Source organism: Crocosphaera watsonii WH 8501, assembly GCF_000167195.1.
Lineage (GTDB): Bacteria > Cyanobacteriota > Cyanobacteriia > Cyanobacteriales > Microcystaceae > Crocosphaera > Crocosphaera watsonii.
Genome location: NZ_AADV02000003.1, coordinates 170,172 through 227,842, shown reverse-complemented (window position 1 = coordinate 227,842; position 57,671 = coordinate 170,172). Strand labels below are relative to the sequence as shown.

At 36.1% G+C, this 57,671-nt stretch carries 49 protein-coding genes and 6 pseudogenes (2 of these 55 cut by a window edge); 24 read left to right on the top strand and 31 right to left on the bottom strand.

Annotated elements, in window-relative coordinates; all coding sequences use genetic code 11:
* From CWATDRAFT_RS08155 to CWATDRAFT_RS08120, 7 genes and pseudogenes are all read left to right on the top strand, one after another.
* A protein-coding gene (locus CWATDRAFT_RS08155; protein ID WP_007304557.1) for a CobW family GTP-binding protein crosses the window boundary here: on the top strand, positions 1-696 show its 3' portion. It extends 264 nt beyond the left edge of the window; only the last 696 of its 960 coding nucleotides appear in the window; the start codon falls outside the window, past its left edge; the stop codon is at positions 694-696.
* A gap of 14 nt (positions 697-710) precedes the next feature.
* Complete coding sequence (folE, locus tag CWATDRAFT_RS08150; protein WP_007304556.1) at positions 711-1,367, top strand: GTP cyclohydrolase I FolE; 657 nt, start codon at positions 711-713, stop codon at positions 1,365-1,367.
* Between the two features lie 128 nt (positions 1,368-1,495).
* On the top strand, positions 1,496-2,446 hold the full coding sequence (locus CWATDRAFT_RS08145) for an Npun_F2552 family protein (RefSeq protein ID WP_007304555.1): 951 nt from the start codon (positions 1,496-1,498) through the stop codon (positions 2,444-2,446).
* A 196-nt stretch (positions 2,447-2,642) separates the two neighbouring features.
* On the top strand, positions 2,643-3,074 hold the full coding sequence (locus CWATDRAFT_RS08140; RefSeq protein WP_007304554.1) for a hypothetical protein: 432 nt from the start codon (positions 2,643-2,645) through the stop codon (positions 3,072-3,074).
* Positions 3,075-3,228: 154 nt separating this feature from the next.
* Positions 3,229-4,713: pseudogene (locus CWATDRAFT_RS33140) on the top strand (IS1380-like element ISCwa5 family transposase).
* Between the two features lie 693 nt (positions 4,714-5,406).
* Positions 5,407-6,435, top strand: coding sequence for an aldo/keto reductase (locus CWATDRAFT_RS08125; protein WP_007304551.1), 1,029 nt, complete (start codon positions 5,407-5,409; stop codon positions 6,433-6,435).
* A 22-nt stretch (positions 6,436-6,457) separates the two neighbouring features.
* The gene (locus CWATDRAFT_RS08120) at positions 6,458-7,279 is read left to right on the top strand and encodes an FG-GAP repeat protein (RefSeq protein WP_007304550.1); all 822 of its coding nucleotides are present in this window, start codon (positions 6,458-6,460) and stop codon (positions 7,277-7,279) included.
* 82 nt (positions 7,280-7,361) lie between these two features.
* Here the strand turns inward: CWATDRAFT_RS08120 and CWATDRAFT_RS08115 are convergent.
* A pseudogene (locus CWATDRAFT_RS08115) lies at positions 7,362-7,634 on the bottom strand (NF041680 family putative transposase); the annotation flags it as partial.
* Positions 7,635-7,775: 141 nt separating this feature from the next.
* Here CWATDRAFT_RS08115 and CWATDRAFT_RS08110 point away from each other — a divergent pair.
* Positions 7,776-9,386, top strand: a complete 1,611-nt coding sequence (locus tag CWATDRAFT_RS08110) for an IS1634-like element ISCwa1 family transposase (protein WP_007304549.1) — start codon at positions 7,776-7,778, stop codon at positions 9,384-9,386.
* A 253-nt stretch (positions 9,387-9,639) separates the two neighbouring features.
* Here CWATDRAFT_RS08110 and CWATDRAFT_RS08105 read toward each other — a convergent pair.
* The 3 genes and pseudogenes from CWATDRAFT_RS08105 to CWATDRAFT_RS08095 form a co-directional block, all read right to left on the bottom strand.
* Positions 9,640-10,230 (bottom strand): annotated as a pseudogene (locus tag CWATDRAFT_RS08105) (transposase); the annotation flags it as partial.
* 167 nt (positions 10,231-10,397) lie between these two features.
* Positions 10,398-11,270: a tRNA (5-methylaminomethyl-2-thiouridine)(34)-methyltransferase MnmD gene (locus CWATDRAFT_RS08100; RefSeq protein ID WP_007304547.1), complete on the bottom strand. Its 873-nt coding sequence runs from the start codon at positions 11,268-11,270 to the stop codon at positions 10,398-10,400.
* A gap of 162 nt (positions 11,271-11,432) precedes the next feature.
* Positions 11,433-12,551: a pyridoxal-phosphate-dependent aminotransferase family protein gene (locus CWATDRAFT_RS08095; protein WP_007304546.1), complete on the bottom strand. Its 1,119-nt coding sequence runs from the start codon at positions 12,549-12,551 to the stop codon at positions 11,433-11,435.
* 614 nt (positions 12,552-13,165) lie between these two features.
* On the opposite strand from CWATDRAFT_RS08095, the gene CWATDRAFT_RS08085 reads away from it, so the two are divergent.
* Together CWATDRAFT_RS08085 and CWATDRAFT_RS08080 are read left to right on the top strand one after the other, a co-directional pair.
* Positions 13,166-13,711 (top strand): RNA 2'-phosphotransferase, encoded by a 546-nt coding sequence (locus CWATDRAFT_RS08085; protein WP_042711323.1) that lies wholly within the window; start codon positions 13,166-13,168, stop codon positions 13,709-13,711.
* A 38-nt stretch (positions 13,712-13,749) separates the two neighbouring features.
* On the top strand, positions 13,750-14,613 hold the full coding sequence (locus CWATDRAFT_RS08080; RefSeq protein WP_007304543.1) for a hypothetical protein: 864 nt from the start codon (positions 13,750-13,752) through the stop codon (positions 14,611-14,613).
* A gap of 254 nt (positions 14,614-14,867) precedes the next feature.
* Here CWATDRAFT_RS08080 and CWATDRAFT_RS33135 read toward each other — a convergent pair whose 3' ends face one another.
* Positions 14,868-15,044 carry a hypothetical protein gene (locus tag CWATDRAFT_RS33135; RefSeq protein WP_232287045.1) on the bottom strand — a complete coding sequence of 59 codons (177 nt, stop codon included), beginning with the start codon at positions 15,042-15,044 and terminating at the stop codon, positions 14,868-14,870.
* Positions 15,045-15,337: 293 nt separating this feature from the next.
* Positions 15,338-16,963, bottom strand: a pseudogene (locus CWATDRAFT_RS08075) (IS1634-like element ISCwa1 family transposase).
* A 139-nt stretch (positions 16,964-17,102) separates the two neighbouring features.
* On the opposite strand from CWATDRAFT_RS08075, the pseudogene pyk reads away from it, so the two are divergent.
* Positions 17,103-18,236, top strand: a pseudogene (pyk, locus tag CWATDRAFT_RS08070) (pyruvate kinase); the annotation flags it as partial.
* 36 nt (positions 18,237-18,272) lie between these two features.
* Here pyk and CWATDRAFT_RS08065 read toward each other — a convergent pair.
* From CWATDRAFT_RS08065 to CWATDRAFT_RS08050, 4 genes are all read right to left on the bottom strand, one after another.
* Positions 18,273-18,503: a type II toxin-antitoxin system CcdA family antitoxin gene (locus tag CWATDRAFT_RS08065; protein ID WP_007304539.1), complete on the bottom strand. Its 231-nt coding sequence runs from the start codon at positions 18,501-18,503 to the stop codon at positions 18,273-18,275.
* A gap of 114 nt (positions 18,504-18,617) precedes the next feature.
* Positions 18,618-19,088: a ribonuclease HI gene (gene rnhA, locus CWATDRAFT_RS08060; protein WP_007304538.1), complete on the bottom strand. Its 471-nt coding sequence runs from the start codon at positions 19,086-19,088 to the stop codon at positions 18,618-18,620.
* Positions 19,089-19,147: 59 nt separating this feature from the next.
* Complete coding sequence (locus tag CWATDRAFT_RS08055; RefSeq protein WP_007304537.1) at positions 19,148-19,723, bottom strand: Uma2 family endonuclease; 576 nt, start codon at positions 19,721-19,723, stop codon at positions 19,148-19,150.
* Positions 19,724-19,977: 254 nt separating this feature from the next.
* Positions 19,978-22,212 carry a RelA/SpoT family protein gene (locus tag CWATDRAFT_RS08050; protein WP_007304536.1) on the bottom strand — a complete coding sequence of 745 codons (2,235 nt, stop codon included), beginning with the start codon at positions 22,210-22,212 and terminating at the stop codon, positions 19,978-19,980.
* A 273-nt stretch (positions 22,213-22,485) separates the two neighbouring features.
* Here CWATDRAFT_RS08050 and patD point away from each other — a divergent pair, with 273 nt between their 5' ends.
* From patD to CWATDRAFT_RS08030, 4 genes are all read left to right on the top strand, one after another.
* A complete protein-coding gene (patD, locus tag CWATDRAFT_RS08045) occupies positions 22,486-22,854 on the top strand; it encodes a heterocyst frequency control protein PatD (RefSeq protein WP_007304535.1) in 369 nt (122 codons plus the stop codon).
* Positions 22,855-23,029: 175 nt separating this feature from the next.
* Positions 23,030-23,677, top strand: a complete 648-nt coding sequence (locus tag CWATDRAFT_RS08040; protein WP_007304534.1) for a hypothetical protein — start codon at positions 23,030-23,032, stop codon at positions 23,675-23,677.
* 224 nt (positions 23,678-23,901) lie between these two features.
* A complete protein-coding gene (locus tag CWATDRAFT_RS08035) occupies positions 23,902-24,861 on the top strand; it encodes a DNA-methyltransferase (RefSeq protein WP_007304533.1) in 960 nt (319 codons plus the stop codon).
* A gap of 275 nt (positions 24,862-25,136) precedes the next feature.
* Positions 25,137-26,663, top strand: coding sequence for an IS5-like element ISCwa2 family transposase (locus CWATDRAFT_RS08030; protein WP_007304532.1), 1,527 nt, complete (start codon positions 25,137-25,139; stop codon positions 26,661-26,663).
* 78 nt (positions 26,664-26,741) lie between these two features.
* Here CWATDRAFT_RS08030 and CWATDRAFT_RS08025 read toward each other — a convergent pair whose 3' ends face one another.
* The 5 genes from CWATDRAFT_RS08025 to mfd form a co-directional block, all read right to left on the bottom strand.
* A complete protein-coding gene (locus CWATDRAFT_RS08025; protein WP_007304531.1) occupies positions 26,742-27,302 on the bottom strand; it encodes a response regulator in 561 nt (186 codons plus the stop codon).
* A gap of 137 nt (positions 27,303-27,439) precedes the next feature.
* Entirely contained in the window at positions 27,440-27,736 is a 297-nt protein-coding gene (locus CWATDRAFT_RS08020) for a hypothetical protein (protein ID WP_007304530.1), read from the bottom strand.
* A gap of 104 nt (positions 27,737-27,840) precedes the next feature.
* Positions 27,841-28,152 (bottom strand): hypothetical protein, encoded by a 312-nt coding sequence (locus CWATDRAFT_RS08015; protein ID WP_007304529.1) that lies wholly within the window; start codon positions 28,150-28,152, stop codon positions 27,841-27,843.
* An 11-nt stretch (positions 28,153-28,163) separates the two neighbouring features.
* On the bottom strand, positions 28,164-28,835 hold the full coding sequence (locus tag CWATDRAFT_RS08010) for a glutathione S-transferase family protein (protein WP_007304528.1): 672 nt from the start codon (positions 28,833-28,835) through the stop codon (positions 28,164-28,166).
* A 13-nt stretch (positions 28,836-28,848) separates the two neighbouring features.
* Entirely contained in the window at positions 28,849-32,331 is a 3,483-nt protein-coding gene (gene mfd, locus CWATDRAFT_RS08005; RefSeq protein ID WP_007304527.1) for a transcription-repair coupling factor, read from the bottom strand.
* 361 nt (positions 32,332-32,692) lie between these two features.
* Here mfd and CWATDRAFT_RS08000 point away from each other — a divergent pair, with 361 nt between their 5' ends.
* Together CWATDRAFT_RS08000 and CWATDRAFT_RS07995 are read left to right on the top strand one after the other, a co-directional pair.
* Positions 32,693-33,856: an extracellular solute-binding protein gene (locus tag CWATDRAFT_RS08000; RefSeq protein ID WP_007304526.1), complete on the top strand. Its 1,164-nt coding sequence runs from the start codon at positions 32,693-32,695 to the stop codon at positions 33,854-33,856.
* Positions 33,857-34,149: 293 nt separating this feature from the next.
* Positions 34,150-35,325: an RNA-guided endonuclease InsQ/TnpB family protein gene (locus CWATDRAFT_RS07995; RefSeq protein WP_007304525.1), complete on the top strand. Its 1,176-nt coding sequence runs from the start codon at positions 34,150-34,152 to the stop codon at positions 35,323-35,325.
* A 43-nt stretch (positions 35,326-35,368) separates the two neighbouring features.
* Here CWATDRAFT_RS07995 and CWATDRAFT_RS07990 read toward each other — a convergent pair whose 3' ends face one another.
* Positions 35,369-36,004, bottom strand: a complete 636-nt coding sequence (locus CWATDRAFT_RS07990) for a TVP38/TMEM64 family protein (protein WP_007304524.1) — start codon at positions 36,002-36,004, stop codon at positions 35,369-35,371.
* Positions 36,005-36,237: 233 nt separating this feature from the next.
* Positions 36,238-37,446, bottom strand: coding sequence for a 4-hydroxy-3-methylbut-2-enyl diphosphate reductase (locus tag CWATDRAFT_RS07985; RefSeq protein ID WP_007304523.1), 1,209 nt, complete (start codon positions 37,444-37,446; stop codon positions 36,238-36,240).
* A gap of 207 nt (positions 37,447-37,653) precedes the next feature.
* Between CWATDRAFT_RS07985 and CWATDRAFT_RS07980 the strand changes: the two genes are divergently transcribed.
* Positions 37,654-37,953 carry a c-type cytochrome gene (locus CWATDRAFT_RS07980; protein WP_007304522.1) on the top strand — a complete coding sequence of 100 codons (300 nt, stop codon included), beginning with the start codon at positions 37,654-37,656 and terminating at the stop codon, positions 37,951-37,953.
* A gap of 10 nt (positions 37,954-37,963) precedes the next feature.
* Here CWATDRAFT_RS07980 and CWATDRAFT_RS07975 read toward each other — a convergent pair whose 3' ends face one another.
* From CWATDRAFT_RS07975 to trpD, 3 genes are read right to left on the bottom strand one after another with little or no spacing between them, the layout of a single operon-like run.
* Entirely contained in the window at positions 37,964-38,269 is a 306-nt protein-coding gene (locus tag CWATDRAFT_RS07975) for a DUF3082 domain-containing protein (RefSeq protein ID WP_035825477.1), read from the bottom strand.
* Between the two features lie 28 nt (positions 38,270-38,297).
* Positions 38,298-40,361, bottom strand: a complete 2,064-nt coding sequence (locus CWATDRAFT_RS07970) for a prolyl oligopeptidase family serine peptidase (RefSeq protein WP_007304520.1) — start codon at positions 40,359-40,361, stop codon at positions 38,298-38,300.
* Positions 40,362-40,400: 39 nt separating this feature from the next.
* Positions 40,401-41,444: an anthranilate phosphoribosyltransferase gene (trpD, locus tag CWATDRAFT_RS07965; RefSeq protein ID WP_412093210.1), complete on the bottom strand. Its 1,044-nt coding sequence runs from the start codon at positions 41,442-41,444 to the stop codon at positions 40,401-40,403.
* Between the two features lie 103 nt (positions 41,445-41,547).
* Here trpD and CWATDRAFT_RS07960 point away from each other — a divergent pair, with 103 nt between their 5' ends.
* A complete protein-coding gene (locus CWATDRAFT_RS07960) occupies positions 41,548-41,823 on the top strand; it encodes a helix-turn-helix domain-containing protein (protein ID WP_007304518.1) in 276 nt (91 codons plus the stop codon).
* Between the two features lie 96 nt (positions 41,824-41,919).
* On the opposite strand, the gene menB is transcribed toward CWATDRAFT_RS07960, so the two are convergent.
* Positions 41,920-42,753 carry a 1,4-dihydroxy-2-naphthoyl-CoA synthase gene (gene menB / locus CWATDRAFT_RS07955; RefSeq protein ID WP_007304517.1) on the bottom strand — a complete coding sequence of 278 codons (834 nt, stop codon included), beginning with the start codon at positions 42,751-42,753 and terminating at the stop codon, positions 41,920-41,922.
* A gap of 332 nt (positions 42,754-43,085) precedes the next feature.
* Between menB and CWATDRAFT_RS07950 the strand changes: the two genes are divergently transcribed.
* Positions 43,086-44,057, top strand: coding sequence for a tetratricopeptide repeat protein (locus CWATDRAFT_RS07950; RefSeq protein WP_007304516.1), 972 nt, complete (start codon positions 43,086-43,088; stop codon positions 44,055-44,057).
* A 28-nt stretch (positions 44,058-44,085) separates the two neighbouring features.
* On the opposite strand, the gene CWATDRAFT_RS07945 is transcribed toward CWATDRAFT_RS07950, so the two are convergent.
* Positions 44,086-44,904, bottom strand: a complete 819-nt coding sequence (locus tag CWATDRAFT_RS07945; RefSeq protein ID WP_007304515.1) for a class I SAM-dependent methyltransferase — start codon at positions 44,902-44,904, stop codon at positions 44,086-44,088.
* Between the two features lie 4 nt (positions 44,905-44,908).
* On the bottom strand, positions 44,909-45,649 hold the full coding sequence (locus CWATDRAFT_RS07940) for a class I SAM-dependent DNA methyltransferase (protein WP_007304514.1): 741 nt from the start codon (positions 45,647-45,649) through the stop codon (positions 44,909-44,911).
* A gap of 197 nt (positions 45,650-45,846) precedes the next feature.
* Between CWATDRAFT_RS07940 and CWATDRAFT_RS07935 the strand changes: the two genes are divergently transcribed.
* Positions 45,847-47,373, top strand: a complete 1,527-nt coding sequence (locus CWATDRAFT_RS07935) for an IS5-like element ISCwa2 family transposase (RefSeq protein WP_007304513.1) — start codon at positions 45,847-45,849, stop codon at positions 47,371-47,373.
* A gap of 17 nt (positions 47,374-47,390) precedes the next feature.
* Here the strand turns inward: CWATDRAFT_RS07935 and CWATDRAFT_RS07930 are convergent, their stop codons facing one another.
* The 4 genes from CWATDRAFT_RS07930 to CWATDRAFT_RS07915 all read right to left on the bottom strand — a co-directional run bounded on the left by CWATDRAFT_RS07930 (position 47,391) and on the right by CWATDRAFT_RS07915 (position 51,078).
* Complete coding sequence (locus CWATDRAFT_RS07930; RefSeq protein WP_007304512.1) at positions 47,391-47,678, bottom strand: hypothetical protein; 288 nt, start codon at positions 47,676-47,678, stop codon at positions 47,391-47,393.
* Between the two features lie 166 nt (positions 47,679-47,844).
* Positions 47,845-48,282, bottom strand: a complete 438-nt coding sequence (locus CWATDRAFT_RS07925; protein WP_007304511.1) for a DUF29 domain-containing protein — start codon at positions 48,280-48,282, stop codon at positions 47,845-47,847.
* A 428-nt stretch (positions 48,283-48,710) separates the two neighbouring features.
* Positions 48,711-50,711, bottom strand: a complete 2,001-nt coding sequence (locus CWATDRAFT_RS07920; protein ID WP_007304510.1) for an SUMF1/EgtB/PvdO family nonheme iron enzyme — start codon at positions 50,709-50,711, stop codon at positions 48,711-48,713.
* On the bottom strand, positions 50,704-51,078 hold the full coding sequence (locus CWATDRAFT_RS07915) for a Pepco domain-containing protein (RefSeq protein WP_007304509.1): 375 nt from the start codon (positions 51,076-51,078) through the stop codon (positions 50,704-50,706). Before CWATDRAFT_RS07915 ends, CWATDRAFT_RS07920 begins: the two co-directional genes overlap by 8 nt.
* Positions 51,079-51,587: 509 nt before the next feature.
* Here CWATDRAFT_RS07915 and msrA point away from each other — a divergent pair.
* Positions 51,588-52,124 (top strand): peptide-methionine (S)-S-oxide reductase MsrA, encoded by a 537-nt coding sequence (gene msrA / locus CWATDRAFT_RS07910; RefSeq protein ID WP_021829864.1) that lies wholly within the window; start codon positions 51,588-51,590, stop codon positions 52,122-52,124.
* 91 nt (positions 52,125-52,215) lie between these two features.
* On the opposite strand, the gene CWATDRAFT_RS07905 is transcribed toward msrA, so the two are convergent.
* Positions 52,216-53,367 carry a TIGR00341 family protein gene (locus tag CWATDRAFT_RS07905; RefSeq protein WP_007304507.1) on the bottom strand — a complete coding sequence of 384 codons (1,152 nt, stop codon included), beginning with the start codon at positions 53,365-53,367 and terminating at the stop codon, positions 52,216-52,218.
* 406 nt (positions 53,368-53,773) lie between these two features.
* Positions 53,774-54,370, bottom strand: coding sequence for a hypothetical protein (locus CWATDRAFT_RS07900; protein ID WP_007304506.1), 597 nt, complete (start codon positions 54,368-54,370; stop codon positions 53,774-53,776).
* Positions 54,371-54,578: 208 nt separating this feature from the next.
* Between CWATDRAFT_RS07900 and CWATDRAFT_RS07895 the strand changes: the two genes are divergently transcribed.
* A complete protein-coding gene (locus tag CWATDRAFT_RS07895) occupies positions 54,579-55,130 on the top strand; it encodes a retropepsin-like aspartic protease family protein (RefSeq protein ID WP_007304505.1) in 552 nt (183 codons plus the stop codon).
* Positions 55,131-55,153: 23 nt separating this feature from the next.
* Here CWATDRAFT_RS07895 and CWATDRAFT_RS07890 read toward each other — a convergent pair.
* Positions 55,154-55,713 (bottom strand): annotated as a pseudogene (locus CWATDRAFT_RS07890) (Uma2 family endonuclease).
* A gap of 228 nt (positions 55,714-55,941) precedes the next feature.
* On the opposite strand from CWATDRAFT_RS07890, the gene CWATDRAFT_RS07885 reads away from it, so the two are divergent.
* Positions 55,942-57,156 carry a Coenzyme F420 hydrogenase/dehydrogenase, beta subunit C-terminal domain gene (locus CWATDRAFT_RS07885; RefSeq protein ID WP_007304502.1) on the top strand — a complete coding sequence of 405 codons (1,215 nt, stop codon included), beginning with the start codon at positions 55,942-55,944 and terminating at the stop codon, positions 57,154-57,156.
* Between the two features lie 20 nt (positions 57,157-57,176).
* Here the strand turns inward: CWATDRAFT_RS07885 and CWATDRAFT_RS07880 are convergent, their stop codons facing one another.
* On the bottom strand, positions 57,177-57,671 hold the 3' portion of the coding sequence (locus tag CWATDRAFT_RS07880) for a neutral zinc metallopeptidase (protein ID WP_007304501.1). The gene runs 114 nt beyond the window's last position; 495 of the gene's 609 nt are visible here — the last part of the coding sequence; its start codon lies off the right edge, out of view; the stop codon is at positions 57,177-57,179.

The window sequence follows — 57,671 nt, the reverse complement described above, 5'->3', positions numbered from 1 at the left end:
AAAGAAAAAGTAGATCGTTTGATTATCGAAACCACAGGGGTAGCTGATCCTTTACCAATTATTTTGACTTTTGTTGGCTCAGATTTTCGATATTTCACACGGTTAGATGCGGTTATCACCGTAATTGATGCAGAAACTTTTACCCCAGAACACTTTGATAGCGAGATTGCCTTTAAACAAATTAGCTATGGAGATATTCTCTTATTAAATAAAACCGATTTAGCCAATAAGCAACAAATAACCGCATTAGAAACCTACATTACCTCTATCAAAAAGAATCCCAGAATTATCCCTACCCAATACGCCCAAGTCTCTTTACCGTTAATCTTGGATGTGGGCTTAACTAACACAGATAGTTTTCTGGAACCAGAATATCGCCACAATTCCCATCACCTCAAAACAGATGGTTTTATATCCATGTCTTTTCAAAGTGACAAACCCTTTGATGTCTATAAATTTCACAAGTTTTTAAGCGAAGGACTTCCTCTAGAAGTATTTCGTGCCAAAGGAATTGTTTGGTTTGCAGGAAGCGAATTACGCCATATTTTCCAACTGTGCGGACAGCGCAACGATATCAAGTCCGAACCCTGGTCTAACTCTCCTGCCAACCAACTAGTCTTTATCGGTCGTCATTTAGATGCCGATAAACTCCGCCAAAAGCTAAATAACTGCTTAGCTACTTCTCTTACTGTTTAATTTAACTCAACATTATGACTTTAGCTCAGTCTCAACCGAATCCACTTAACAACATCGATAATAAATTACCATCATTAACTACTACACAACGGCCTCTTGTTTCTGACGAGGAAATGCGCCAAGCGGTAAGGACTTTATTGTTAGGATTAGGGGAAGATCCAGATCGCGAAGGTTTAAAAGATACACCAAAACGAGTGGTTAAAGCTCTTAAATTTTTGACTTCTGGCTATCATCAATCCTTAGACGAACTTCTTAATGAAGCAGTTTTTCATGAAAGTGCCAATGAAATGGTCTTAGTTCGTGATATTGACCTATTTAGTTCCTGTGAACATCATATCTTACCCATTATTGGCCGCGCTCATGTTGCTTATATTCCCGATGGGAAAGTAATTGGACTCTCAAAAATTGCTCGTATTTGTGAAATGTACGGACGACGTTTACAGGTACAGGAAAGACTGACCGGACAGATTGCCGATGCACTTCAAGGATTGTTACAACCGAAAGGGGTAGCGGTAGTTGTAGAAGCAACTCATATGTGTATGGTAATGCGAGGAGTTCAAAAACCTGGTTCTTGGACTTCCACCAGTGCAGTCAGAGGAGAATTTGCCAATGATGCGAAAACTCGTCAGGAGTTCATGAGTTTAATTCAACACAACCCTGGGCTGGGTTAACGGATTTCCCCTAATTTTTCTGTCACTGCTAGAGATGAGCTTAAAACTCATCTCTAGCGTTTTTTGGCCACATTGTTTAGCATAGAAATATATTAATATATTGAGTCTTTACTTAGTAAACCATCATTATGTCTAGCGTCAGTTTATTATCAGCCCATTCCTACCATCGCCCTTTACTAAAAACCTCTTTAGAACAACTTTTAGAACCATTAGGAGGAATCAACTCTTTTGTTAAACCCGGCCAAAGAGTGTTATTAAAACCCAATTTATTAACCGGAAGTCGTCCTACCAAAGAATGCGTCACCCGTCGAGAAATGGTCTATTGTGTTGCACAGTTGGTCAAAGAAGCAGGAGGAACACCCTTTTTAGGTGATAGTCCCGCTTTTGGTTCTGCTCGTGGGGTTGCCTTAGCCAACGGTTACGGAGAAATTATAGAGGAATTAGGCTTAGAAGTAGTAGAATTCCAAGGCAAACGTTACAGCCACGATAGCGATAATTTTAACCATTTACGTCTATCTAAAGAAGCTATGGATGCTGATGTGGTTATTAACCTGCCTAAAGTTAAATCCCATGTTCAGTTAACCTTAACCTTGGGAGTGAAAAACTTGTTTGGTTGTGTTCCTGGTAAAATGAAAGCTTGGTGGCACATGGAAGCCGGAAAAGATGCTAACCTTTTTGGGGAAATGTTGGTGGAAACAGCTAAAGCGATCGCCCCGAATTTAACCATTATCGATGGTATTATTGGTCATCAAGGAAATGGTCCGAGTAATGGAGAACCCAGAGAATTAGGTATTTTGGGGGCTTCTGCGGACGTTTTTGCCTTAGATTGCGCCATGATTGAACTCTTAAAGGTATCTCCTTCCTCCATTCCCACCTATGCTGCTCAAAAACGCTTAGGGTTAACCAGTAATCTTGCAGATATCGAATTTCCCCTCTGCCATCCCACTGAATTACAAATTAATGATTGGCAGTTACCTAAACAACAAATGCCCATTGATTTTGGACTACCTCGGGTGATTCGTTCTACCTTCAAACATTTATATATTCGCCTACTCCGAGAACCCTTGAAAATAACTTAAAACTAAATTAATTATTGACTATAACTTTTCTAGGGGCTTAATATTATTAAGCCCCTAGATGTTGTGAATTTTATTTTCTCTTTATAGCTTTGATTGATGATAACTTCTAAATTGAAGGAAAGGAAAAAATACTCATAATAGAGGTTGTTAAAGTCTTAAACGATCTCGGTTATTTGTTCATCGAGGACATAATTAAATGAAAGGATTTTTAGTTGGCATAATTTCAATTGTTGCCCTAGTTTCTGTTGCCAAAATAACACCAGCCGAACCCATTAAACAAACTTCTGGGCAAACAAATTCTAATCCTGAAAATATAGCCAGACAGTCTCCCTATGAAGTAGGTACAATCACAGGAGTAGTTTCTGGTGCTTATGGTAGTATTATTTTTGTAGAATTATCGGATCAAACTAAACTAAAATTTCATCATCCCAGTGGTTCGTTAGCTAGAGGTGAGCGAGTTCTTGTCTATCAAAAAGACGGAGAACATTTCCTTATAGAAGCTTCTAACCCTCGTCGCCCGAATTTCTCACAAAATCTGCGATCACCAAACACAGAAGCCTTACAGGAAGTGGGTTTGAACAGAGCGATCGCAGATTTCCCCAACCAACAGTCTGTTGTCAGATTTTAAGTTAAAATCAACCCGAATTAGACAAAGATGAAAAGATAAATCAATCACTCATTTTTCCAAAAAAATTATTAATAAAATCTCTAATAGTACTAGATTGTTAGAATAAAATATGCTATAATTTAATTATTAAAGCAATTTGCCTTAAACTGATTTAATGAGTCCCAGTCATCCCCGAACCCCTCGTCAAGTAATCAACTTTAGTAAACAGAAAGGAAAAGAAATAATCGCTAATTTTGATGGGGGACTAATCACTTCAGATGCGGGGATTGTCTGGATAGCTGAGTTGGATAAAAAACTGGGAATTACCGAGAAGTTTGGTAACTGTTTTCAAGATCATTGTCATCAATCTTATGTAGATCATTCCGTTCATGAGTTATTAGCACAAAGGCTTTATGGAATTATTTTAGGCTATGAAGATGTCAATGACCATGATAAATTACGTCACGATCCTGCCCTTAAGATCGCTTTAGAAAAGCTTAATGAACTTGAAGATAAAAAGGGATGGTTAGCTGGAAAAAGTACAATTAATAGATTGGAATATTGTCCTGAGACTATTCTCGATCAAAAAACGAGTCGTTATCATAAAATAGAACCCAACTTTGAAGCCATTGAAAAATCTTTTGTCGAATTTTTTTTAGAGTCTTATAAAAAACCTCCCTTAAGTATTATATTAGATATGGATGTCACGGATGACCAAGTACATGGTAATCAAGAAGGGGCATTTTTTAATAGTTATTATCACGGAGTATGTTATGCTCCTTTATATATTTTCTGTGGGCATCATTTATTAGTTGCTAAACTTCGTTCATCTAATGTAGATCCAGCCGATGGAGCCTTAGACGAATTACAAAGAATTATCGGACTAATTAGAGAAAAATGGTCAGAGACTCATATCCTAGTTAGGGGTGATAGTGCCTATGCCCGTGAAGAAATCTTCTATTTTTGTGAAAATTAGCCTTTAGTTGATTATGTTATAGCTATGGGAACAAATGGCGTTCTTAAGTTACGAGCGGATGATGTAATTGAAAAAGCCAAACATGAATATGAAAAAAAACTAGCTCCAATAACTGAATTAATGGATAGTTTATTTCAGAAAAAAGAAGATTTAGAAGAAGTTTAAAAATTAGTACCAATTTCTACTTGGTATCGCTCTATTCGTTATAAAACAGAAAAGTCATGGAGTTGTCAAAGAAGAGTAGTGACAAAAGTTTGTTATGGAAGTGATGGCTTAAAAATGCGCCATGTGGTGACATCTTTGCCCGCTTCAAAAATTCCACCCTCAAAACTTTATACAAAAAAATACTGTCCGAGAGGCGAGATGGAAAATCGGATTAAAGAACAACAATTAGACTTGTTAGCTGATAGAACTTCAACTCAAACATTTCAAAGTAATCAACTAAGATTATGGATACATTCCTGGGCTTATGTTCTCATAAATGCTTTTCGTCAACACTGTTTAAAAAAAACTTCATTGGCTAAAGCAACTGTGGGAAGAATACGTCTAAATCTTCTTAAGTTGGGAGCCAGAATAAAGATTAGTTGTAGAAGAATTATTATCGCTATAGCTAGTGCTTGTCCTTATCAAGATATTTTGTCTATTGCTAACAAAAGAATTAAAACTATTCCTAATACTGGATAAGTAGAATAAGTTGTTTTTTAAAAAAGATATCTATCATAAGTTTTTGACTGACTGATACTTTCATTTAGTCTTATTTATCGTGGAGAAAATCAAAAGTTAATATAATTATTCCCTCTTAAACTCAATTTTTGGATAATCAAAGTCAATTTTTTTATTCATCTATATTCAAAATTTCTATTAGTCCTAAAAATTATCATTTTTCATCTCTGGATTGGGCTTTCAAATTAATTTGTGAGAAATCCGGGGTCGTTGATTTATAATTAATTAATTCAATCAAAAACCTCTCCTTTCAAGAGAAAAAGCAAAAATTTCATTTGCTTCTTTACTTTTCTCTTTTAGAGAGAGGTAATTATCCATAGAAGATGATTTATTAATTAATAGTAAATTGCTAATATTTAGCGGTTCTCCCGTATTTATGGTAATAAGGAAATGTTAAGCGATCGTAGGGTGGGTTAGGTGCAGATTTAATTTTGATAAAAACTTATAATGTTTTTATCGAAAATAGTTGGGTCTAAAACCCCGCCTTTTAAGGCGCATAGTTTTTGAAGCGGAGCATAAATCTCTGTTTCAAAAACAACTTCTGACTTCTGACTTCTGACTTCTGACTTCGTTAACCGCACCGTAACCCACCAGTCCAAATATGTAATCTGTTATACTTTCTACACCAAACTGTCGGGAGAACCTATTTAGCTAATGACAACACAACCCCCCCAAAACCTAGATAACCATCCAGAAACCTTCATTGATGTTAATTCTTCCCTCTCCTTGTCTCCCATGGGTTGTGGTACGTGGGCCTGGGGAAATCGTTTGTTATGGGGTTACGAGCAAACGATGGATCAGGATTTACAGCAAGTGTTTAACTTAGCTGTGAGTCGTGGTGTTACCTTGTTTGATACGGGAGACTCTTATGGTACAGGAAAACTCAAAGGACGCAGCGAAACCCTCTTAGGAGAATTTACCAAAGCTTATCAAGGACCCAATCAAGATAAAATTTGTCTGGCTACTAAATTAGCAGCTTATCCTTGGCGATGGACTCGTCAATCTATGGTAAACGCTGGAAAAGCTTCGGCGCAACGGTTAGGAAGAAATATTGATTTAGTGCAAATGCACTGGCCAACGGCTAATTATTTTTCTTGGCAAGAATGGCCCTTATTAGATGGGTTAGGGGACTTGTATGAACAAGGGTTAGTTAAAGGGGTTGGTTTATCGAATTATGGTCCGCAACGAATCAAACAAATAATTAAAAGGTTTACTGAAAGAAATATCCCCATCGCAACTTTACAGATACAATATTCATTATTATCCACTTACCCTGTGACAGAATTAGGGGTTAAAGAAGTGTGTGATGAATTAGGGATAAAATTAATTGCTTATAGTCCTTTGGCTTTGGGATTATTGACGGGAAAATATCAAGAAAATGGCCAGGTTCCCAAGGGGTTTAGGGGTATAGTTTTTAAGCAAATGTTGCCGAAAATTCGTCCTTTATTACAGGGTTTAGAAGAAATTGCTAAATTCAGAGAGAAAACTATGGCGCAGGTAGCCATTAATTGGTGTATTTGTAAAGGGTTTATTCCCATTCCTGGGGCAAAAACTTGTCAACAAATGGAACAAAATTTAGGGGCAATGGGTTGGCGACTGAGTGATGGAGAAGTAATGGAATTAGATAATTTAACCCAAAAAGTTGACAAGCAAATGGTACAAAATCCTTTTCAAACCAAGTAATACTAAAGCACTAACACGCCTCATGAATTTTTCTGATATAAAGGTAGTGCAATTTAATTTTTCTCTGAGTATTCTTATGTTTGGTTTAGAAAAACTTATTTATTTGCATAAAGGGAAATATAGATTATATTTTAATTCCCTCACTACTTCTGTACTGGGTTTATCTTTTGGTTTAGGTTTGGTTTGTACTAATTCTGCATCTGCGTTTGAGTTTGATAAAAAGTTAGTTGCTCCTGATGGTGCAGCGAATGATTTCTTTGGAAATCCACGTTCTGTATCATTGTCAGGTAATACTGCTTTAGTAGGTAGTTTTTTGGACGATGATAGGGGGACGAATAGTGGTTCAGCCTATCTGTTTGATGTCACCACGGGTGAGTTAGTCCGAAAGTTAACTGCCCCTGACGGTGCAGCCAATGATAGTTTTGGAGGTTCTGTCTCATTGTATGGTGACACTGCTTTGGTGAGTAGCAATGTGGACGATGATAAGGGATTAAATAGTGGCTCAGCTTATCTGTTTGATGTTACCACAGGGAATTTACTCCATAAGCTAACTGCTCCTGATGGTTCGGGTGGTGATATATTTGGAATTTCGGTGTCATTGTCAGCCAATACTGCTTTAATAGGTAGTTATCGAGATGACGATAAGGGAACTGATAGTGGTTCAGCATATCTTTTTGATGTCACCACAGGTGATTATCTTGGCAAGTTAAAGGCCCCTGATAGTGCTGCTGGTGATTGGTTTGGATATTTTGTCTCATTGTCAGGTAATACTGCTTTAGTAGGCAGTCCCTTTGATGATTGGACTTTGGACAAAAAAATTTTGTTAGCGTATATTTTACGCTAAACTAAAATCCCAAAATATCGGCTCTGTATCAGTCAATAAAATTTGCTGACAAATAGGGCTAATCTATAGATTCTGAGGAAAACTAAGGAGCTTTTAAGTTTTCAGTTGATTTTTTGCTCCCTTTCTTGATAACATCATGACGAGTTCGTGGGGCTTTTTTGTAACCTTTAATACGTCCGGAAGAAAAACCTCGACGTTTGGGAAATTTGGCGAAAGTCCCCAAGGTCGTAATTATTCTTGAAAAGTCTCTTTGAACTAGACTAGGGGTGATTTTGATGGATTTATTAGTCTTCAAATACTGTTCCCAATCACGGGGTAAAACCACAGCTAATTTTCTGGCAGCCCACAAATTTACATCCCAGATTCCGCACTTCAAAAAGTAGCATTAAATACTACAAGCCTGGGTTTAATAATTAAGTATAATTGCTTAAGCTCTTGAAGACAAAAAAGTGGGACAATTGCTTAAGTTGTTTCCTCTGTAAAAAAAGAGCGAAAAATGTCTTATTTAGAAGAAATACAAGTTAAAAATTTAGACCATTTAGGGATAGTAGCTGGTTTAATTGATGAAATAGGAATAGTCAAAATAATTAATAATAAATTAGGAATAGATGTTAGAGAAAAAATCTCAGCAGGTACAGTAGTTAAGTCTATTTTAATCAATGGACTAGGATTTGTTTCAAGACCTCTATATTTATTCAGTCAGTTTTTTCAAGATAAAGCCATTGAGAAATTGTTAGGAGAAAGAATTAAACCTGATTACCTTAATGATGATAAAATTGGGAGAGTAATGGATGAATTATATAAATATGGACTAAATGATATTTTTATTGAAGTAGTTTTAGAAGTAATTAAAAAAATTAAAATAGACCTTAAATACTCCCATTTAGATTCCACATCATTTCATTTAGATGGAGAATATAAAAGGGAAGAAGATAAAGAGAAACAGGAAGAAGAAAAAATTATTAAAGAAAGACCAATTTTTATTAAGAAAGGATATTCTCGGGATCATAGACCAGACTTAAAACAATGTGTCTTGGATTTAATAACAAGCCAAGATGGAGATATTCCATTATTTGTGAGAGTAGGAGATGGAAATGAATCTGATAAAGCTGTATTTGGAAAAGTTTTAGTAGAATTCAAAAAGCAAATAAAGTTTGATAGTATCATGATTTGTGATAGTGCTTTATATGGTCAAGAAAATCTCCAACTAATCCAACATTTAAAATGGATAACGAGAGTTCCAATGACCATAAAAAAAGCAAAAGAATTAGTGCAAAATATAGAGGTGGAAGAAGTAAAAGATGAAGATAAAGAAAAAAGAAGTGACCTAAATTTAGAAAGTTATACCTGGAAAGAAGAAATTGTTACTTATGGTGGAATCAAGCAAACTTGGTTAATAGTCTTGAGTGAAAAAAGACAGAAAAGTGATTTGGAAAAACTAGAAAAACAACTTTCCCAAGAAGAGAAGAAATCCCAAAAATTTCTTAAAGAAATACAATCTGAAGAATTTGAACATCCTCAAGCTGCTCGATATAAATTAAAAGCTATTAATAAAAAATTGAGATTGTTGGAAATAAAAGAAGTTGAACTGATTGAAACTTACTCGAAAAAAAAGGAAAAGATTTATAAAATGATTAGTCTGATCATCAAAAAAGATGAAGAGATAAGTAGAAAGACTAAAGAAGCAGGAAAATTTATTTTAGCAACTAACTTAGTAGAGGAAAATAAATTAGAAGCTAGTGAAATTCTGATAACTTATAAAAACCAGCAATCTACGGAAAGAGGATTTCGATTTTTGAAAGATCCCTTATTTTTTACTGATAGTTTCTTCGTTAAAAAACCAGAAAGAATAGAAACAATGTTATTTTTAATGTCTTTGTGTTTGTTGATTTATAACTTGGGGCAAAGAGAATTAAGAAATTGTTTAAAAAGAGTCAAAAAAGGAATAAATAATCAAGTAGGGAAAGTAACATTGCGTCCGACTTTGAGGTGGATATTTCAATGTTTTCAAGGTATTCATTATGTGATTTTAAACGGAGTTAAACAAATTGTCAATTTAACAGAAGAAAGGCGTTTTATATTGAGTTTATTACCTGCATCTTGTTAAAGATATTATCTATAAATTGAATTGGATAAAGCAAAAATAATAAAAGAATAAGAGTCTAATGATATCAAATGAGAAGAGGAAACTCTCCTTCGTTTGTGCTGAGTCTTGCTAAGTTTTCAATGAGTATAAATCTTCTTAATTTGATTATTTTTCCTAAAAATTTAATGAAAAGAGAAATATTCTTGCCCAGGTATGATTTTCGGACTTTTTGAAACTATGTATTTTTTTATACTACATTTTGAAGTGCGGAATCTGGGTTATAAAGATTATCTATTATTCTTTCTGTCTCAATTCTGGCTTGATTTAATATGCCTAAATCCGTTGGGTATTTGATGTCTGCTGGCGCACAAGTCGCATCTAAAATTAGTTTACCTTTATTTTTTATTTTTTCTCCTTTTTCTTGGAGACAATCCTTTTTTTTTACTTCTTTATCACTCTTGTCTATTTCTCTTTTTACTATTTTTTTATTGATTTTGTTTATCAATTCTCCATCAATTCTTTTCCTAAAATGAACTAGCATTGAAGATTCCAGTGGTGGCTCTTGTTGATAACAATTTAAACCTATAAAGTATTGTAGATAGGGATTTTCTCTAATCTGTTCTATAGTTTCTCTATCACTTGTTCCTAATTTTTCCTTAATAATTAATGTCCCTAATGCCATTCTAAATAGTTTGGCTGGCGCGCCTTTTTCTGCTGAAAAAAGTTTAGCATATTCTTCCTCAAAATCATCCCAAGGTATCAACTCTGCCATGATTACCCAACGATTATTGGGGGACAATTTGCCCTCGAAAGGTAATTCAAATTTTTCTGGGGGCGGTAAAGGTTGCTCCTCTTTTCGATACATTTGTTCTTGACCAACAACTGGGAGGTGTTTCTACCAATTATAGCGGTTTGTAGCCGACAAAGCTGATCTTTTTTGCGATCGCGAATATGGGTGTAACCTTTTAAAGAATAGGGTTTTGCTTTTATTCAGCAAACCCTAATTATCAATTATCCATTGTCCATTATCCGTTATCCATTATTTGACCATCTTTTTTTCCAGTGACTACTGGGTTCTAAATCACTTTTACTTTGTTCTTTTTCTCTTCTAGTTTTAATTATTTCGGCTGTATCTATTAAGTCAGGATCTCGGTAAGGAATGGCTGCACGGGTTTGTAAATGTTCTATTTCCTGTTGAGATAAGGGAGGTAAATTATTACCTTTCCAGTTCGCAATAGTTCCTGGCGATCGCCTTCCTACACTTCTGGTTGCTCCTATTTTTAACCCTGCTAATTGTAGCGCAGTTCTCACAGAAGCTGCACAGGAATAAGTGGCTAAATATCCATCTTTTCCTAAACATTGAGATACTAATTTTATAAAGTCCACTGTCCACAGTTGAGGACATTTTGGGGGAGAAAAGGGATCTAAAAAAATAGCTTCTGCTTGAAAGTTTTGATTAATTATTGTTTTTATAGTCTGTCTTGCATCCCCTAGTAATAGTTGAGCATTTAAACGATTGTTTTTAAGTTTTTGATGGTTTGCTAAACTGCTTAAGTCATCAATAACATCATCAGAAAAATTATCTAATAAGTCAGACTTTATAGCCTGTAACGGTACATTAATGTCATTTTCTAGGGCAAATAATTCTATTTTTGTCTTAGGATTAATTGACCAAATATTTTCTAAAGCAACTGCTGTATTATACCCTAATCCGTAACAAATGTCAATAATTTTAATTGTATTTTTAACAGTTACTTTTTCTTTTATTTGACAAGGTTCAATAAACTTATATTGTGCTTCTTGTTTTGCCCCTGAATGGGAATGAAATAACTCTTCAAACTCATCGGAAAAAAAGGTATAAGATCCATCATCGGTTAGTTTAGGTGTAAAGCTTTTATCTAACATTAATTCTCAAGATTAATAATTAAAATACTGTTTATGTTAAAACGTTCAGGTGGTCAAATCAGCAGTTTATTCAAAGTTTTCCTAATTTTGAATAAATTTACCCACCCTAAACAATGGCTTTTTAATCCTTCTTGAATAAACAGTTTCTGAATATGGGAAAAATTAAAGAACTTTTCTTAATGCTTCTAATAATAATAAAACATTTTCAGGACGAGAATTGTAACCCATTAACCCAATACGCCAAACCTTACCAGCTAATTCGCCTAAACCTCCTCCAATCTCTATATTATACTCTTGTAAAAGATAGCTAGAAACGGCTTTCCCGTTAACTCCTTCAGGAATACGGACGGTGGTTAAAGTAGGAAGACGAAACTGTTTTTCTACGTGACAAACTAACCCTATTTTTTCCAAACCTTCCCATAATAATTCTGCATTTTGTTGATGTCGCTGCCAACTATTTTCGATTCCTTCTTCTACAATTAAACTTAATGCTTCCCTTAAGCCATAATTCATGTTACAAGGGGCGGTATGATGGTATTTTCTAGGTTCTCCCCAATATTGATTTAATAGGTTCATATCTAAATACCAATTAGACACTGGAGTTGTCCGTTTTTGCAACTTTTCCCAGGCGCGATCGCTCATGGTAAATGGTGAAAGTCCGGGGGGACAACCTAACCCTTTCTGACTACAACTATAAGCTAAATCCACACCCCATTGATCAGCATAAAAAGGAACTCCTCCCAAACTTGTAACTGCATCAACTAATAATAAACAATTATGTTCTCGACATAACTCTCCCACCCCTTCTAAGGGTTGTCTTACTCCTGTAGAAGTCTCGGCATTAACTAATGCTAAAATAGCAGGTTTATGGGTTTCTAATGCTTCTTTTAATTCTGCTAAACTAAAATTTTCCCCCCAAGGTTTGTTTATTTTTCTAACATCTGCACCATAACGGGTGGCCATATCCACTAAACGGTTACCAAAATAACCCATAACCCCTATTAATACCACATCCCCAGGTTCAACCACATTAGCTAAACTGGCCTCCATTCCTGCGCTTCCTGTCCCACTAATAGAAATGGTTAACTCATTTTCAGTTTGCCACACATATCGTAATAAGGTTTGGATCTCGTCCATCATTTGTAAATAAAAGGGATCAAGATGTCCGATGGCAGGAAGACTCATAGCTGCTAGAATACGGGGGTTAGCATTCGAGGGACCTGGGCCCAAGAGTAAGCGGGGAGGAATGCTTAAAGGTTGGGGTTGAGAAGGAATACTCATAGTTAATTATGGCTTAAGAATAGAAACATTTTAGCAAAAAATTGATCCTTGTTTGAGTCCATAGTATTTACATTTAACGTGCAAATAGTAACACAGTCTTCTAGGCTGTAATAACTATCCTGCTTGTGTTAAGTAGGTAGGTAAAAATAAATGTAAGTTTGTAGTTAGTCCTTTAGGACCAGAAAGATAGTCATCATCAAGGCTAAAGCCTTGACTACTTACAATTCTCAAAACTTAAATGAAAAATCTATATATTGAGACATAATTATACTATTTTATTATTTTTTTCTACACCATGTTAGTATTTGATATTCTAAAAAATCAAAGTGAAGTCAAGATTATAGACCAAACAGAATGGTTAGACGAGAACATTGACCTTGATAGTTTATACGAAGTATATAAGCAAAAATATGAAAAAATCAAAAGTAAATTAATTAAAGAAATTGGTCAACCTGTGAATTATAATCACAAATATATCACAAAAATAAAGTTAGACCTGATAGAATATAGTGTTTTTAAATGGCAAAATGACTATTATATATTAGGTTATGGTCAACATGATCGAGAAACCCCAGTTTTTCTATGTTCACAGAAACTCCTTAGCTAATAAGAAAATGCAATCACAACAATTAATTAAAATCAGTCGCTTCTTATCTTATCATTTACGCCATGCTCCTGAAAAGTTGGGATTAGAGTTAGAACCTGGTGGCTGGATCTCAACAGAAAAATTACTCAAAGCTTGTCAAAACACTAAATTTACTCTAACATTTAGTGATTTAGAAACAGTGGTTAAAGATAATGATAAACAACGATTCTCTTTTAATGAAGCAAAAACAAAAATTAGAGCTAATCAAGGTCATAGTGTTAATATTGATTTACAGTTAGAGCCTTTAATTCCTCCTGTAATTTTGTATCATGGAACCCACCAAAAAGTTGTTAAAACAATTCTCAAAGAAGGACTAAAAAAAATGGCTCGTCATCATGTCCATTTATCCGAAAGAAAAGAAACAGCTTTAAAAGTTGGTTCTCGTCGTGGAAAACCAGTTATTTTTGTTATTAAGGCTCAACAAATGTCTGAGGATGGATGTATTTTTTATTGTTCTGATAATGGTGTTTGGTTAGTTGATTATATTGATCCAAAATATCTAACAATAAAATAAAGTTATAAATTATTATTTATGTTAATCTTTTTAAGACCATGACACAAGAAAAATTCCCTGCCAGACTCCATATTCTTATTGCGAGAAAAAGCCAAAAAGCTCTTATTATTAGAAGAGGCCCATCTAAACAAACTTGTATTATTGGTTGGGATAGAAAAAGTAATAGTTTTCGGGTATCTCAATGGTTAAAAGGACGCATTTATGAAAGAAGATCCGATATATCTCCTGATGGAAAATACTGGATATATTTTGCTATGAATGGGCAATGGGGTAGAGGTGTGGGATCATGGACTACTATTGCAAGAGTACCCTGGTTAAAAGCGATCGCCTTTTTTCCTAAAGGTGACTGTTGGTTTGGTGGGGGTTTATTTGTGAATAATAATTCTTATTGGTTAAATGATGGTCCTTATGGTCATGATTTTGAATTAGTTTTTGATAAGAATAATTATCACTTTTTTGATACGAAGGCAGTTAAAAGAAATACAAATTATCGTCCCCCTAACTATTATGGTGGGGAGTGTCTGAATGTTTATTATAATCGACTGCAAAGGGATGGTTGGAAGCTAATTGAAAGTTCAGAAAAAGCATATTTAAACAGTGAAACTATCTTTCAAAAAGAACTATCTAAGCAATGGATGTTACAAAAAATAGGTCATGAACAAGTCGGTTCACCTCCAGGAAAAGGTTGTTATTGGGATGAACATATTGTTTACAATCAAACAGGAAAATTATTAGTTTATCCAGACTGGGAATGGGCAGAATGGTTGGATAAATCAATTTATTATGCAGAAAACGGTTGTCTTTATCAAGTAAAACTTAAAAGTTCTAATCAACTTAGTGAACCTCGGTTACTTCATGATTTTAATAATTATACATTTGAATGTAAACAAGCTCCCTATTAACTATAGCAGTACAAATAAAGATTATGACATTACTTTCAGCAATTAATAATTAATTATTGACTATAACAATCACCGAATGATTCATGAGAACGTCGAGATCCCCCCTTCAGTTCCCCCCTTTGTAAGGGGGGCAGGGGGGTTGGGGGGATCATAATTCACTTAATTCTCACAACTGATAACTGATTACTATATCAACTCTTAATTATTAACTATTAACTATTAATTATTAATTATTCGGTAAGGTGGGGAGGATGTCACGCTATTTCAAACATTGCGCCTACTGTCTCATTGAAAGATTGCACTAACTCAACAATCTCTGAAGCGTCTGTATCTCCAAAGACACCATCTAAACCTTCATAATGTAGATCCATAAAGGGAGTTTCATAGAGTAATCCCACATCCATGACACCATTCTGGGTTAAATGGTCAATAATGGTTTCTATAAAGCGAATTTGACTGGCAGTTAAGTTGGTTCCTTGTAACCCAGATTCCGCACTTCAAAATGTAGTATAAAAAAATACATAGTTTTAAAAAGTCCGAAAATCATACCTGGGCAAGAATATTTCTCTTTTCATTAAATTTTTAGGAAAAATAATCAAATTAAGAAGATTTATACTCATTGAAAACTTAGCAAGACTCAGCACAAACGAAGGAGAGTTTCCTCTTCTCATTTGATATCATTAGACTCTTATTCTTTTATTATTTTTGCTTTATCCAATTCAATTTATAGATAATATCTTTGACAAGATGCAGGTAATAAACTCAATATAAAACGCCTTTCTTCTGTTAAATTGACAATTTGTTTAACTCCGTTTAAAATCACATAATGAATACCTTGAAAACATTGAAATATCCACCTCAAAGTCGGACGCAATGTTACTTTCCCTACTTGATTATTTATTCCTTTTTTGACTCTTTTTAAACAATTTCTTAATTCTCTTTGCCCCAAGTTATAAATCAACAAACACAAAGACATTAAAAATAACATTGTTTCTATTCTTTCTGGTTTTTCAACGAAGAAACTATCAGTAAAAAATAAGGGATCTTTCAAAAATCGAAATCCTCTTTCCGTAGATTGCTGGTTTTTATAAGTTATCAGAATTTCACTAGCTTCTAATTTATTTTCCTCTACTAAGTTAGTTGCTAAAATAAATTTTCCTGCTTCTTTAGTCTTTCTACTTATCTCTTCATCTTTTTTGATGATCAGACTAATCATTTTATAAATCTTTTCCTTTTTTTTCGAGTAAGTTTCAGTCAGTTCAACTTCTTTTATTTCCAACAATCTCAATTTTTTATTAATAGCTTTTAATTTATATCGAGCAGCTTGAGGATGTTCAAATTCTTCAGATTGTATTTCTTTAAGAAATTTTTGGGATTTCTTCTCTTCTTGGGAAAGTTGTTTTTCTAGTTTTTCCAAATCACTTTTCTGTCTTTTTTCACTCAAGACTATTAACCAAGTTTGCTTGATTCCACCATAAGTAACAATTTCTTCTTTCCAGGTATAACTTTCTAAATTTAGGTCACTTCTTTTTTCTTTATCTTCATCTTTTACTTCTTCCACCTCTATATTTTGCACTAATTCTTTTGCTTTTTTTATGGTCATTGGAACTCTCGTTATCCATTTTAAATGTTGGATTAGTTGGAGATTTTCTTAACCATATAAAGCACTATCACAAACCATGATACTATCAAACTTTATTTGCTTTTTGAATTCTACTAAAACTTTTCCAAATACAGCTTTATCAGATTCATTTCCATCTCCTACTCTCACAAATAATGGAATATCTCCATCTTGGCTTGTTATTAAATCCAAGACACATTGTTTTAAGTCTGGTCTATGATCCCGAGAATATCCTTTCTTAATAAAAATTGGTCTTTCTTTAATAATTTTTTCTTCTTCCTGTTTCTCTTTATCTTCTTCCCTTTTATATTCTCCATCTAAATGAAATGATGTGGAATCTAAATGGGAGTATTTAAGGTCTATTTTAAATTTTTTAATTACTTCTAAAACTACTTCAATAAAAATATCATTTAGTCCATATTTATATAATTCATCCATTACTCTCCCAATTTTATCATCATTAAGGTAATCAGGTTTAATTCTTTCTCCTAACAATTTCTCAATGGCTTTATCTTGAAAAAACTGACTGAATAAATATAGAGGTCTTGAAACAAATCCTAGTCCATTGATTAAAATAGACTTAACTACTGTACCTGCTGAGATTTTTTCTCTAACATCTATTCCTAATTTATTATTAATTATTTTGACTATTCCTATTTCATCAATTAAACCAGCTACTATCCCTAAATGGTCTAAATTTTTAACTTGTATTTCTTCTAAATAAGACATTTTTCGCTCTTTTTTTACAGAGGAAACAACTTAAGCAATTATCCCACTTTTTTGTCTTCAAGAGCTTAAGCAATTATACTTAATTATTAACCCCAGGCTTGTAGTATTTAATGCTACTTTTTGAAGTGCGGAATCTGGGTTAGAAGAATGGAAGGGGCAAGAGAATACCGTGGGGATCGATTATCCTTATGTAGCCGAAGAAGCCCAACCTGGGACACAAGTTTTGTTAGACGATGGCCTACTAGAGTTAGGGGTAGAAACCGTGGAAGGCAAAGCAGTGACTTGTAAAGTCATTGAAGGGGGCATTCTCAAAAGTCATAAAGGGGTTAACTTTCCCTCTTTGAATTTACGACTGCCTTCTATGACAGAAAAGGATAAAAAAGACTTGGAATTTGGTATTTCCCAAGGAGTGGATATCATTTCCCTGAGTTTTGTTCGTCAAGCAGCCGATATCCAAACCCTCAAAGCCTTTTTAGCAGAGAGAAATGTAGATATTCCGGTGTTAGCGAAAATCGAAAAACCCCAGGCCATAGAACATTTAGAGGCGATCGTGGATGAATGTAATGCCATTATGGTAGCCCGTGGAGACTTAGGGGTGGAGATGCGCCCTGAGAAGGTTCCCTTGTTGCAAAAGCGTATTATTCGGATGTCTAATCAAAAAGGCATCCCCGTGATCACTGCGACGCAAATGTTAGATAGTATGATTCGTAACCCTCGCCCTACCCGTGCCGAAGCCAGCGATGTAGCCAATGCTATTATTGATGGTACTGATGCAGTTATGCTTTCAGGAGAGTCAGCGGTTGGAGATTTTCCTGTGCAAGCGGTGAATATGTTAGCCAGTATTGCCCGTGATGTTGAGCCGGAAATTACCTTTGCTAATTATCCCCCAAGAAATCGAGATAAGGCTCATGCTTTATCGGAGGCGATCAATGCTGTGGATCAAGTGCTGGATCTGCAATGTATTGTAGCCTTGACAGAAACAGGATATTCAGCCAAATTAGCTGCTGCTGAGCGTCCCAAGGTTCCCGTGGTAGCTTTGACTCCTAGCATAGAGGTTTATCACCGTCTTAACCTAGTTTGGGGAGTACGTCCGGTTCTGTTTGAATACGATGACTTAACCTTAGAAGACTTAGTTAAACAGATGGACTCCTTATTGTTAGAGAGAAATTTCGTAACTAAAAGGGATCAAGTTTTGATTTTGGGGGGTTTACCCTTGAGACAAGCCAGAAGTACCAGTTTCCTTGATATTCATACCATTGGCGAGCCAAATTAGCATAAAAGCAGGACGCAAACCCTGCGTCCTAAACTGTTAATCGTTCCATTCTCCTCGCGGTGGTAAGGAGGGGTTACGGCGAAAGGTACGAGTTAAATCATCATCTCTATCTCGTTCCCCGTTTAACCATTGCTTAATCGCTGTTTCAATAATGCGACTAGGATCATTGGTCAGGTGTTTAATTTGTTCTAGAACTTCTGCATCAATGTTAATAGAGATTTCTACTTTATCAGCGTTTCGCTGAGTAGAGGTCGCATTATCGTTCATAATTTTTTCCCAATCTTCTCTATCCTATTGTACAAGGAAGGGAATTCATTTCGCTGATTATCTGTTACAAGTTATGGATTTATGAAAAGTTATCTTAAGCAATTGTTAAATTAGTTACTTTTGCTCTTCATAAACTGCATCAATGGATAATTCTACTTCTTGACAAGCGGCCACTGCTAAGCGATCGCATTGTTCATTTTCGGGGTGTCCGGCGTGACCTTTAACCCAGACAAATTCTACTTGATGTTGTTCACATAGGTCTAATAATCTTTGCCATAAATCAGGATTCTTGGCTTGTTCTTTTTTGTTTCTTTGCCAATCATTGGCTTGCCATTTTTTAGCCCATCCTTTGGTAATAGCATCGACTACATAACGGGAATCAGTATATAAAATTACATCACAGGGTTTATTTAGGGCTTCGAGGGCAATAATAGCGGCCATCATTTCCATACGGTTATTAGTGGTTAAACGATAACCGCCGGAGAGTTCTTTTCGGTGTTCATTGTAGGCTAAAATAATCCCGTAACCGCCTTTCCCTGGGTTGCCAGAACAAGCCCCGTCGGTATAAATTTGTACTTTGTTCATGGCGTTAATTTATCTATAGACATCATCATAATTTTTAGTTTGATTTCTCGCTTAATATATTACCAGATTTTTTCTAATTCTAAGACAAAATCCACTAACACATCTTCTCCTGATAATGTTTGAGGATTATTTAATATTTCTACTTCTTGTCCTTGTCTATAAATTTCGACCTGTTGATCTTGACGATTAATTAACCATGCTAATTTTGTCCCATTTTCTATGTATTCTTGCATCTTTTTTTGTAAGGACTTTAAATTATCACTAGGTGAACGCAATTCTACGACAAAATCAGGACATAAAGGTAAGAATTTTTGACGTTGTTCTTGGGTTAAATTTTCCCACTTTTTTTTAGGTATCCAAGCAGCATCAGGGGATCTATCGGCACCGTTGGGAAGCTTAAACCCTCCTGAAGAATCAAAAGCTATCCCGGTTTGATTTTTATCTGTCCATATTCCTAATTGTTGTATAATTCTGAGGTTTCTATTGCTAGTTTCTCCTCCCGTTGGTGGCATAATTACCATATCTCCATTGATATTTCTTTCAAACCTAAGATCCCGATTATCTTGACACAGTTGATAAAATTGTTCATCTGTGAGTTTAAAAGATTCAAATTTGATTTCTAAAGAGTTAACCATAACTATAGCAGTTCCCATACTTGTGAGGTACATAGTTTTCTAGTTTTAGGAGTTCGGAGTTAGGAGTTCGGAGTTAGGAGTTAGATGTTAGGTGTACCTCATGAATCCGAGAAAGGCTATATTACCTCTAAATAAATTAAATTATCAGTAATATTTTAGAATAGTAGGTTACGGTGCAGATAAAAACATCATAAGTTTTTATAACAATTAAAGTCGCACCTAACCCACCCTACTATCTATCCATTGTCCATTGTTCAAAAATCAACGCCATTAACTCGGTGAATATGGAGAACATCGCTCATATTACTAATACGATTAATGATGTATTCTAACTGTTGACGATTACGGATTTCGATGCGTAAATTGATGGTAGCGGGTTTATTGCGTCCGGTTTTCACCCCTGCGTCGCAAACGTTAACATGATGGTCACTCAACCGTAATAAAATATCTTTGAAAACCCCAACACGATCTAAGACTTCGATTTGTACATCTACGGGATAAGTAGCTGCACCCCCGTTATCATCTAAGGTATTCCAGCGCACGGGAATAAATTGTTCTCCTGGGATATTTTCGATATTAGAACAACTTTGGCTATGGATAGAGATACCTCGGTTTCCTCTAGTGACTACGCCAATAATGGGGTCTCCGGGCAGGGGAGTACAACAACCTGCAATATGATAAACTAGCCCTTCTACTCCTAAAATGGGGGATTTATTGGGTTTAGTGGGACAGGAGGGAGAAGGAGACGCGGTAGGTAGGGCTATGTCTGAGTCTTCTTCTTTTTGCTGAGTGACTGTTACTTCTCTGACACGGTTAACCACTTGGTTGAGGGTGATACCTCCATAACCTAAACCTGCTAATAAATCATCCACTGATTGGTAGTTACACTTTTGGGCGACGGTTAGCATGGGTTCAGACTTTAATAAAGCTTCAAAGCCATTTTTGCCCAATTCTTTTTCTAAGATTTCCCGTCCCCTAGCCATGTTTTCCTCTCGACGCGATCGCTTAAACCACTGACGGATACGGTTACGGGCCGTGGGAGTAACAACAAAGTTTAACCAGTCTAAACTGGGATGACAGTTCTTTTGGGTAATAATTTCCACAATATCCCCATTTTGTAGGGGTTGATCTAAAACAGACCATCTCCCATTAATTCTGGCCCCTTTCATCTGGTTACCTACTTCTGTGTGGATGCGATAGGCGAAGTCTACGGCGGTTGCTCCCCTTGCTAGGGCGATCACATCCCCATTGGGGGTAAATACATACACATCATCATCAAAAAGGTTATCTTTGAGGTTGTCTACATATTCTTGATCGTCTTTGAGGTCATTTTGCCAGTCTAGAAGTTGTCGTAACCAGGTAAATTTTTCGTCTTCGTCGGAGAACTGAGTATGATCGGAGCCTCCAGTTTCTTTATATTTCCAGTGTGCTGCAATTCCATATTCGGCGATATGGTGCATCTCTAGGGTACGAATTTGAATTTCTAAGGGACGGCCATTGAGTCCCACTACCGTTGTATGTAAGGATTGATAAAGGTTGGGTTTGGGGAGTCCAATATAGTCTTTAAACCGACCCGGCATGGGTTTAAAGAGGTCGTGAACCACTGCTAAGGATCGATAACATTCTTCATTGGTTTTAACTATGATCCTTAAGGCTGCAAGGTCGTAAATTTCATGAAATCCTTTGTTTTGACGCTGCATTTTGCAATAGATTCCGTAGAGATGCTTGGGCCTTCCTTGTAACTCTTCCACTTGGATACCCATAGTATCGAGTCGCTTAGAGAGAAGCTTTTTAACGGTTTCTATACGAGTTTCGCGATCTATGCGTTTTTCTGAGACGAAATTTTGAATTTTTCTATAGTCTTCTGATTCTAGATATTTGAAGGATAAATCTTCTAATTCCCACTTTACCCGCCAAATACCTAGACGGTTAGCTAAGGGAGCAAATATTTCTTTGGTTTCCAGGGCAATGCGTCTCTGTTTATCCGGTCTGAGGGGTTCTAGAGTACGCATATTGTGGAGGCGATCGCTTAATTTCACCACAATGACACGAATATCTTTGGCCATGGCTAAAAACATCCGTCTAAAGTTTTCGGCCTGCTGTTCTGTTTTATTGGAAAAGTTAAATTTTGAGAGTTTGGTTACTCCTTCTACTAATAAGGCTACTTCTTGACCAAACCTCTGTTCTATATCTTCTACGGTGACATCCGTATCTTCTACTACATCATGGAGGAAACCAGCGGCGATCATGGCTTTGTCTCCTCCTAATTCTCTTAAAATACCAGCAACGGCCACAGGATGGGCAATATAAGGCTCTCCTGACTTACGGGTTTGTCCTTCGTGGAGTTGGTACGCAAAATTAAAGGCTCGACATATTAAGTCTACATCTGAGTTGGTTTTGTCTGACTCATGGGAGAGCAAACACTGGTTTAACCAGTCGGGAAGGGTGAGATTTTGGGGTTTACTGTCAGGAAAAGTAACTGCGTTCATAGGAGGATCAAGCTCGAAGTCTACAGAAAAAGGATGGATACGGAAATGGGCAGTAGGGTGGCTTTAACGCTTATGCTTCTCTGATGGTAAAGTCTCAGGGGTCAAACCGTTAGTTATGCTTAGTTCTACCCTGTTTTTACCATCAGTTATATCCAAACTGTCTAAAGGAAGGACATATTTTAATAATTTCAGTTTAAGGACAGATTCAGATTGGTTAAAGTCTCTCAGAAAGTTTAATATTAATTTACAAATTCTAACTTAATATGGTGTCCCATGTTACTGAAATTTTATCATCAGTTTTATCAAGAGCTTTTGCTTAAGCTCGTAAAACTGCAAAATCTGGTCTTAACTGAAGATATAGACATGATAGCGATCAAAACTACTTATGAGCAGGTCCAAACTATTTTTCAGCAACAGATTCTCAGTGTAAGCCTGGATGAGTTAGATTGTAACGCAATTCCCTTGTTGAGATCGGCACAAACAGAAATTTATAAAAATTTAAGGTTGTTAGGAACAGATTTATTATTTTTAACGTCTTCTCGTCAGGAGAAAACGACTGGGGAAAGGCTTGAGAAGGTAGAAGGAAAGGTTAAGGAATTAATCGGTTATTCTCAGGGAATTATTGAGCAATTAAAACAATGATATATAGCACTTCTCATACTTGTGAGATACAGAGTTTTCTAGTGTTAGGAGTTAGGAGTTCGGAGTTCGGAGTTCGGAGTTCGGAGGCGCGATATTAGGTGTACATATTGAGTCCGAGAAACGCTATAGTAATCAGTAAAAGCTGATTTATTGTAGTTATATTGAGAGTCTGGTAATGATTAGCAAAATTTTTATGAGTTTGCTTTGGGTTGGATTTCTTATTTATGGGTTTTTATTGGCACCTCCTGGCCAACCAGATACCATAGAATTGATCCAAAATCTTTCAACAGGAAACTGGGATAATATTAACCCTTTAATTATTAGTGTTTTTAATAGTATTGGCTTGGTTACTGTTCTTTATGCTAATCTTTTATTCATTGATGGTAGAGAGCAAAAAATTGTCGCTTGGCCGTTTGCGATCACAGGTTTAGCACTGGGTACTTTTGCCATTTTACCTTATTTTATTTTACGAGAACCTAACCCAAAATTTAGCGGTGAGAAAAATCTATTTATTAAACTTAGTGATTCTCGGTTTTTACATCTCCTTTTAACCATAACTTTGCTGGTTTTTGTTTTTTGGGGGGCTATCTCTGGAAGTTGGGTAGACTTTGTTTCTGAATGGCAAAGCAGACGTTTTATTAATGTCATGAGTTTAGATTTATTATGTCTCTGTTTAATTTTTCCTCTTATTATCAGGGATGATATGTTACGGCGAAATATTGACAGTAATACTCTATTTTGGGTAATTAGTTTAATTCCTCTGTTGGGAACTTTAGTTTATTTATGTTTTCGTCCTTCTCTACCACAAAGTGAAACTAATTAATGGTTTCGGTGGGCAAAATAAATCAATCTTGTTCATGATAATATTATATATAGCAATCAGGAATGATTCATGAGAACGTGGAGATCCCCCCTTTAGTTCCCCCCTTAATAAGGGGGGTTGGGGGGATCAGAATTCACTTAGTTCTCACAACTGATAACTGATTGCTATATTATAGTTTGCCCACCCTACAATGTTTGATTCTGTAAAAGTAATGTCTATCAAAAATGAAACATATTAATAAAATTATAAAGGGTGATTGTCTGGAAATATTACAAGAATTACCGGATAAAAGTATTGACTTAATTGTTCTTGATCCTCCTTATTGGAAAGTTGTACAACAAAAATGGGATTATCAATGGCGCACGGAAGAAGATTATCAGAAATGGTGTTTACAATGGCTGACTGAAATTGCTAGAGTTATTAAATTGTCGGGTAGTTTATATTTATTTGGTTATCTAAGAAACTTATTTTATTTGTATGAACCTATCATAAAATTAGGGTTTAATTTTAGACAACAAATTATCATAGACAAAGGAATTAAAGCTATTGGAGGACGTGCTACTAAAAATCATAAGATGTTTCCTAATGTGACAGAAAGTTTATTATTCTTTATTTATGATAGTCGTCCTTTTATTGAAAATTTTCTCAAACAAAGACAAAAAGAATTAGGATTAACTGCCCTAGAAATTAACAAAAGATTGGGAGTAAAATCTAATGGGGGTGGAATGTGGTCATTATATACAGGTAATAATATATTAGCTCAAGTTCCCACTAGAGAAATGTGGGAAAAATTAGAAAATGTCTTAGAATTTAATTATCCTTATGAAGATATTTCAAGCACTTTCAATATAGAAATGGGGTTAACGGATGTTTGGAATGATATCAATTTTTATGAAGAAAAAAGGTTACATCCTACCCAAAAACCTGTTAAATTAATAGAGAGAATTATCAGAGCAAGTAGTCATAAAAATATGATAGTTTTAGATCCTTTTATGGGATCGGGATCAACTGCGATCGCTTGTTTAAACCTGAATCGTTATTATATTGGTATTGAAAAAGAAGATAAATATATAGAGAAAATAAATTCAAGAATAGCACAAGATAAATCTAATCAGATTAGTCGTGAACAAAAAAAACAAAAGACTGACAATGAATACAATCAGCTTAGTTTGGAATTATCCTAGGGAGTTAAGGTTATTATGTAATTATTGCTTAGTGTATATGTGTTTTTTAAATTGTTGTGATTTTGATCACTGCACTAGCTTGATCCTCAATGTTACAATTTTTTACGTAATAAAACACATTGTTCCCTATTTTTACGTAGGGTTTGCTGAATAAAAGCAAAACCCTATTCTTTAAAAAGTTACACCCATATTCGCGATCGCAAAAAAGATCAGCTTTGTCGGCTACAAACCGCTATAATTGGTAGAAACACCTCCCAGTTGTTGGTCAAGAACAAATGTATCGAAAAGAGGAGCAACCTTTACCGCCCCCAGAAAAATTTGAATTACCTTTCGAGGGCAAATTGTCCCCCAATAATCGTTGGGTAATCATGGCAGAGTTGATACCTTGGGATGATTTTGAGGAAGAATATGCTAAACTTTTTTCAGCAGAAAAAGGTGCGCCAGCCAAACTATTTAGAATGGCATTAGGGACATTAATTATTAAGGAAAAATTAGGAACAAGTGATAGAGAAACTATAGAACAGATTAGAGAAAATCCCTATCTACAATACTTTATAGGTTTAAATTGTTATCAACAAGAGCCACCACTGGAATCTTCAATGCTAGTTCATTTTAGGAAAAGAATTGATGGAGAATTGATAAACAAAATCAATAAAAAAATAGTAAAAAGAGAAATAGACAAGAGTGATAAAGAAGTAAAAAAAAAGGATTGTCTCCAAGAAAAAGGAGAAAAAATAAAAAATAAAGGTAAACTAATTTTAGATGCGACTTGTGCGCCAGCAGACATCAAATACCCAACGGATTTAGGCATATTAAATCAAGCCAGAATTGAGACAGAAAGAATAATAGATAATCTTTATAAACCATTAAGAGTAAAATTGAGAAAAAAGCCGAGAACTTCTAGAAAAATTGCTAGAAAGGAATACTTAAAAGTAGCTAAAAAACGAAAAGTATCTTATCCAGAAAGAAGAAAAGCTATCGGGAAACAGTTAAAATACCTTAAGAAAAATTTAGGAAATATAGAAGACTTAATTCAAGCTGGGGCTTCCTTGGAAAATCTGAGTAAAAGACAGAAAAATTGTCTAGAGACTATCAAAAAAGTTTATGAACAACAACAGTCAATGTGGGAGAATAAGACCCAGAGTGTTCCTCAAAGAATTGTAAGTTTAACTCAACCGCATATTCGTCCAATAGTGAGGGGAAAAGTAGGAAAACCAATAGAGTTTGGAGCTAAACTCTCAGTAAGCTGTGTAGATAACTATGTGTTTCTATACAAAATAAGTTTGGAAAACTTCAATGAATCTTGTCATTTAAAAGAACAAGTAGAAAAGTATAAAGAAACGTTTGGCTATTATCCCGAATCCGTCCATGTAGATAAAATTTATCGAACTAGGGAAAACAGAAATTGGTGTAAGGAAAGAGGGATAAGAATCAGTGGTCCGAAGTTAGGAAGACCTCCGAAAAATGTCAGTGAAGAAGAAAAGAAACAAGCCCACTCCGATGAATGCTTCCGTAATGCTATTGAGGGAAAGTTTGGACAAGCTAAACGAAGATTTAGCCTAAATCTCGTGATGACAAAACTCCCTGAAACCTCCATTACATCTATTGCTATTACATTTTTAGTTGTCAATCTTTCTAAACTTCTGAGGCAGTTTTTGTCGCTTTTTTTGTCCTTATTTACTAATAATAGAACAGGGGAACTCATCAAACCGCCTTTCATTAATTTTGATTATACTTTAAACAATTTTTATGTACTAAAACTTATTGATTTGTCAGAAAATTCTTGGTCAAAAGTGGCATAAATTTTGGAGAAACTTTTTCAGCAAACCCTAATTAACCCCTGCTAATCAAGCAATAGCAAGGGGATATTAATTCAATATCTACCCTCTCTGTTTGAGGAAATTCAAAACCTGTCTTAGTTGTTTCTTGAGTAGATCAATTTCCCCTTGCATGGTACTCACTTGTTGACGGAGATAAATAATTTCTTGGGCCATAGCAGCACTATCCTTTGTACCCCCTGTGGATTGAGAGGATGCCACTGGTTTTTCTTTGGGCTGAGGATGCTTCCTTGATTTGGCCATGGCATCTTTAATAGCCTCAAGTAGCTGCTTTTTCTCAAAGGGTTTTTCAATAAAAGAAAAATATTCAAAGGGTTCAGTTAGTTTTTCAACTACTTCTTCTTTTCGCCCTGACATCAAGACAAGAGGAATTTTTTTGAGATCGTATTCTTTTTGAACTTCTTGATACACATCCCAACCACTCATTTTAGGTAGCAGGAAATCCAACATAATCAGATTTGGTTTTTCACTACGGATGAGATTGTATCCCTCAACACCATCTTTGGCTTCGAGGACTCTAAAATTGCTTTCTGGCAACATATCTTTAACCCGCATCCGGATTACTTTACTATCATCAATGACGAGTATTTTATGTGCTGACACAGTAAACTCCCTTTCAAGCGTTAATTCAATGGTCTGTGAGGTAATTATCTTCACCCTTAACGGTGATAGTTTGGTTATCTCTCCTTACTAAGATTCCCCAAAACCTTCTTAAACTAACAACCTTCAACGGAAAAACTTTACTCGCTTGATTTGCCTTGTTGCTCTGCTGCCTCTACTGCTCGGTTAAAAAATTCATCTGTTGTTTCAAATTTAATCTTAATGGTTCCTTTTTCTTGATCTCCTTCTAAACTTCTATATTCTTCTTTCTCTTCAGCGATAAACTGGGCAACTGCTTTATAAATGGTATCCCTTGTATTGGTGCTTACCTTGCCTACAGGTTTGGGTAATACTCTATCCCCCAACAGGATGAAAGCAATGGCAAATACTATGCTAACTTGTAGAATAACTCCTAAGTTAATTGAAATTCTCACCATAATTTACCTATAAAAACTAAACTCTTCATGTTTCTTCTAATAATGTTATACTCGCTTTTCCTATCTTATGTCGTGCAATCTGTCAAAGACAACTGTGATCATAATCAGGGAATGATGGGTAACGGGACAAAGGTTTTTAGCATTTTGCGAATTTTTAGTAAAAAAATCAGATTTTGTAATTTTGAGTCAATTTCAGGTGGATAGGGACGTTGGGCTAATTTTTCCTTAATTTCAGCGTATTCTGCCGCGCTTAGTGGTTCCCCATCTAAAGGCGATCGCCCTTCGGTAATAATTTCTTGGCGCAAAATTTCTTCAGGAATGTCCTCTGGGGGGGGTAAAGCGACCCCTGCTTCTAAAAACATCATTTGTAGGGCTAAACTGAGGGGTATGACCCGATAAAGTGAGGAATTAACCATGATTTTTTCTCCTATGCAGACAATCCTGGGGGTAAGGCTTCCCCACAGATATTATGAATGGTAGCAATTTTTTCAAATAACCAAGGATAGGTTTGACGATAATAGGGTATTAATGCCAGGGGACTCAGTAAAGCTGCGGCTGTAATGTCTGCTATGCTCAAGCGATCGCCCAATAGGTAAGGCTGGTTTTTCCAGTGAGAAAAAACATTCATGGCGTTTTCTAGGCGTTTTTGGGCTAATTCTACGGTTGTCGGGGTTATTCCGTATTGACGACGCACAATGTTGATCACCAGTTGACTGGATAGGGAGGGATCAATTGATTTTCCTTCCCCTGCACGATAATGATAATAGACAAAACGGGTAGCTGTGCCAATGCTTTCGTCTAACCAGTCTTCTAAGAGTAAAGCTTGGTTTTGTTGGTTGGGATCACATAGCATTAAAGGGCGATCGCTTTGATAGGTTTCGAGATAGTTAAAAATGCGAGTTGAGTCGGCGATCGCTTCGGGTTCCCCTGTTTTTTGAGGCTGTAAAACGGGGACAGTGGTTAACCCTGTAAGTGGTTTTAGTTTAACAATATGCAATCCTGGGGTTAAGTTTTCGACTTGATAAGGTATTTTTTTATAACCTAGTGCTAGTCTTGCTTTGCGGCAGTAATGAGACGTACTAAATTGTAAGAGTAACATATTTTTTCTCTGTTCATTTTTCGCTATCAACTTTGATTGCGTCTTGCATCTTTTCTAACCATTCTAATAAACTTTCTAGTTGTTTTTGAGGTTTCATTACTCCTAATCCCCTGACAGTAACTTTTTTGGGACTATAAACAAAGCGCGATCGCAGATGTTCGGGGATTTTTTCTTGTAATAATTTCCAAGCTGGTTCTTCCATTGGTGTTTCTAAGACTATATGTTGTTTTCCTTCTGGTTTAATGCGAGAAAATCCCAAAGATTTTGCTAATTGTTTGAGTTCAATAACTTGTAATAATTGTTGTACGGGAACTGGTAATTTTCCGTAGCGATCGCTCCATTCTGCTGCAATTTGGCTTAATTCTTTCTGAGAATTAGCCACAGCGATCGCACGATAAGCAGACATTTTTTGTTCCATATCGGGAATATAATCCGTAGGAATAAAAGCAGTTAATTGTAAGTCAACTTGAGTATCTTCTACTTTGGGAATTTCTTGACCTTGAATTTCTCGGATAGATTCTTGTAACATTTCCATATATAATTCAAAGCCAATAGACTCCATTTGTCCTGATTGTTCGGCACCCAATAAGTTACCAACTCCACGAATTTCCATGTCACGAGTTGCTAATTGATACCCCGAGCCTAGTTGACTAAATTCTTGTAAAGCTCTTAGTCTTTTTCGTGCCGTTTCTGTTAGTTCTGATTTACTGGGATAGAGTAACCAAGCGTGTGCTTGAATTCCGGCTCTGCCTACTCTTCCTCTAAGTTGATATAGTTGTGCTAAACCAAATTTTTGAGCGTCTTCTACAATGATTGTATTAACCCGAGGAATATCTAAACCTGACTCAACAATGGTAGTACAAACCAGAATATCTGCATCCCCATTGTTAAACCCCAACATGGTCATTTCTAACTCATTAACATCCATTTGACCATGGCCTATGGCCATTCTCGCACTGGGAACCATTCTCTTTATTTGGGCTGCTACTTCTTCAATTCCTTCCACTCTAGGAACTACATAAAAAACTTGTCCTCCTCTGTCTAATTCATTACGAATAGCGTTTCTCACAGCATCAGGATTATAGCGAGATAAATGGGTTTTAATGGGGCGACGAGAGGGCGGAGGCGTAGTAATCAAGCTCATTTCCCGTATTCCTGATAAGGACATATATAATGTTCTGGGAATCGGTGTTGCGCTTAAAGTAAGAACATCAATATGACTTTTCATATCTTTTATTTTCTCTTTCTGATTAACTCCAAATCTTTGTTCTTCGTCTATAACTAATAAGCCTAAGTCATTAAATTTGACACTTTTTCCTAATAGTTGCTGAGTGCCAACAACAATATCTAATTCTCCTGTGGATAAGCGTTGAATAATCTCTTTTTTCTCTGAGGCAGTGCGAAATCTATTTAATAGTCCAATATTGATAGGATAGGGGGCAAATCTTTCTTTTAGAGTATGATAGTGTTGTTGGGTTAAAATGGTAGTGGGAGCTAAAAATACTACTTGTTTATGACCACTTGTAACGGCTTTAAAAATTGCTCTCACAGCAACTTCTGTCTTGCCAAAACCTACATCACCACACACTAATCTATCCATAGGGCGATCGCTTTCTAAGTCTATTTTCACTTCTTGTATCGCTTTTAGTTGATCTGGGGTGGGTTGATAAGGGAAGGAGTCTTCTAATTCCTGTTGCCAGGGAGTATCAAGGGGATAGGTAAACCCTATATTTTTAGCTCTTTTTGCATATAAATTTATCAGATCAACCGCTAATTTCCTAATATTTTTACGTACTTTTTGTTTAGATTTTTGCCAGGTTTTACCTGTCATTTTATGGAGTTTGGGAGGTTTGGATTCAGTATGGCGATAACGGGATACACTATCGAAAGAATCCGCGGGAATTCTCAAAATTCCGTCTTCATATTGTACTACCAAATATTCACGGGTAGCTAAACTTTCTAACTTCAAAAATTTACCTATGCCATGACTTTTATGCACTACATAATCCCCTTGGTGTAGTTGTTGTAAGTCAACTTTTTTGGAAGTAGCACGACGACGCTTCCTAATATACCCTGCTGTAGCTAAAACGTGCTGTCCAAAAAATTCTTTATCCGTGACTACAACAATACGAAATGTGGGTAAAATGAATCCTTCTAATTCTGCTAAACCTGAATATTTTAAGGCGATCGCTGTATCTTGAATATGAGACTTATTAATAGCTGGATAGTCACGAGGATTAGGAATAAATTGTGCTTGACAATCGTGTTCTTGCAATAGAGAAACCGTCCGAGAGGGTTGCGCTGAAATTAACCAAGTGGCATATTTATTTAGACTCATACCACTATAAATTTCTCGTTTTCCTCTTAATATTTCTGCAAGTTTAGCAAATTGATGGGGAGTTGTTGGTAGAGGGCGACTTGATAAATCTAAGGCGTTTTTATTATTAACTTCTGATAGTTCGTATAAATATAGTTTAGGTAATTTTTCTGCCAACTGAAAAGAGTCATCAAAACTTCGATGAACCTTGGGTAATGATTTTTCATTATTTTCCCATTGTTCTTCTATATAGTCTAACCAGCGATCACTATGGGAGCGACATTGTTCAATTTCATCGAAAACGCAGAGAGTATTAGGTTCTAAATAGTCTAAAATAGAGCTAGGTTCCTCGAAAGCTATTCCTAAAAATCGCTGCATTCCTGGAGGATAATTGTAATTATCTATCCCTTCTTTTTCCTGTTCTGATAAATAATCATCTAAATTATAGTTATTCTCTTTGATTTTGTTAGCAATGATTGTATTAAAACCAATAGGTGTTAACAAAATTTGCTCTAATTTATCCAGCGATCGCTGAGTTGATGGATCGAATTCTCTAATTTTTTCTAATTCATCTCCAAACCATTCTAGTCTGATAGGAATCTCTGAAGAAACTGGGAAAATATCAACAATGTCACCCCGACGACTCCATTGACCTTCTACTTCTACTAAATTAACCCTTTCATATCCTAATCTAACTAATTTTCCGTCAAATTCTTTTGATTTTTCTGTCATTTCTTCCTGTATATTTAAACAATAGTCATGAAAAATATCAGGAGGTATTAAATGAGGCTGTAGAGCTTTTTCAGTGGTAACAATAGCATAATTATTGTTATTATCTTTTAATCTATTCAGATTTGATAATACCTGCATTTGTCCCCAGACCATTTCTGATTCAGGGTTCAAAGGTTCGTAGGGAGATGCTTCAGATGTTGGATAAAAATTGACGGTTTGCCATCCCATTATTTCTAGTTGTGCTGTCCATCTTCCTGCTTCTTCTAAAGTAGCACAAATAACCAATAGGTTGTCTTCTTTAGACTGAGCTAAAGCAGAAGAAACTAACCCTTTTGGCAGTCGATTAATTCCTTTTAATCCTAATTCATTATTTTCCTTAAGTTTGCCCAATAATTCTTTGGTTAAAGGAGATTTTTGTAGGGTACGAATCAGAGAAGAAAAAACCATAATCAATAAGAAGTCCGTTTATCACTTAAGTATAGCATATAGGTCTTAACCAAGTCAGAAGTCAGAAGTCAGAAGTCAGAAGTTGTTTTTGAAACAGAGATTTATGCTCCGCTTCAAAAACTATGCGCCTTAAAAGGCGGGGTTTTAGACCCAACTATTTTCGATAATTATTAAATTTTTACAAAATATTTAACATAATAATATTTAAAGTCATTAATCCAAAAATAATACCTGAATTAATTTTCACCACTACTGATAAGAAATTCCTATTTCAATCTCAATACAGCCGTATTTGATAGTCAAAGAAGCGAAAAAATTTTAAACTAGAGGTTGATCTTTAGCCCCTTATTGAATAGATTATATGCTTACCCGTCGTTCTTTTCTCACCACTACAGGAATTTTAGCATTAGGACATCTTTTATCAAGTTGTGCTAGTTCTGGTGCTGATTTACGGGTATTATTGTTAAAGGGTTCTGTTCCCCCTCAATTGCTTAAGCTTTTTCGTCAAGAAATCTCTTCAGGATCATCTCTTGATTTTAAACCTCAAGGCCAATTAAAGGAACTGTTTTCTTTGTTAGAAACCTGGCAGGATAAAGATGAGGAAAACAAAGGTTTATTGGCAGATTTACCCCAAATACCCCTAATTAATCCTCCACCTCCTTCTATTAGTGATTTTGTGACTTTGGGAGATGTTTGGTTAGGGGAGGCCATTGAAAAAGAGTTAATCGATCCCTTAGATATAGCTGAGATTGAAAATTGGCAAACTCTACCTTCTCGCTGGAAAAATTTAGTTAAACGGGATAGACAAGGGAATTTACAGGAAAATGGCTTAATTTGGGGCGCACCTTATCGTTGGGGAACTACTTTAATAGCTTATCGCTCTGATAAACTGGACTGGCAACCCCAAGATTGGTCTGATTTATGGGATGAGCGATTAAGCGATCGCATTTCTATGGTAAACCAACCCAGAGAAATTATTGGGTTGACTTTGAAACAGCTAGGAAAGTCTTACAACACAGAAAATTTAGAGGAAGTACCTGAGTTAAAAAGTGAACTTTTAAACCTCAATAAACGAGTAAAATATTATAGCGATCAACATTATTTACAACCTTTAGTGGTGGGGGATGTTTGGGTAAGTGTAGGATGGTCTAATGAAATTATTCCCTTGATGGCTAAAAGTCCTAATATTAAAGCAGTCGTTCCCACTTCTGGGACTGCTATTTGGTCAGATATTTGGGTAAAACCAAAAGCAAAAGAAACAGAAACAGAATTATCTGAAATTGCTAAACAATGGCTTAATTTTTGCTGGCAACCTCAAGCAGCTAGGTTGATGTCTTTGTTTGCTGATGCTGCCTCTCCTGTGATCAATACAATAGATAAAGATGAACTTGAGCCTGATATTACTAATAATCCTTTGTTGTTTATTGACTCAGCTATTTTTGACAAATGTGATTTTTTAGAACCTTTATCCAAACAAAGTAAAGAACAATATATTAACCTTTGGAAAGAAGTGAGAAACAGTTAAAACTGTATATCCCACCTAAGTTCGACATAAGCCAATTTATACACAACTGATTTACATCAAGAGTCTTAAACCCTGGTTATCTCATGGAAAAAACTTCAACTCCGAACTCCTAACTCCTAACACCGAACTCAGGTATCCCGCCTAAGTCTTCATCGAAAAATTGGGTCTGAAACCCCGTCCTTCTTGATGCAGCGCGGTCTTGATGGAAACCACCAAGACCGCGCTGCATCAAGAAGGACGGCTTTGCTCTTTTAGTATAGCATTCTTACAAATAATGTGTTAAAATGTAAGGCATGAAAGAACGTGCCTACAAGTTCCGCTTTTACCCAACCACCGACCAAGAAAACCTCTTGCGACGGACAATGGGCTGTGTTCGTTTAGTGTATAACAAAGCGTTAGGGCTACGCACCAAAGGTTGGTATGAAAGACAGGAACGAATAGGTTACAGCCAAACATCAAGCCTGTTAACTGAGTGGAAAAAGGAAGAGGATTTAGATTTTTTGAATGAAGTTAGTTGTGTTCCATTACAACAGTGTTTAAGACACCTTCAGACAGCTTTTACTAACTTTTGGGCAAAACGAGCCAAATATCCTAACTTTAAGAAAAAGAGAAATGGAGGGAGTGCAGAATTTACCAAGTCTGCTTTTAAATGGAGAGATGGCAAGCTATTTTTAGCTAAGTGTAAGGAGCCTCTAAATATAGTCTGGAGTCGCTTTTTACCTCAAGATAGTACCCCATCTACAGTAACAATTAAACTAGACCCATCTGGGCGTTGGTTTGTATCAATTTTAGTTAAAGATCCTACTGTCAAACCATTACCAAAAACGGACAAAAAAGTAGGTATTGATGTAGGAATTACTAGCTTAATCACCACTAGCAACGGAGAGAAAGTAGGTAATCCTAAACAGTTTAACCGCTTGTACAAAAAGCTCAGAAGAAAGCAAAAGGCTTTGAGCCGGAAAACCAAAGGCTCAAATAACCGATATAAAGCAAGTCTAGAGGTAGCTAAAGTACACGCTCAAATTAAAGATGCTCGTAAGGATCTTCTGCACAAGCTAACTACTAAACTTGTGCGAGACAACGACCTAATTGCTATAGAAGACTTAGCTATTAGAAATATGCTCAAGAACCATAAGTTAGCTAGGTCAATTAGTGATGCCAGTTGGGGAGAGTTTAACCGTCAATTAGAATACAAATGTGAGTGGTATGGCAAAGAATTAGTCAAAATTGACCGCTATTTTCCTAGTAGTAAACGCTGTGGAAATTGTGGTTACATTGTAGATAAATTGCCGTTAAATATTAGGGAATGGGAATGCCCTGAATGTGGGACGAACCATGACCGTGACATTAACGCATCTCAAAATATTTTGGCCGCAGGGCTTGCGGTGTCAGTCTGTGGAGCGAGTATAAGACCTGAAGAGAGTAAATCTCGGAAGGCAACTGCATTGAAGCAGAAATCTAAATCGTGAGGCTTAGGAATCACCGCACTTTTAGGGCGGTGAGGATGTCAAATTATTCTTCCATAGTTGATGAACTCCTTTGCACTAAACCTGTAATAATAGCTAGGGCAAAAACCCCGAGTAAAGCTAACCCTAATAAGAGTTTACCTCCTTCTAGTAGTCCGGCACCTAAAGCAACAATAGGGGGATTAGAAATAGCAATACTGATAACTAAAGCAGGGGCAAATTTCCGCCAAGAGGCTTGAGTTAGTCCCACACCATAACAAACAAAATCAAAAAAACCTGTCATTAAAAATCCAGTTAATAGGAAAAAATTATGCTCTAAATGACTTTGACTTAAGTGATCAATTTTGTTGATAAATTTCGTTCCTACTAACTTTTGTACTAAGTCACGGCCATAACGTCTAGATAGAGAAAAACTCAAGGAACATGATAGTAAGTCCGCTAGACAAATAACCAAAAGACCTTTTGTAAAGCCTAATAGTCCCCCTGATAAGACAGAATAGGCGGTTCCTGGCAAAGCTGGAATAACAACGCTAGTGAAGCGCAAGAGAAAGATCCCTATAGGAACCCAGTTTCCTAACCCTTCCACTCGTGTTCTCAGTTGTGTGACTCCGTAATGGTTGATCGTTATAGTAATTAAGATAATTAAGGCAAAGATAGCCAGAAAACGCAGAATTTTTTTCATAATAATTGTAATATAGAATCATTATAATATGGATGAAAAGAATAGGGTAAATTCTAGTAAATTAGTAATTATTGTAGTCTTTGCTTATTAAGTATTTTAACTTATTCCTAATGAATATATTTATGGATAAATATAAAATAGGATAAGGATAAAATAAAGTTACGGTGGGCAATTAAACAATATTTTTTGAATGAAATTTTTACTTATCTAAATTGCCCACCCTACCAGTTCAATTACACTAAAAGCATTGCATTCTTTTCCTCAAAAATGCGCTCAATAACTGCTTCCACTATCTTATCTGGAGTTGATGCACCAGAGGTTACACCAACAAGAATTTGACCTTCGGGCAACCAGTTTTCTTGAGTTTCTATGACTTTTTCTAAGGGTTTATGTTCAATTTTGTTCCCCTGCAAAATACGCTGATCGCTATCAATATGATAAGAAAGTATACCTCTTTCGATAGAAATCTCCTGTAAATGAGTGGTATTAGAAGAATTAAAACCCCCAATAACTACCATTAAATCAACATCTTCTTCTACTAAATTTAACATAGCATCTTGACGCTCTTGGGTAGCATCACAAATGGTATTAAAACTCATGAAATGCTGATTTAGTTGGGTGGGTCCATACTTTTTCAATAGGGTGCTTTCAAAAAGTTTACCTATTTGTTCTGTTTCACTTTTTAACATGGTGGTTTGATTAGCCACTCCCAACTTTACTAAATCTTTGTCGGGATCAAATCCTTCTGAATGAGCATTTTTAAACTTATCTAAAAATTCCTCTTTGTCTCCACCATGAACGATATAATCACAGACGTATTGTGCTTCTTTGAGGTTTAAAACCACTAAATAAGTCCCTGCAAATGAACTGGTGGCTACGGTTTCTTCGTGACGGTATTTACCATGAATAATGGAGGTGTATTCTTTTTTCTTATGTCTTTCTACAGAACTCCAAACTTTAGAAACCCACGGACAAGTAGTATCTACAATGACACAATTTCTATCGTTTAATAACTTCATTTCGGTTACACTTGCACCGAAAGCAGGTAAGATCACCACATCTCCTGTGTTGACTACTGAAAAATCTTTGCTCCCATTAATTACTTGAATAAAACCAACATTCATCTCTAACAAACGTTGATTAACTGATGGGTTATGGATAATTTCATTGGTTATCCAAATTTTTTCTTGTGGAAAATGTTGACCGGTTTCGTAGGCCATAGCAACAGCCCTTTCCACTCCCCAACAAAAGCCAAAAGACTCTGCTAGTTTAATGGTAACGTTTCCTTCTTGCCATTGATAATTATTCTCACGAATTTGTTGAATAAGAGAACTTTGATACTCTGTGTTCATAGTCCCCATGACTTCTGTTTCGTGGCCAAACCCTTTACGGTGATAGTTGCCAGATTTGTGCAGGGAACGTTTAAAAGCTTTTGTATCCATAAAATGATGTAGTGTTAATTATCTATTGATCAATTATTGACTATCTTATCTCAATGAGCAAATTTATTTCTAGATACTGCTGACCTTTGATTTATAATCGGTAGCATAGTCTTCTAGACTGTGACAAGTAAACTGCTTGTGTTACAATTTAAACGAGGGTCAATGACATTGAAAACTTGCTCGATTGTTCTTACACTATTTTGACTGTTGTTGTTGATATTTTACCCAAGTTCAGCAATAGCCCAAGATATTAGTGATGGGTCGAAGATTTTTACTATTCACTGCGCTGGATGTCATCCCAATGGGAAAAATATTATTCGACGGGGTAAGAATTTAAAATTAAAGGCATTGAAAAAAAATAAAGTCGATACCTTGGACTCTATTATGAATTTAGTTAGCTACGGAAAAAATAATATGTCAGCTTACGAGGAAAGACTGACACAAAATGAAATTAAGGCCGTCTCTCAATATATACTGGATAAAGCCCAAAATAACTGGCGAAATTGATAATATTTATTTAGCTTTCTGTTGTCTCTTCTTTCTGGATTAATAATTGAATAGCTAATAAAATTAAACCAAAGGCAACAAAGAAAAAAACAAATGTACCTAATGAAGCAACACCCGTCACTAAAGTTCTCACTAACGATCCAATTCTTAACACTAAAGGATTAGAAGATGTTAAGGGTTTACTGGCAAAAGTTTGGATGATTGAACCGGTTAGGGTGTACAGTGCATAACCCAAAGACCCCGAAATAGTAGCCCCTATTAAACAGTTGCTAGGGGTTGGCTTTTTCGGGTTGGTTTTTTCTGAGGAGTCACTCATAGGAAAAATTACAGCATTATATGAACCATCATAGCACATTGAATGCTAAATTATCAACTAAAAATGCCCACTTATCGGCAATTTCTTCTATTAATTTTGTAGTGGGTTTTCCTGCACCATGACCTGCTTTTGTTTCAATACGAATTAAAACAGGTTTTTCTCCATCATGAGCGTTTTGTAAGGCTGCTGCAAACTTAAAACTATGTGCTGGAACTACTCTGTCATCGTGATCTGCTGTAGTAATCATAGTAGCTGGATAAGCTGTATTTGCTGTTAAATTATGTAAAGGGGAATAGGCTAAAAGTGTCTTAAATTCTTCTTCATTTTCAGAACTTCCATACTCTGGACACCAAGCCCAACCAATTGTAAATTGATGAAAACGTAGCATATCTAACACACCAACTGCTGGCAAAGCTGCCGCATACAATTTAGGTTTTTGTGTCAGACAGGCACCTACTAATAAACCGCCGTTACTACCACCACCAATGGCTAATTTTTGGGAAGATGTATAGTTATTTTTGATTAACCATTCAGCAGCAGCAATAAAGTCATCAAAGACATTTTGTTTCTTATCTTTCATTCCTGCTTGATGCCATTCTTCTCCGTATTCCCCTCCTCCTCTTAGGTTAGGAACAGCATAAACTCCTCCCATTTCCATCCAAACTAAGTTACTAATAGAAAAATTGGGAGTTAAAGAAACATTGAAACCACCATAAGCATAGAGATAAGTTGGGTTGTTTCCATCTATTTTTAACCCTTTTTTATGAGTGATAAACATAGGTATTTTTGTGCCGTCTTTACTTTTGTAAAATACTTGTTTTATTTCATAATTATGAGGATTGAAATCTACGTTTGGTTGACAAAATATTTCACTTTCTCCTGTTATCATGTCGTAACGATAAACAGTGCTAGGAGTGGTGAAACTGGTAAAAGAATAAAAGGTTTCGGTGTCCTCTTTTTTGCCATCAAATCCCCCAACTGAACCAATTCCAGGTAAGCTAACATTGCGGAGCAAGTTACCCTGTAAATCATGAATTTTAATAGCAGACTTAGCATCTTGAAGATAATCACAAACAAACTGATTATTCAAAATACCAACCCCTTTTAAAGCTTCGTTACTTTCTGGGATAATTTCTTGCCAGTTTTCTGGCTGTGAGTTATCAATATCAATAGCGATTACTTTACCTTTAGGTGCGTTTAAATCAGTACGAAAGTAAAACTTTGAACCTTTGTTATCAATGAAGCTATAATCTGCTTCAAACTGGTTAATGAGTTCAATTATTTTGCTATTTTCCTGGCTTAAATTTTTATAAAAAACTAGATTTTTAGTATCGGTTCCTTGCCAAACACTGATAATTAAATATTGTCCATCTTCGGTAACTCTTCCACTAAAACCCCATTCTTTTTCATCGGGACGTTCATAAATTAATACATCTTCATCCTGGGAAGTTCCCAACTTATGATAGTAAAGTTTTTGATAGTGGTTTATGTCTTCTAATTTTGTTTTTTCCTTGGGTTGATTATAACGACTATAGAAGAAACCTTGATTATCTTTTGTCCAAGATGTACCAGTAAACTTAGTCCATTTGAGGTGATCCGATAAGTCTTTTCCTGTTTCTATTTCTCTCACTTTCCATTCTACCCAATCTGATCCAGATGTGGATAAACCGTAGGCTAAATATTGGGCATTTTCTGAGATAGATAAAACTGACAAAGCGACGGTTCCATCTGTGGTAATGGTGTTAGGATCTAATAGTATTTTAGGATCACCATCAAGACTTTTGATAGTGTATAAAACACTTTGATTCTGTAGACCATTATTTTTAAAATAGAAGTATCTGTCTGCTTTTTTGAAGGGAATACCGTACTTTTCATAATCCCAAAGTTTAGTTAAGCGTTGTTTTATTTTTTCTCTAGCTGAAATAGTGGATAAATAATCAAAAGTGAGTTTATTTTGGGCTGTGATCCATACTTTTGTTTCTTCTGAGTCGGGGTTTTCTAACCAACGATAGGAATCTTTTATTTCCACACCATGATAAACATCAGTCACGTCTTGTTGTGGGCTGCTAGGATAAGAAAAGTTGGGTGACATCTTTCGATATTTGTGTAAGTATAATTATTGTTAATAATTTTATGCTAAAAACTCGACTAAAGAGGTCAACTTATCCCAAGCTGCCCCACTTTTAAGGATATCTTTAGCTTTTTCTACTGCTTTTTGATGCTCACACCAAGGAACCACATCACCTACTTGCAACGCTAAACCAGCATTAACCGCCACCGCATCCTGTTGTGCAGAAGTGCCTTTTCCCTGTAAGACATCCGTCAAAATACTAGCATTTTCCTCCACATTGCCTCCTTTTAATGCAGTTAAAGGAGTAGAAGTTAAACCCAAGCTTTGAGGGTTTATCTCTCCTAAATTTACCTCACCTTCTTTCAAAAATGCCACATCGGTAACGTCTCCTAACCCGGCTTCGTCTAAAGTTTCTCTACCATGTAAAACCATTCCTTGAGCAATACCTAATTGATGTAAAGCTTCGGCCATGGGACGAATAAACCGAGGATGATAAACCCCAATAATTTGACCTGTGGGACGTAAAGGGTTAACCAAAGGCCCCAATAAATTAAAAATAGTGCGAACTTTGAGAGTTTTCCGCAAAGGTGCAACGTGCTTCATGGCAGGGTGCCAACCTGGGGCAAATAAGAAGGTAATACCTACCTCTTCCAAGGCTTCGGCCACCTTTTCGGGGGTAGCTGCCAGTTTAACCCCTAAATATTCTAAAACATCAGCAGAACCAACTTTACTAGAAGCCGAACGGTTACCATGTTTAGCCACTTTTACCCCGGCTGCGGCTGCTACAAAAGCCACCGCCGTAGAAATATTAAAAGTTGATGCCCCATCCCCTCCGGTGCCACAGGTATCGATAACAGGGACATTATGAACTATTGCCGTTTCTTGCAGAGACTGTTGTTGCAACACTCTGGCCATTCCTGCGAGTTCATCTCCTGAAACCCCTTTGCCTTGAAGTGTCACTAAAATAGCCCCGGATAACACAGGGGGAATGGTTTCATCCAACCACCCTTGCATCAGTTGGCCTGCTTGAGTCTGAGAAAGGGAATCACCATCAAGGAGTTGTTGTAGTAAACTTTGGGTAAATTCTAAAGAATCTTGAGTAATCATTACTAATAACTGATAACTGATAACTGATAACTGGTAACTGAAATGAAAATATTAGCGAACTAAACGGGAATACTAACCATAGAGAGTCAATATTGATCCTATGACATCAGCGCACAGGTCCCGAAAAACCATTGCAGTCACAGAGACTGGCAAAGGAAAACTGAGAAAAGCCCAAAACCGAAACGGTGGTAAACGTATCACCTATGAAGACATAGAGGAAACCCTAAACTGTCGGGTATCTCGTAGTACGATTGAACGATTTTTTCGGGGTAAAGCCGTGGATATTGACAATGCCATTAGCATTGTAGAAGTATTGGGCTTAGACTTGGAAGAAGTTGTTGATGTTGCCATTTATGAGAACATGAGGCTAAGGTGATTTCTGATCAAGAAGATACCTAATGATCCCCCCTAACCCCCCTTTTAAAGGGGGGAAATAACTGGAAAAGCAGGTATATTTTATTCTGGAAATCACCTAAGGTAGCCAGGGATATTGCCGAAAATTAGGGGGACGCTTCTCTAAAAAGGCTTGTTTCCCTTCTGCTCCTTCTTCTGTCATATAGTAGAGTAACGTGGCATTTCCTGCCAACTCTTGTAACCCAGCTTGTCCATCACAGTCAGCATTAAAAGCGGCTTTGAGACAACGAATGGCAATAGGACTTTTAGTTAATATTTCTGTTGCCCACTGCACCCCTTCTGATTCTAATTGTTCTACAGGAACCACACAATTAACTAAACCCATTTCTAAAGCCTGTTGGGCGTTATACTGACGACACAGAAACCAGATTTCTCTGGCTTTTTTTTGTCCCACAATACGGGCTAAATAACTGGCACCAAAGCCACCGTCAAAACTCCCAACTTTCGGGCCTGTTTGCCCAAAAATAGCATTATCCGCAGCAATGGTAAGGTCACAGATCAGGTGTAAAACATGACCCCCACCGATGGCATATCCGGCTACTAAACCAATCACCACTTTAGGAAGAGATCGGATCAATCGCTGTAAGTCTAGCACGTTTAAACGGGGAACTCCGGCCTCGTCTACATAACCTGCTTGCCCACGCACACTTTGATCTCCACCGGAACAAAAAGCATATTTTCCGTCTGTATGTGGTCCTGCCCCAGTGAGTAATATTACCCCAATGGTACTATCTTCTCTGGCATCACAAAAGGCATCGTATAATTCAAAGACGGTTTTGGGGCGAAAAGCGTTGCGTTTGTGGGGACGGTTAATGGTGATTTTCGCTATCCCATCCGCTTTATCATACAAGATATCTTCGTAAGTTTTGGCAATTTGCCAGGTTGTTTCCATCAGCTAAGAAAAAATAACCTTCAGTCCTCTATTAAACCATAATTTGAATTAGAAAATTGGAAATTTATATAACATAATTTGTCAATCAAAATTTACAAAAATTCAATAGTAAGATTAACCTAATTAATGCTTAAACTATAGCAATCAGTTATCAGTTGTGAGAATTAAGTGAATTCTGATCCCCCCACTACCCCCCAACCCCCCTTATTAAGGGGGGAACTAAAGGGGGGATCTCCAAGTTCTCATGAATCATTCCTGATTGCTATATAAAAAAACTATTAAGAAATGGTAGGATCAATATTATACATCTATCAAAACTAGATAAATTAATAATGAAAAAACAAATCAGCGAACAAAACATAAAGCTTATTCAAGCGGCGCAACTGACTAAACAAGCATCAAGATCATACCAACAGGGAAACTATTCAAAGGCTATACTGCAAACAAAAGAAGCATTAGAAATACGAAAAAATATTTTAGGAAATGAGCATATAGATGTGGCAGTTAGTCTGAATCATCTAGCCACATTATATAATGCTCAAGCTAACTATTCTGAAGTAGAAAATTTACTAAAACAAGCAATTGAACTTTATAAAAAAAATCTGGGAGAACAACATCCTTATGTAGCAACTCCACTCAATAACTTAGCTCTTTTATACAATGCTCAAGGAAAATATTATCAAGCAGAATCTGGTTTTAAAGAAGCACTTGCAATCAGCAAAAAAAACCGAGGAGAGGAGCATATAGATGTGGCGACTGCACTCAATAATTTGGCTCTTTTATATAATGGTCAAAAAAGATATACTCAAGCAGAACCTCTTTTTAAGCAGTCACTTGAGATTAGGAAAAAGCTACAGGGAGAGGGGGATATAGAGGTGGCGACTGCACTCAATAATTTAGGACTTTTATATAATTATCAACGCCGATATTCAGAGGCAGAATCTCTTTTTAAACAGGCACTAGAATTGAGCAGAAAATTACTAGGAGAAGAGAATCATTATGTAGCAGGTAGCCTCAATAATCTAGGAACATTATACAATGAGCAAAGACAATTTACTGAAGCAGAACCCTTTTATCAAAAGGCACTTGTAATTTATCAAAAAATACTAGGAGAAAAACACCCTTATTTGATCCAAACCTTTTCTAATCTGGCAACATTATACAATAATCAAGATAAATATCCTGAAGCAGAAACTTTTTATCAACAGGCCATTGAACTAAGTAAAGAACTATTAGGAGAAAATCATCCTAATACAAAAAAAATTATGCAACATTATCTATCAATGAAATATCGCATGAGTTAAATTATTGTACATTATTAAATATGTAACTTTATTTTTCAGCAATGACTGTTAATGTCATAATTTCGTTCCAGACTTCTTGATTGCTTGCTAGTCTTTCTAACTCTTGATAATAATCTTGTTTTGCATCTTCTAATTTTTCTGCTGAAAGGGTTTGAAAGGGAAAGAGATTCTCATTAGAAACGGGGAAGTTAATCATCACTTCCCACTTATTTTTTACTGTCTCTAAATCAATATAATGACCTAATTGATCTTGATGAATTTCTATGTTTTTAAACCCGATACTCTCTAGAAGATTAGAGCAAGTTTCTTTTGAACCTATTTTTTGGTGCCAATGAGGAAAATTAATATTATATTTTGGTGCAATTTTACTTAAGGTATATCCTTCAATAAAAGAAGTTTCTGACCAATAATTAAACCCGATTTTTCCTCCTAGTTTTAGCCAAGAATAACAATGGTTTAAAACATTAGTAATATCATTAAAGATAACCATAGCAGCACAACAACTTATTCTCTCAAATTTTTCTGTAGGTAATTCTAAACTCTCTATATCGGTTTGTAAAAATTCAAGATTATTTATGTTTAGCTTTTGAGCTTTTTTTTGGGCTTCTTTTAACATTGATTCTGCAATATCGACTCCTATAACATAACCGTCATTTCCTACTTTTTTAGCAATTTCAATGGACACTAAACCTGTTCCTGTGGCAATATCTAATACAGTTTGCTTAGGTTTTATATCAAGATATTCTAGTAATAAATCAACCAGTTTCGGATGAAAGTCACCTTGATCATAGGTGGTACTACGTTGGTTATAAAGATTAGCGATCGCTTGTTGATAAGGGTTTAACATTGGTTTATTTTTGAGCTACTAAGAAAACAAAACGATCGCAGAATTCCAAGTTAGATAAATTAGCATATTTTTCTGTCATTTCTGTTAATCCTTGCTTAATTTCTTCATCATTAAATCTGGATAATAAAGACATATAACGATTTTTAACCATGTTAAAGTAGTTTTCTTTGGGAATAGAGACAGCATATTCTACAAAATTAACTGTAGTTTTAAAACCAATATTTTCACAGATATTAACTAAATTATTATAGTGAGGTTGTACAGACTCATAAACAGATAAAGCTTGTTGAAATAGGGGATATTCTATGGTAGGAGGCAGTAAAATAGTTAATAAAATTCCTTGTTCATTTAATCGGTCAAATAATCCTTGTAAAAGTTTTTCTTTATCATTGATATGATGGATCATTTCTTTGATTAAAATTTTATCGTATTTTCCCTGTTCATGAGCGAATTCTACAGCATCTTTAACCAGGGTTTGATAATTATTATTACTAGGTATTTTTTCTAGCATTTTATCAGAAGGATCAACACAAATTATTTTATTTTCTAGGCTTATTTGTGAGGCGATCGCCTTACTATAAATGCCTGTTCCACACCCGAGATCAACTAAAATATCTGTAGATTTTAACTGTAAATTCAAGATAATTGCTTGAGTTAAGAAATCAATAAAATCTGAGGAAGTACCCCAAAAATCGTCGTATTGTTGAGCAAGTTTTTGATAATGTTCTTGAATAGAATATTTCATAAGATTACCTCTCGAAGTATTTTAATTATATTCCTCGTATCTCGGAATGACAACTTAAATAGGGTTTGCTGAATAAAAGCAAAACCCTATTCTTTAAAAGGTTACACCCATATTCGCGATCGCAAAAAAGATCAGCTTTGTCGGCTACAAACCGCTATAATTGGTAGAAACACCTCCCAGTTGTTGGTCAAGAACAAATGTATCGAAAAGAGGAGCAACCTTTACCGCCCCCAGAAAAATTTGAATTACCTTTCGAGGGCAAATTGTCCCCCAATAATCGTTGGGTAATCATGGCAGAGTTGATACCTTGGGATGATTTTGAGGAAGAATATGCTAAACTTTTTTCAGCAGAAAAAGGTGCGCCAGCCAAACTATTTAGAATGGCATTAGGGACATTAATTATTAAGGAAAAATTAGGAACAAGTGATAGAGAAACTATAGAACAGATTAGAGAAAATCCCTATCTACAATACTTTATAGGTTTAAATTGTTATCAACAAGAGCCACCACTGGAATCTTCAATGCTAGTTCATTTTAGGAAAAGAATTGATGGAGAATTGATAAACAAAATCAATAAAAAAATAGTAAAAAGAGAAATAGACAAGAGTGATAAAGAAGTAAAAAAAAAGGATTGTCTCCAAGAAAAAGGAGAAAAAATAAAAAATAAAGGTAAACTAATTTTAGATGCGACTTGTGCGCCAGCAGACATCAAATACCCAACGGATTTAGGCATATTAAATCAAGCCAGAATTGAGACAGAAAGAATAATAGATAATCTTTATACACCATTAAGAGTAAAATTGAGAAAAAAGCCGAGAACTTCTAGAAAAATTGCTAGAAAGGAATACTTAAAAGTAGCTAAAAAACGAAAAGTATCTTATCAAGAAAGAAGAAAAGCTATCGGGAAACAGTTAAAATACCTTAAGAAAAATTTAGGAAATATAGAAGACTTAATTCAAGCTGGGGCTTCCCTGGAAAATCTGAGTAAAAGACAGAAAAATTGTCTAGAGACTATCAAAAAAGTTTATGAACAACAACAGTCAATGTGGGAGAATAAGACCCAGAGTGTTCCTCAAAGAATTGTAAGTTTAACTCAACGGCATATTCGTCCAATAGTGAGGGGAAAAGCAGGAAAACCAATAGAGTTTGGAGCTAAACTCTCAGTAAGCTGTGTAGATAACTATGTGTTTCTAGACAAAATAAGTTTGGAAAACTTCAATGAATCTTGTCATTTAAAAGAACAAGTAGAAAAGTATAAAGAAACGTTTGGCTATTATCCCGAATCCGTTCATGTAGATAAAATTTATCGAACTAGGGAAAACAGAAATTGGTGTAAGGAAAGAGGGATAAGAATCAGTGGTCCGAAGTTAGGAAGACCTCCGAAAAATGTCAGTGAAGAAGAAAAGAAACAATCCCACTCCGATGAATGCTTCCGTAATGCTATTGAGGGAAAGTTTGGACAAGCTAAACGAAGATTTAGCCTAAATCTCGTGATGACAAAACTCCCTGAAACCTCCATTACATCTATTGCTATTACATTTTTAGTTGTCAATCTTTCTAAACTTCTGAGGCAGTTTTTGTCGCTTTTTTTGTCCTTATTTACTAATAATAGAACAGGGGAACTCATCAAACCGCCTTTCATTAATTTTGATTATACTTTAAACAATTTTTATGTACTAAAACTTATTGATTTGTCAGAAAATTCTTGGTCAAAAGTGGCATAAATTTTGGAGAAACTTTTTCAGCAAACCCTAATTAAAATACCAATTAATGTCCAAATTAAGATCCAAATTAATGCCCAAATTTTATTATTTTGTGAGTTATTAATCTCTTTTATATCTTCTTTTAAAGCATTAATTTCTCCCTTTAATACTTCTCTATCTGCTTTTTCTGTTGTCAACTCAATTTTTATTTCTGTAACATCTTTCTGTAAACAGTCTAACTTTTGGTTAATATCTGTTAGAATTTCTGTTAAATCTTTTTCAATCTTAATTGACTTTGTTTTGTCTTTCTTATAAGAGTTTTTCATAAAAAATACTAATACTTTTTGTTTTGTCAAGTTTGTTTTGCAAATCTTATTGATAAGAACAAAAATATAGTTTAAATTGAGATTATATCATTTTGATAAATTTAGACTACAGATGTCAATATTGTAGGGGTTAACGGCCGTTAACCCCTACTTTTGGAAATTGGTATTATTTAGGTTTTTTACACTGATTCAAAATATCATTAAGAAGATAGGGACAAATTTCAGGAAAATCACAACCAGGATAATCAATTAAATAGAGATCAATTGCGTCTGAATAAATACCTTCCCATTCCCCCTCTAATTTTGGTTTCATAGAAGGGCTATAACGTCTTTTGATACTGTTAGAAAATGCTTTAATTTCTGCTTGCCAATGACGATTAGTTTGCGGTTGATTAGCATAATCAATCTTTAACTTATGTTGAATCATTCTAGTTAGTAAGGAAATCACCGCTTGATAATCACTTCTTCCCAAAGCTTCGATCTCCTCTATTATATTTTCCCAGTCCAATTTCTCTAAATTTTGCTCTCTTAATGCTTCGCTTTGTTCCATTGTCCATTGATAAAAATCTGTTTCATAAGTGTCTATTTTTTTTCCTTGAATCATCGGTTAAACTCCTATTTATCAATTAACAATTTTCATTCCCAGGTACGAGGAATCTCTTTAACATCTTAATCATAATGCCTCTTTGTAGTGAACTGTTTCACCTAAAATGAGGCAATAGTAATGTGAGCATCTTGCTCACTATAGCAATCACCGAATGATTCATGAGAACATCAAGATCCCCCGTTCAGTTCCCCCCTTATGATCCCCCCTTTAGTTCCCCCCTTAATAAGGGGGGTTGGGGGGTTGGGGGGTAGTGGGGGGATAACAATTCACTTAATTCTCACAACTGATAACTGATTGCTATAGGTAGGAAGAATAGCGAGCAAGATGCTCGCACTACTTGAAATCTAAATGTTAAGAAATGTAACAATAGCCAAAAAAAATCGACGGAAGGGCAAAGGGCTAAAGGGCAAAAGGGCAGAGTGCAACTAAGTCCTGGGGGGGGCACTCACAACACGAAACCCGACAATAAGGTTGAAGTCGCGCGCGATGAGGTTGAGGCGGTTGGCGCAACGGCAAGCATAAGGATTGAAGTCCCAAGAACCGCCGCGTAGTATTTTTGTAGCATTATTGTCATCTGAAATCCATGCACTTCCGTCACTGGGTGCGCCCTCATAGTTGCTGTGCCAATCATCAGCACACCATTCCCAGACATTACCGTGGGTATCATATAAACCAAAGGCATTGGGGGGAAATTGTCCTACAGCGGTTGTTTCGCTTCTGTATTGACCTTTGGGTTCGGAAGCAAAGACATAATTGCCATTATAGTTAGCTAACTCTGTGGTTATGCTTGCTCCAAAGTGGAAAGGGGTTGTGGTTCCTGCTCTACAAGCATATTCCCATTGCGCTTCACTGGGGAGCTTATATTCTCTCCCTGTTAGCTGTGACAGTCGCTTACAGAACTCCACACACTCATACCACGTCACCTTTTCTACAGGAAGCTCATCTCCTTTGTGATAGGAGGGATCTGGTTTAAGATCAAGATCTATTTTGTTTAAACTAGCGATCGCTTTCCATTGCGCTTGAGTAATGGGATATTTACCCATGAGAAAGGGTGAAACGCTAACCTCATGAATAGGTCTTTCCCATCTGAAATATTCCACATCAAATTTTTTAACCAATCGCTCAATTTCCCCATCATCTGTTCCCATCATGAAAGTACCACCTGGGATCTCTACCATCTCTAAGATCAAGTCATTACCTAAATCTTCCGCTATATATTGCGCTGTAGCTGTTTCACGCTTGATTTCTTCTCCTCTGTCATTAACAGTGACAAATTCAAATTGTTTTGTCTTGGCACTGGGAAGAGGTTTTGAAGAGAATTCTTGGACTATCTTAACTAAACCAACTGTTCCTATTCCTATCCCTGTCAAACCCATACCTTTTAAAACTTGTCTGCGACTTACCCTAACTTGCGGTAACTGAGGCCATGTTATTTGTGGCCAATGAAAATTAGGTACTGTTAGTAATGAGGAACCCCTGGATTGTTTTCTTGACCCTGAAATTCTACTTTCCCTATTGCCTCCATTCTCCAATATTGCCAATTCTTTAATAGCATCAAGAGCATCTCTATCAGCAGGAGAAATAGCTAAAACCCTAATCCATAATTGTTCAGCTAGTTGATAGTTCTTCCTTCTTTCCTCTCTGACAGCATCCAATTTCAAGGTGTTTGCATCTTTTAAGGTTGCTTGTTGGTTTATTAACACTAAATGATATTTCGTTGCTGGTTCGGCGATCGCATAAGGACGTTGAATCGGTTTCTGATAATATTGCATCAGTTGAGGAACACGATAACGGAGATGATTATAAAGACGTTCCACCGTAGCACAATTATTTGTCCCTTTGATTCGTAATGCTTCTAATAGCGCGTGAGTAAAAGCTCCCTGTTGTAATTCCTCTATTTCGTAGGACTCCTGTTGCGGATCACACCCGTAAAATGTAACTACACCTTGGGGTTCTTCTAATCCTATTCCTTCCCCTCTAGCACCCTGTGAACGACAAGCATCCAGGAATAAGACCACATTATCTGCCCCACATCGTCTTAAACGCTCAGTTATCCAGGTAACAGATAAAGCAGATCCCACCACATCCCCTGGATCACTATCCGATAACATTAAATAATCCCTTTCCTGATAACGTTTACCGTGGCCAGCAAAAAAGAACCATAAATTATCACCTGTTCCCAATAATGGCCTCTCAAACTGCGCTCTGAGAAATCTTCTTAACTTTCCGTAAGTGGGTTTAGTGGAAATATGTTTGGGTTTGACTTCTATATCTGGAGAATCCTCTGTAAACAGAAATACCCTATCAAATGCTCCTTCTGTTTTACACCATTGTTTAATCGCCTCAGCATCAGCTTTAGCATATTTTAAATCCCTCAAATTATCATACTTATTGATGCCAATAACGATCGCCCAATTCTTAGCCATCTTTCCGCTTAAACTTGAAAGTCATTGCTCCTTTTCCCCCTGCTTTTCCTCCTATTCCCAGTAAACTAACTTTCCCTTCTCCATTAACTTCTACAGATAACTCTACTTCTTCCAATCTCATTTGACTATTAGGGGGATCAGCTTCATCTAGAATTTCTCTCATTGCCCCGATAAACCCTTTCATTTCTGCTTTCAGTTTTTCTAACTCTACCTCTGTCCGTTTAATTCCAGAAATTTCTGTAGTTATTTCCTCCGATACCTCCAATGTACCTCCGATATCTTCACTATTTCTTGTTCCCTGTTTGTCCGATTTTTCCTCTTCAATGCTTGTAATGATACCAATTTTTTCGGGAATTATTGATGACATTTTGCCTCTCTATTACCTATTTTTTTAGTGATTTTTCTTTTTTGATAAAATTGTGAGTATTTTTTCTTCTACAATATAGCACTACTCATTAATTGGAGTTCGGAGTTCGGAGTTCGGAGTTTTTTCCATGAGATAATCAGGGTTTAAGAGACTGTTCCTAAACAAAATATTAAGTAGGGTGCATTAGGAAAACTATATTTTTTTGGTAGTAGGGGTCAACAGCCGTTGACCCCTACTATAATTTTTTTGTTCCGTAATGCACCGAAAACTTGCTTTTTGGTGTATTAGCGTAGCGTAATACACCCTACAGTTTTTTTAGATTTACTTTACAAACAGTCTCTAAGACTCTTGATGAAAAAGCAGTTGTCTATAAATTTCCTTATATCGAACTCAGATCATTATAGTTAGTCTGTTAAGGAGATTCCTTGTTCCTCGGAATGACAATTAAACAGACCAAAAATGTTATATTAATAATTGTAAAGACTATATTTAATAACGAAAATAATAAAATGTCAGAAACAATTGTATTAGGTGGCGGCTGTTTTTGGTGCGTCGAATCGGTTTATCAAAATGTGGGAGGGGTAGAAGCAGTTGAATCTGGTTATGCTGGAGGAAACACAGACAACCCCACTTATGAGCAAATTTGTACGGGAAGGACTGGACACGCAGAAGTTGTTAAAGTTACTTTTGATCCTGCAAAAGTTTCCTTAACCGAAATATTAGAAGTATTCTTCATTGCCAGTCACGATCCTACCACATTAAACCGACAAGGAAACGATGTGGGAACCCAATACCGTTCTATTATTCTCTGGAACTCAGAACAACAATTAGAAACTGCTAAAACAGTTATTGATAAGCTCAATACTGATAATGTTTTTAGTGGAAAAATTGTCACAGAATTAAAAGAACTCACTGACTATTATAAGGCTGAACAATACCATCAAAACTATTTCAAAAGGAATCCTATGCAACCCTATTGTTTGTTTAGTATTCCTCCTAAACTAAGCAAACTTAAGAAGTATTTTCCTGAGAAAGCATTAGCCTAATAAACTGAGTTCGGAGTTCGGAGTTCGGAGTTCGGAGTTCGGAGTTGGCATAAATATCTGTTTCAAAAACAACTTCTAACTTCTGACTTCGTTAATACTGCCCCCCGTCTCTCTCCGACTCTCTCTTGTCAGATGAAGAAGGTATTGATTCTTGTTGAGGTAAGGGAGAAACGGGGGGAGGAGTAACTGGTCCAAATAAATCAGGAGTAGATAAAGGTTGTTCATAGTCAGCTACAACTTCTCTTAGTTGACTAACTCTGAAAACCAGTTTAAACTGTCTTCCCAACTCTCTCTTAATCAACTGTTCAACTAAACTAACCTGGGTAGGGGTGATAGGATTGTTAATATTTTCCTGAACCGTCACTAAGATGATGGGATACTCTTTACTCCAGGGAAAGGTTGGCCATTGAACATTTAAAGCTACTAACTCACTTTGTTGACCGACGGTGACAGTTTTATTTCTTAAGAGGGTAATAATTTTCCCTTCAAATCTTTCCTGTTGAAGAAGATTACCAAAACTAATAAACAAAGGAAAAACTAAGATTCCTGTTAAGATTGTAAAACCACTCACAGCCTGACTGGTTTGACCATAATTGATGTAATAACCCCCAAAGATAAAAATAATAATACAGGATAAAGTAATACCTAAGAAGTTAGTTAAATATAACAAAAATGCCCCACTGGCTAAGGGTAAAGCGTTTTGAGATAGGGCGATAGCAACAACACATAAAGGAGGCATCAAAGCCACAGAAATAGCTGTCCCGGCTAAAGCATCGCTCAGTTTACGGCGAATTTTAGCAAAGCCACTAATAGCCCCGGCAGCTACAGCCACCCCTAAATCAGCTAAATTCGGTTGAGTTCTCCCTAAAATTTCTGGACCAAAAGAAGCTTCTGGCAGGGCAAAAAATACTCCAACCATACCAGAAATAACGATCGCCGTCATAGTCCCCGTAAGCAGAGTCAAAAGACTACTTTTAACTAAGAAGCGATCGGTATCTAACATCCCTAAAGCTAAACCTCGCAACGGTAACATCAAAGGAGCAATCAACATCGCACCAATAATAACCGCAGCACTATTCATTAAAAGTCCGAGACTGGCAATAATGCAAGAACTAACAGTTAAGAAGAGAAACTCTGTATCAAGCTCGGCTTCGTTTAACAATTCTTGTTGTAACTGTTTTCGGATATCTGGGGGAACTTTGGGAATTTTTCGTTTGAACCATTGCCTAATGGGGATTAACATTAACAACCTGCTTCATGAAACCTATACAAACCTAGACAGGCTTGACGTTCAATTCCTGCTTCATCCAAAAAAGACGATTCTTTCTTGTCCACAGGTGTTTACCGATAAGCCATCAGAACTTTTCAACAAATTCTCGTTGTTTTTGGAGGTGTACATAAGGATCTCTAGAACTCATTTATAGATTTTTCCCCTATACTTTCTCTAGCTTGGTTTTCCTTTTTTTAAGAAAATATTAACCTACCAAGTATCCTTTATGAACTGCACCCGCCCTCATTATTATAGCACTTGATATTAAAGTAAGGGTCAACGATCGTTGACCCTTCAATAAAAATAATTCCTAAATATTAGGTAAGGAAAATGGAAAGAAAAATTAAGAGGGCGATGGCTACGACTAATAACCCTGGTATTAACGACGATTCGTACAAGCATTTAACGCTTGTAAAACCTTATCGGGATGTTTTTCCATGAGAAATGCCTCTCCTTCGTAGGGTAAATCTTGAGGATCGTAGAGGTTTAAACTTCGCCAATCTGCTGAACCTAAACTAGCTAAAATAGAACGAAAGCTAGAAGCATCAGTATTCATAATCGGAACAATTGCTCCATTATCTAATCCGGCGGCACAATCTTGAACAACGTGCCAAGTTTCATGGGCTAAGGTTTCGATATAAAGGTTAAAATCTTGCCGATTATTTTGACACATGGTCATTCTATTATAGTGGGGCTGATAATACCCTAAAATACCTGCTTGGCAACTTTCATAACTAATGGAAATTCCGGCTTTTTTTAAAGCTGTCAAAAATTTTGCTTCATAAAAATTGTAACGGTTGGAATCATCCCCTGATAAATCTACACAACCACCATTATTATTGACTAGATAACTACCATAATCACAGTTACCACCATTACGGGAACTGCTACGGGAATAATCTTGTGCTGCTACGGGAACCGCCATGGCTAAACCACCGGAAACAAGGGCTGTCAAAAGAGTAAGAGTAATTTTCATTTCTTTTATAAAAATTTTACAATAGATTTTATAATCAGTATTCCCAAATGTCTGTGAAAAATTGCTATAAACAAAGTGATCATAATCACTGGTTAAATGTGATACGCATCACGGTTAAACAATTACTATAAGATAAGGGATTCTGTTGATTATCATCTTCGTTTTGGGCAAATTAAACTATAATCCCCTTTAGCAATTATTTATCATCATGGCTATGAAACAATTTATTAGTAGCACTATTATTGTCACAGGAATGGTTTTAGGTTCCTCTTTACTACCCACTCAAGCTCAACAATCTTGTTTTTTAGAAGGAGCCAATGGTCAACATATCGATCTTGGTCATCTTTGTGGCAATGGTAGTTCTAATACCTCTCAACCTAATGCTTCTGGGAAAACGGGAGTTTTTACCGTTCCCATCAAACGCAGAGACTCTGGTATTCCTGTGGTGGATGTCACCTTCAATGAACAACATACTTTTGAAATGCTCTTTGATACTGGAGCGAGTGGTATTACTGTTAGCACGGATATGGCGGAGTCTATGGGTTTAAAAGCTGAAGGACAGGCATTTTCCCAAACGGCCGAGGGTGTTGTTCCTATTAGTTTGAGTACGGTGTCTTCGGTTAAAGCAGGGGAACTAACTTCTTCTGATCTTCAGGTGGCTATTAATCCTTCTTTACCTATCGGACTGTTGGGACAGACTTTTTATGGTCATTATGATGTCATGATTAAGGAAGATACCATTGAGTTACGTACTCGTTAATGTTGACTATTGGCTGTTCCCTACTACAGTAAAAAAGCCCATAATTCTCCTACAGTTAAATTAAAGGATTTGGCAAAATCAGGGACAGATAAAATGTCATTTTCTGCTTCAAAAAGCAAGGTTTTTTGTTGAGCAAAATAAATAAATACAGACTTATCATTAGGATCGATTAACCATCCTATTTCTGTTCCGTTATCTAAACAATAGAGAATATTTTTCACTACTTTTGTTTGACTTTGTTCTGGTGATAAAATCTCAATTACCCAATCTGGTGCTATATAAAATGAGTCTGCAATTTCACCATTATTATCACGAGGAATATTATTCCATCTTAAGATACTAATATCAGGAATAATTGAGCGATCGCTAAAAGTACATCTTAACTCGGAAAAAGCACGAGCAACTTTATTTGATTTAGAGTAATATTAATTGCTGTAGATAATTCGGTTTGAATTGTACTATGTTTTCCCTTCGGCATGGGTTTCTGAATGATTTTTCCCTTAATATATTCCTTCGCTGGTTTTGTTTCTGGTAAGTCCAAAAAATCTTTTAAAGTAATGGATTTAGAAGAAGTTTCTATCATGATTTTATGGGGTCTAAATAATCTGGTTCTGCTCTAATTATTCTTGAAAAATCTATCAATATACTGCTCACAATCTGGACGGTTCTGCTACTTTTTACAGCCTAAATATAAAATAGTAAAAATAATAGATTTTGTTACATTAGTTTACGAAGATAACAATTGCTGGCCATAATAGCGTAATCTAAACTATGTTATTTAAACTCCGTCGTTTAAGAAAGACTTTACTCTATGACATCTATTCAATCTCACAGAAAACCAAAAGCTCACAGCAAAGCAAGAGGTCTAAAACGTGGTAGTCGTCGTCCTGCAAAAGAACTTTGTAGTGATTGTGGATTATGTGATACATATTATATTCATTATGTCAGGAAAGCTTGTGCTTTTATTAATCAACAAATTACTGAATTAGAAACAAGTATTCACGGAAAAAGTCGTAATTTAGATAACGAAAATGAGTGCTATTTTGGCGTTCATCAAGAGATGATATCAGCCAGAAAAAAAGTACCCATTGAAGGCGCACAATGGACAGGAATTGTTAGTACCCTTGCTTGCGAAATGTTAGAAAGGGGGTTAGTAGAAGGAGTGGTTTGTGTACAAAATACTAAGGAAGATCGGTTTGATCCTATGCCAGTGATCGCTAGAACTTCTGAGGAAGTTTTGGCTGCTAGGGTAAATAAACCTACTTTATCTCCTAATCTATCTATCTTAGAACAAATCGAAAAATCTAACTTAAAACGCCTTTTAGTGATTGGGGTTGGCTGTCAAATTCAAGCTTTACGAGCAGTAGAAAAGGAATTAGGTTTAGAGAAACTTTATGTATTAGGAACCCCCTGTGTAGATAATGTTTCCCGTGAAGGTTTGCAAAAATTCTTAGAAACCACCAGCCGCTCCCCTGATACTGTAGTTCATTATGAGTTTATGCAGGATTTTCGGGTGCATTTTAAACACGAAGATGGTTCTGTTGAAAAAGTACCCTTCTTTGGCTTAAAAACTAACAAATTAAAGGATGTTTTTGCCCCTTCTTGTATGAGTTGTTTTGATTATGTTAACTCTTTAGCTGATTTAGTTGTGGGTTATATGGGGGCAGAGTTTGGTTGGCAATGGATTATGGTTCGTAATGAAACAGGAAAAGAAATGTTAGGTTTAATAGAGGATCAAATTAACACCAAACCTGTTATTTCTCATGGAAATAGAAAACAAGCGGTTCAACAAAGTATTCCAGCTTACGATCAAGGGGTAACATTGCCCATGTGGGCTGCTAAATTGATGGGGGTTGTCATCGAAAGAGTGGGACCAAAAGGCTTAGAATATGCCCGTTTTTCCATTGATTCCCATTTCACCCGTAACTATTTATACCTGAAACGCAATCACCCAAAAAAGTTAGAAAATCATGTGCCTAATTATGCAAAAAAAATTGTGTCCCAATATCAGTTACCTGATCAATAAAACACAATTTAATAAGGGTTTTAATACTTTTCAAAACAAGATCGAGGGTCATTAAAACCACTCAAAAATGCTCTTCCTCGCTGTTCGGGGGTTCCATGATGATTGGTGTGTTCATAGTCATAGTCCCCTACCATCATGGCAGTCATTGTGCCTTCTTGTAAGTCACCCGGTTCTAATATTCCGACTTCCTCACTAACTGCAAAAAATGTCCCTGCTAAACAGTCGGCCTGCAACTCGATCTTCACAATAGGAAGGTTTTTGTTGAGAATACCTAGGTGTCTCTGGACAGAATGACCATACTCATGAGCTAGGGCAAAATAACCGGCAGAGTCACCAACTTGTCCCACTAATCTATCCATCTGTGCCATATTTAGATGAATGGTGTTAGAATTGGCGCAATAGTGGGCTAACATCGCAGGACCACAGGGAGTTGACTGGATATTTCGGTGGGAATAGACAAGAGGATAGCGATACTTAACCCCTAAACGCAGTAAAACTTCCCCCCAAAAAGCGTC

Coding starts and splice junctions, on each gene's coding strand:
- folE (WP_007304556.1), top strand. CDS start 711: ATGACTTTAGCTCAGTCTCAACCGAATCCACTTAACAACATCGATAAT.
- CWATDRAFT_RS07995 (WP_007304525.1), top strand. CDS start 34,150: ATGAAAGAACGTGCCTACAAGTTCCGCTTTTACCCAACCACCGACCAA.
- CWATDRAFT_RS08080 (WP_007304543.1), top strand. CDS start 13,750: ATGACACAAGAAAAATTCCCTGCCAGACTCCATATTCTTATTGCGAGA.
- CWATDRAFT_RS07920 (WP_007304510.1), bottom strand. CDS start 50,711: ATGGCTAAGAATTGGGCGATCGTTATTGGCATCAATAAGTATGATAAT.
- CWATDRAFT_RS07940 (WP_007304514.1), bottom strand. CDS start 45,649: ATGAAATATTCTATTCAAGAACATTATCAAAAACTTGCTCAACAATAC.
- rnhA (WP_007304538.1), bottom strand. CDS start 19,088: ATGAACAAAGTACAAATTTATACCGACGGGGCTTGTTCTGGCAACCCA.
- CWATDRAFT_RS08000 (WP_007304526.1), top strand. CDS start 32,693: ATGCTTACCCGTCGTTCTTTTCTCACCACTACAGGAATTTTAGCATTA.
- CWATDRAFT_RS08020 (WP_007304530.1), bottom strand. CDS start 27,736: ATGGTGAGAATTTCAATTAACTTAGGAGTTATTCTACAAGTTAGCATA.
- CWATDRAFT_RS08055 (WP_007304537.1), bottom strand. CDS start 19,723: ATGGTTAACTCTTTAGAAATCAAATTTGAATCTTTTAAACTCACAGAT.
- CWATDRAFT_RS08100 (WP_007304547.1), bottom strand. CDS start 11,270: ATGTTAGATAAAAGCTTTACACCTAAACTAACCGATGATGGATCTTAT.
- menB (WP_007304517.1), bottom strand. CDS start 42,753: ATGGAAACAACCTGGCAAATTGCCAAAACTTACGAAGATATCTTGTAT.
- CWATDRAFT_RS07900 (WP_007304506.1), bottom strand. CDS start 54,370: ATGAAAATTACTCTTACTCTTTTGACAGCCCTTGTTTCCGGTGGTTTA.
- CWATDRAFT_RS08110 (WP_007304549.1), top strand. CDS start 7,776: ATGTCTTATTTAGAAGAAATACAAGTTAAAAATTTAGACCATTTAGGG.
- CWATDRAFT_RS07915 (WP_007304509.1), bottom strand. CDS start 51,078: ATGTCATCAATAATTCCCGAAAAAATTGGTATCATTACAAGCATTGAA.
- patD (WP_007304535.1), top strand. CDS start 22,486: ATGTTACTGAAATTTTATCATCAGTTTTATCAAGAGCTTTTGCTTAAG.
- CWATDRAFT_RS08145 (WP_007304555.1), top strand. CDS start 1,496: ATGTCTAGCGTCAGTTTATTATCAGCCCATTCCTACCATCGCCCTTTA.
- CWATDRAFT_RS08035 (WP_007304533.1), top strand. CDS start 23,902: ATGAAACATATTAATAAAATTATAAAGGGTGATTGTCTGGAAATATTA.
- CWATDRAFT_RS07895 (WP_007304505.1), top strand. CDS start 54,579: ATGGCTATGAAACAATTTATTAGTAGCACTATTATTGTCACAGGAATG.
- CWATDRAFT_RS08120 (WP_007304550.1), top strand. CDS start 6,458: ATGAATTTTTCTGATATAAAGGTAGTGCAATTTAATTTTTCTCTGAGT.
- CWATDRAFT_RS07990 (WP_007304524.1), bottom strand. CDS start 36,004: ATGAAAAAAATTCTGCGTTTTCTGGCTATCTTTGCCTTAATTATCTTA.
- CWATDRAFT_RS07925 (WP_007304511.1), bottom strand. CDS start 48,282: ATGATTCAAGGAAAAAAAATAGACACTTATGAAACAGATTTTTATCAA.
- CWATDRAFT_RS08085 (WP_042711323.1), top strand. CDS start 13,166: ATGCAATCACAACAATTAATTAAAATCAGTCGCTTCTTATCTTATCAT.
- CWATDRAFT_RS07885 (WP_007304502.1), top strand. CDS start 55,942: ATGACATCTATTCAATCTCACAGAAAACCAAAAGCTCACAGCAAAGCA.
- CWATDRAFT_RS07985 (WP_007304523.1), bottom strand. CDS start 37,446: ATGGATACAAAAGCTTTTAAACGTTCCCTGCACAAATCTGGCAACTAT.
- CWATDRAFT_RS07950 (WP_007304516.1), top strand. CDS start 43,086: ATGAAAAAACAAATCAGCGAACAAAACATAAAGCTTATTCAAGCGGCG.
- CWATDRAFT_RS08125 (WP_007304551.1), top strand. CDS start 5,407: ATGACAACACAACCCCCCCAAAACCTAGATAACCATCCAGAAACCTTC.
- CWATDRAFT_RS08010 (WP_007304528.1), bottom strand. CDS start 28,835: ATGTTACTCTTACAATTTAGTACGTCTCATTACTGCCGCAAAGCAAGA.
- CWATDRAFT_RS08050 (WP_007304536.1), bottom strand. CDS start 22,212: ATGAACGCAGTTACTTTTCCTGACAGTAAACCCCAAAATCTCACCCTT.
- CWATDRAFT_RS08095 (WP_007304546.1), bottom strand. CDS start 12,551: ATGAGTATTCCTTCTCAACCCCAACCTTTAAGCATTCCTCCCCGCTTA.
- CWATDRAFT_RS07960 (WP_007304518.1), top strand. CDS start 41,548: ATGACATCAGCGCACAGGTCCCGAAAAACCATTGCAGTCACAGAGACT.
- CWATDRAFT_RS07930 (WP_007304512.1), bottom strand. CDS start 47,678: ATGAAAAACTCTTATAAGAAAGACAAAACAAAGTCAATTAAGATTGAA.
- CWATDRAFT_RS07905 (WP_007304507.1), bottom strand. CDS start 53,367: ATGTTAATCCCCATTAGGCAATGGTTCAAACGAAAAATTCCCAAAGTT.
- CWATDRAFT_RS07935 (WP_007304513.1), top strand. CDS start 45,847: ATGTATCGAAAAGAGGAGCAACCTTTACCGCCCCCAGAAAAATTTGAA.
- CWATDRAFT_RS08015 (WP_007304529.1), bottom strand. CDS start 28,152: ATGGTTAATTCCTCACTTTATCGGGTCATACCCCTCAGTTTAGCCCTA.
- CWATDRAFT_RS08030 (WP_007304532.1), top strand. CDS start 25,137: ATGTATCGAAAAGAGGAGCAACCTTTACCGCCCCCAGAAAAATTTGAA.
- CWATDRAFT_RS08040 (WP_007304534.1), top strand. CDS start 23,030: ATGATTAGCAAAATTTTTATGAGTTTGCTTTGGGTTGGATTTCTTATT.
- CWATDRAFT_RS07975 (WP_035825477.1), bottom strand. CDS start 38,269: ATGAGTGACTCCTCAGAAAAAACCAACCCGAAAAAGCCAACCCCTAGC.
- CWATDRAFT_RS07970 (WP_007304520.1), bottom strand. CDS start 40,361: ATGTCACCCAACTTTTCTTATCCTAGCAGCCCACAACAAGACGTGACT.
- mfd (WP_007304527.1), bottom strand. CDS start 32,331: ATGGTTTTTTCTTCTCTGATTCGTACCCTACAAAAATCTCCTTTAACC.
- CWATDRAFT_RS07945 (WP_007304515.1), bottom strand. CDS start 44,904: ATGTTAAACCCTTATCAACAAGCGATCGCTAATCTTTATAACCAACGT.
- CWATDRAFT_RS08065 (WP_007304539.1), bottom strand. CDS start 18,503: ATGAACGATAATGCGACCTCTACTCAGCGAAACGCTGATAAAGTAGAA.
- msrA (WP_021829864.1), top strand. CDS start 51,588: ATGTCAGAAACAATTGTATTAGGTGGCGGCTGTTTTTGGTGCGTCGAA.
- CWATDRAFT_RS08140 (WP_007304554.1), top strand. CDS start 2,643: ATGAAAGGATTTTTAGTTGGCATAATTTCAATTGTTGCCCTAGTTTCT.